Source organism: Nocardia sputi (assembly GCF_023501985.1).
Genome location: NZ_JAMFLC010000027.1, coordinates 57672 through 110334, shown reverse-complemented (window position 1 = coordinate 110334; position 52663 = coordinate 57672). Strand labels below are relative to the sequence as shown.

The following is a 52663-nucleotide window of genomic DNA, read 5'->3' as shown; positions in this document are numbered from 1 at the left end:
AGCCCATCCAGATGCGGGAACAGGACCGCCATCGGTCCAAGATCAGAACACCGGCCACATGATCGATTATCAAGCGCGCGTTGGCAATCCGGGTCGGGTCAATCACGCAAACCGTGCCAGATCCAGTTTTCACGTTCCGCCGACAGGCGTGTCGACCGCTTTGGGGACGAGCGTCTATTCCGGGGTAGGGATAGCTTCGACTGGCCTGGTTCCAGTGTTCGGCACCTCCATCACCGAAAGCACCCACACCACAGCACTCGCCCGAAGCCTCGCCTGGGAGCCTGTTCAGCGACCTGTCGGGCGCCTGCTCTCGGTTGGTTTCCTGCTGTTGCTTCCAGCGTTGTTCGCTTTGGCTCCGGCTTTCGCCGCCTACCGCACCATCGAACCCGAGTCGCAAGATTTGGCCGCGATACTGGGGATTCTCTTCGTCTCCGGCGCGATCGCCACCCCAGGACTGCTTGTCGTGACGGTTGCAATCCAGCGAGCACGCCGTAACAGCAAGATCGCCCGAGGGCGTCACGCCGCATACACACTATGGCGGGCTGCCTTCTATTGCCATCGGTGCGGTCTTGCGTTCTGGCCGTACTCTCCGACGCCGGGGGTTCCCGCTCGGCAGGGTTTCGCGCCGCAGCAATTCCGTTGGTTCGTGTGGACTGCCGGAGGCTACGCGAACGCGTGAGCTCGACGACCTCAGCGGAGGCTGATAGTGGGAGCATTCTTTGGCCACCTCCGGTGGCCGGTGCCCTGTCTCGGATACGCGCGCTGCCGCCGAACTGCTAGCGGCCAGGTGATACTCCGGTTCGGTGGCTGTGTGCCTCCGGGCCGGTGGCCATGATTTCTCCGGGTGGGCGGACGTCGGGTCTCCGGGACACGCCTGAGTAAATGCGAAACGGGATCCTTTCGGGCGGGTTGGCTCGTGTGTGATGCGCATTGGCCAGCCTCGACGTTGGAAGGGATCCCGTTGACGAAGTCCGACAGGGAGATCATGGAAATCCTGGAAGCGTTCGATCTGACACGCTGCGCGCATTCGGCGGCGCAGCTGGCGGGAGTGGATGAGAAGACCGTGGCGCGGTATGTCGCGTTGCGGGACGCGGGCCGGGACCCGCTGGATCGGTTGCGGAGGTCGAGGGCTATCGACCCGTTTCTGGACAAGGTCGAGGAGTTGGTGGACAAGTCTCACGGCAAGATCCGTGCGGATGTGGTGCATCAGAGGCTGACGGCGATGGGGTTCTCAGGCGCCGAGCGCAGCACTCGCCGCGCCGTCGCGGAAGCCAAGCAGGCATGGAAGGCCGGCCACCGCCGCAAGTATCGTCCATGGATCCCCGAGCCTGGGGTGTGGTTGCAGTTCGACTGGGGCGAAGGCCCGCGCGTGAACAAACGCCGGACGCAGTTGTTCTGCGCCTGGCTGGCGTGGTCACGGTTCCGGGTGGTGATTCCGTCGTGGGACCAGACACTGGGGTCGCTGGTGCTGGGCATCGATGCGACGTTGCGCCGGATCGGCGGCGCCCCCACGTATCTGCTCACCGACAACCCGAGGACGGTGACGGTGGACCGGATCGCGGGGCTGCCGGTTCGGCATCCCGAAATCGTCGCGGCGGGGCGTCATTACGGCTGCAAGGTGGAGACGTGTGAGCCGTTCGACCCGGAATCAAAGGGCGGCGCGGAGCACACGGTGAAGATCGCGAAAGCCGATCTGGTGCCGACGACGGCGAATCTGCTGCCGGAGTATTCCTCGTTCACTGAGCTGGCGGATGCGTGCTGGGCGTGGTGTGAGCGGGTCAATGCCCGCCCGCATCGCGAGACCGCTGTTGCGCCGGTGGCCCGGCTAGCGATCGAGCGAGGGCTGCTGCACGTGTTGCCGGCCGAACCGCATGCGGTCGCGCTCGGTGAGGAACGCCTGGTCGGTGACGATCAGACGATCCGGTGGGGGTCGGTGCGCTACTCGACCCCCGATGGGCATCAGAGACAGAAGGTGTGGTGCCGGGTCGCCGGGGAGGAACTTGTCATCACCGCCCGAACCTCGCAGGGGCTGGCCGAGATCGCCCGTCATCGGCTGTCGACGCCGGGGAATCCGCGGATTCTCGACGAGCACTATCCGCATCATGTGGGCGGGGATCTGCCGCGGGTGCGGAAACTGCGTCCGCGGACAGTCGAGGAGGTCGCGTTCCTCGAACTCGGTGAGGGCGCTCGCCGCTGGCTGACCGAGGCGTCCGCGTCCGGGGTGTCACGGATCCGGGCGAAGATGAACCGCGCCCTGGAGTTGGCGGCACTGACCGGTTCGGAGGCGGTCGACGAGGCGCTGGGGGTCGCCGCTGCCGCGGGCCGGTTCGACGACGGTGACCTGGTGTCGATCCTCGACCACCTCGCCAAGTTCTCCGGACTCACCGATGTCGTCCGCGCGGACGAGACGCACTCGGTGCAGCCCGGCACCGCCGGCTGGGGGAGGTTTGGCGCATGAGTTCTCCGAGACCGCCGGCGTTGCCCGAAGAGCTGGACAAGATCTGCCGCCGGATGCGGCTGCCCTATCTGCGCAAGGCCGCACCCGATGTCCTCGCGACCGCGCGGGCGCAGCGCTGGGACCCAGCCGAGGTGGTGCGGGTGCTGCTCAACGAGGAAGTCGCGGGCCGAAATGCCGCCACCCGTCGGCAACGCCGCAAACACGCCAACTTCCCCACCGGCAAGACCTTTTCGTCCTGGCTGCCGGAAGAGTCGTCCATCCCCGAAGCCACCCAGAATGCGCTTGCCACCCTGGAATGGGTCGGGCGGCAGGAGAATCTGGCTGTCGCCGGTCCGAGCGGAACGGGCAAGAGTCACTTCGTCGAAGCATTGGCGCATGCGGCGATCGAGAAGGATCTGCGGGTGTCGTGGTTCACCCTCGAATCCCTGACGGCCACGATCGGGAAGGCGAAAGTCGACGGGTCGATCGCCCGCGCGGTGGCGCGCATCTGCGCCTGCGATCTGATCGTAGTGGACGACATCGGCATGCTGCCCGTCGCCACGGACGCCGCTGAAGCGTTCTACCGGGTGATCGACGCCGCATACGAACGCCGCTCGATCGTGGTGACCAGCAACATCCACCCCAGCGGTTTCGATTCGATCATGCCCAAGACTTTGGCCACCGCGACTGTCGACCGCCTGCTGCACCACGCGCACCTGGTGCTCACCAAAGGCGATTCCCACCGGCTGGCCGAAGCGCTGGCAGGCAAGGGGGTGGTGCCGCTCTCGCCTTGATTCTCGGTGAGGAGAAGCTGAAACCGGTGAGCCGACAATAGGGGCCATGTTCGAACTGAACGTCCCCGTGCACGAGCTGTCTGTCGATTCCCGCGAATCTCAGCTCTACGTTTCGGGCAGGGTCTGGCTCACCATTGACGGCCATGACTTCCCCGAGCGCAACTGGAGTGACGACGTGCTGTCGTTTCTGGGATCGCTGCGCAACGCGATCGAGAACGCCCGCAGTAGTGGCGAGGAAACCGACTTCTATTTCTGGGAAGGAAGCTACTTCGTCAAGCTCGTCCCCATACCGGCTGCGCCGCAGGCGCGGCACGTCGAAGTGTTCGCGGTGAACGACACCAGCCGCGATCCCGACGAGGGCGGCGACGTGGAGGCAAGCTGCGTCTGCAAACTAACCCAACTCGACAACCAGTTGCAGACCACACTCAGCGAACTGTCCCAGTGGGCGCACCACAACCATGAGGCAGAACTGCTGGAATTTTTACGCCGGATAACGCCTCACCCCACATCAAATAGCAGTTGACACTTTCACACATGGTCCCTTGCCCACCAGGCCGCCCGCCCGGAGAACTCGTGGCCGCCAGGCCGGGCAAACACTGTCCGCCCATCCGGACCCGACCAGGCCACCCACCCGGGTCTCCCACTGACCGTTGACACGAACCAAGCACACGATTCCCCCTGCCGGCGGCAGCGCCACCGGCCGCGCCTTCCACACCGGCGAGGCGGGTTCGCGAGGATGGACTGGGCGGTTCCACGAGGACCTCGACGAGCTCGCCGCCGGTCTGTAGGCGCTGTGCCTGCGTGACCGCAGCGCGCCTTGCCGCTCCCGCCGCCACCGCGTCCCCGAATACCCCGCTGGCCTACGCCGCGAGCTGGTCTTCGACCGAATGCAGGGCGCTGAGCTGGCATACGGTCGGAGCCGGAAATTCAGCGACACCGGTGGGCGTGTCTGCTGAGGTGCGGGGAGGCGGGCTGCGAGCATGAGCGCCCGTGTCCGGTGCGAAGAAGAAACCAGCCCGTCGCCGCGCCAGCCGATCCGGCGGTGACGCGGCCTGGAGCGTACCGCGCGGCGAGGTGGCGTGGGTCGCGGCGATGCGCACACACATCTGGCATCGCCGATACCCGCCGTCCTCGGTGATGCAGGCGCTGGGCACACCCTGCGGTCACCCGGTACCCGCGGCGGACCTGCGGGTGTTCGCCGGGCTGGATGTCATGATGCGAGTACGCGGCTGGAGTTTTCTCGGGGAATGCTCCGGCCCGGAAGTCCTTACCTGGATCTACGGGCCGTCCGACGCCGGTGAGAGCTATCTCGACCGCGGTCTGGAACCGGTCACGACGATCGCGGCCACCCTCGACCGCTCGCTACCGACCGACACCGTGCACGACTGCGAAGTCGAAGTGCTGCTCGTCGGCACCCACTACAGCCAAGCCCGCCTCACCGGCCTGACCGGCCTCACACCCCATCTCACACTCATCGAGGCCCACCGCCCCGGCGACCCCATCACCCTCCCGTTCCCCCTCGGCCGCGCCCGCGTCACCGACCGCGCCGACCAACTCTCATCAGTGCCATCGATGATGCGGCAAGGCTGTGAGCAGCGATAAATCATGTACAGGTCGGGGAACCGCAGAAGATCCGATCTCGGAAGGAGATGAGATCGATGGACCCCTTCGGCCTCGATCTCGGCGTCGGCCTCCACGCGTTCCTCAGATGGCTGGCCGTCACGTTCGGACTCGGATACGGCCTCACTGAGCGATACGCCGCATCCTCCCCACCGCGGCAGCAGCGGCCGCGGTACTCCTCACCGGCGTCGGCTGCGCGTCGTCGGACGTCGTAGTCGAACAGCGGAGACAGCAGGAAGGGAGTGCCCTCAGCGATGCCCTCCCGCCTAAGCCAACCCTCCCCGGGATTCTTGGCAAACCGAACCAACCACCGCGACTGAGGCATCCGGCAATTCTCTGATCATTGACCGACTATGCCCAACCCAGGATCAGGGAGCCGAGCGCTCCACGCTCTCCGCCACTGCTGCTGGGAACCCAGCCTGCGATGATCACGTCCGTCGTCTGGCGGATTGCCGTCTTCAACCACAGGCGGGAGCGCGTTCCGGGGAGGTAAATGGAGTCGATACGTTTGCTGACCACACCTTCGAGGCTGTGGGAGGCGGCGGTGTCGAGTATGGTGTCGACCGGGATGTCGGTCCATTCACTGCCCGACAGTGGTGTCGAAACTCGTTGTGCGAGTGTAGATCATCGTGCAGTTTCCGGGCTGCTTGGGTCGGTGGTCATGTTGCCGGTTTCGGCACGGTGTTCGTCGCGTGCGCGAACGGTTCGGGCTGTTGGTCGTCTGGGACGTGGGAGACGACGATCGTTGTGTGCTCGCCCTGCTCGACAGTGGTTCGGGTGAACCCTGACTGGCGTAGTGCATCGGTAAGTTGGTTGGTGGTCGGTCCGCGGTATACCTGCGGGTCGAGGCGGCGTGGGAGGCCATGTTCAGCTGGTCGGAATGCGACGACCAGTCGGCCGCCGGGCGTCGGAACGCGGCGGATCTCGCGTAGTCCGGCGTCCAGGTCGTCCCAGAAATAGATCGTGTGCACGGTCAGGGCGGCCTGGTACGACTTCTCCGGCACGGGCAGTGCCCCGGCGTGCCCGTGCAGCACGTCGACTTGGCCTGCGAGGATCGCCGCGGCATTGCGGCGACATGCCTCCGCGATCATCCCCGAGGCGGGGGCGATCCCCGTGACTCGGGCGCCCCGCCTGGCGATTTCGGCCACCGCTCGACCCGGGCCGCACCCGATGTCCAGCACGGAGTCACCGGGCGAGGCCGCCAGTAATGCGATCGCCTGGTCGTTGATCGCGGCGGTCTCGTATATCCAGAGGCGGCCGAGTAGCCTTCCGAGAATGCCGTTCGGCCGCGCGCTGTGTGTGGACACAGCCCGGCGCCGAGCGGGCCTGGTCGCGGTGGCCTGATCACCGACACTGCACAACGTCAGGCACGAAATCACCGCGTCGACCTCGTGTGGGTGGGCAACGTCGGCACCGGGTACACCCGTGCCGCGCTGGCCGATCTTCACGTGAGACTCATTGCGCTGCAGCGCGACACGCCGCCGGTCGTCAACGGCGCCGCCGCGCAGGGTGTGGTCTGGGTGCAGCCCCGGCTGGTCGGTACTGTGGCGGTCGCCGAACGGACCCGCGAGGGCTTCCTGCGCCACCCGGTCTGGCACGGGTTACGCGACATCGATCCCCGGCACGTCCCGCCACGGACCGACTGACCACCAACCTGCACCCGGTGACCGAGATGACTGCGCCACCGAACAGTCTGTCCGCTCGATGCTCGCTCTGCTCGCCGCGACATTGGCCGATATGACCTCCGTCCGCGAAACACAACGCTGCACAATGATTCCCACGAACAAGCGGCGTGCGGCCGGTAATATCCACAGAGGCCGTTCATGCCCGACAAAGGGATGATGGCCGCGGGTCCGATACCACGCAGTCGCCCGCACTACTCGGCAAAGGTGTCCATCATGGGTCTTCCAGCCAGCAGCTCCGACCGAGAGAAGATCGTCACCGAGCTGCCCGAACAGCTCCACGAACAGCTGAAGGCCAGAGCAGGCCAGTTCGGCCTCGAGATCCAGACCGCCGTGGAACAAGCCAACGCCGGAAGGCGCGAGCTAAAATCATCGACACCGCGGGGGCCGAGCCGTTCACGACCTTCCTCCCACCCGGATTATGGACAAATTCCGGGTGATCGCCCGACAGCGCCGCGTGCCGCTGGTTCAGCGGGGTCGCCCAAGCAGTTCACATGTGGCTGGAGGCGCACCGCCCAGCGGAACCACCCAGGCGAGACTCGATCATCCTCGGCTGAGCCGACCAGAACATTCAAGAGTTCTGGTTCAGCCGAGTGTGGCACGCATGCGATCACCGCGGCGGCGCTGGGCTCGTTCACGACCGCCGTTATTCGCAGCCGCGATTGCAGAGGTTAGCGCAATGGAGAGGTGGAAGAATGAACCGACTGAAAAAGCTGGCAGCGGCGGTGTGTGCGGCTCCTATGGTTATTCTGGCGCTGTCCGACCCGTCAGCGCGGGCTGATAACTCTTGGGCTACCGGCCCTGTCGTGGGGGCGGCTGGTAAATGCATGGCCGTGAGCGGGGACGGCTCAGCAGATCGTACGCCGATCGTGTTGGCAGACTGTACCGGCGCAGTGAACCAGCAATGGGTGGTTCAGCCTGACGGCTCCCTGACCGCTCTTGGCAAATGCCTCGGCCTTGTCGGCACCGGAACCGGGGGTGGAACCCTGACCCATCTGTATACCTGCAACGCGACAAAAAGACAGCAGTGGATGTCGGACGGATCGAGGCTGCGTAACGTGCAGACGGGTAAGTGCCTGGATATCGTGGACGGCTCCACCGATAGCGGTGCCCGGCTTCAGATTTGGGAATGTCACGACGGGGCGAACCAGAAGTGGAGCCTCCCTAGGACCGGCCCTGTCATCGGGCCCGGCGGCAAGTGCATGGACGTTTACGAGGGCTCAGATGCCGCGGGCACACCGATTGTGTTGTGGCCTTGCCATGGGGGAGCGAACCAGAGGTGGACCGTTAACGCAGACGGCACGCTGCAAATCCTCGGAAAATGCCTTGCCGTAGACGGTGGCGCCACGAAGAACGGCACGCGAGTGCAGTTGTGGCCCTGCAATGGAGCAGAAGCGCAGCGGTGGGAAAAAGGCGGCACAGCAACGCGTTCTACGCTCCGTAATCCTCATTCGGGTCGATGCCTGGACGCCGAGGATGTTTCCGATGGCACCCAGCTGCGGATTTGGAACTGCCACGGGCAGCCGTGGCGCCTTCCGGCCCACATCAAGTAGAACAACTCTACCGAAGACCAAGCACAGAATTTACCTGACCGACTGTATCCATTGTTACGGCGAGACTTTCCAGCAGGGCTACAGACGGTCCAGGAACGCGATACCAGACATGGAGGATGGAGAAGATGAAAACCTGCCCGGCGACGGTACCGCGGCGCGTACGGCGAGCGGCCCTCATCTCGATCATGACTCTCGGAATTTTTTCGATAATGACGCCGACAGCCTCTGCCGAGGAGATCATCGAATATAGCGCCACGGATCCGTCCAGTTGGGAAATACTGACGGAATGCGAGAGCCATGGCCTTAACTGTACATTCACTGTCGAAGGGGTCAGTGAGGTGCTCGAGACGCCAAGAGTGTCATTTAAGCAGGTGGGTTCATCGGCAAAAAATTGCAGCGCGGCCAGCCTGGTGCAGACCGTCGCATGGAGTGATGAGACGAGAGCTGCGTATACCTTTGGCGTGACCGTCGGCCCGAATGTGGCGAATATGGCCTTCGGAGCCTCATCCGAGACCGCACACACCGAAGGCGGAAGCACTCAGGTGACGGTGAACGAGGGGACCATTGCTTTCATCGAACGTGCGCAAATCATGAGGATCTATTATGGGTACCTGGAGACTCCATATATGCAAACTTACCCCGACGGGCCTATTAACCAGAAGTATCGGATCCGCACTGGTATCTTCAAAGCCGTCCCGGATGGAACAGACGGTAAGGCTTCAACTATTCAAGCAACGACTCGCGAACTGAGTGATGAAGAATGGTCGACCTGTTAGCCCAACCAGTGACTTAAGGATTTTACCTGATAGGTCTGCGGCCGAGGTGTGTGGATGCCGAGACCTGGTCAGGTCAAGCCGGAAACGGATGAGCGATTGCCCGACCGCATCGCGGTCGGGCTGTCGACGCGGACGTTTCCGCCGGAGTTGGTGGATCGTGTGGCGGCCGATTGGGGCCGGGCGGGGCAGCAGACGCGTTTGTCACCGCGGGGGCGCTGGGCTCGTTCACGACCGCCGAACCGGTGCCGGCCCGTCAGCTGTTCGAGCATCTGGGTCCTGGTGATCTGTTGCTGGCCGATCGTGGTTCTACCGGTGTGCAACTGTGGCGAGCAGCGTGCTCGGGCGGAGCGGATCTGTTGTGACGCATACGATCCCACCTCATCCTGCTGGCGGTCGAGGAGTTGCCCGACGGTTCGTATCTGTCGGAGATCGTAGTGAACCGCCCCGGCTTTTCTGCCGCCCCGTTATGGGGTAGCAGGAAGGATATGGGCCATGCCCAAAAAGATCGACCCAGTGCTTCGGAGCCAGGCCGTCAGGCTTGTGCGGGAGCACCGCTCGGAGTACTCGACCGAGCGTGCCGTGCATGTCCAGGTCGCCGAGTCCCTCGGCGTGTCCCGGGAATCGGTGCGGCGCTGGGTGATGCAGGAAGAGATCGACGCGGGCCAGGTGCCGGGTGTGACCAGCGACGAACGCGACGAGTTGCGCCGGTTGCGGGCGGAGAACAAGCGGCTGCGTGAGGTCAACGACATCCTGAAATCGGCGACAATTTTCTTCGCGGGGGAACTCGACCCCCGAAACCGCTGATCGTGGCATTCACCGACCAGATGCGCGCTGCTGGTCACGCCGTCGAGTCGATCTTGATCGCCCTCAGCACCGCTGGGCTCGAGATCGCGGCACGAACCTTGCGGGCCTGGTGTGCCCCGGCTGGACCCGGGAACAGGCCGGCGGCCAGGACCGTGACCGACGCCCTGATCCAGGACGCGATCCGGACCCTGGCGTTCACCACCAACGCCGCCGGGCAGCGTGTGCTGACCCCGGAAGGGCTCTATGGCCGGCGCAAGATGCTGGCTCTCATCCGCCGGACCCTGTTCCCCGACGCCGGGTTCGGGGCCGTCGACCGAGCCATGCGCTCGCTCGGCTTGACCGGTGTCGTGCGTGGTAAACGAGCCAGGACCACGATCTCGAACCCGGCAGACACCAGAGCACCTGATCTACTTGACCGGGACTTCACCGCGGTCGCGCCGGACCGGAAGTGGGTGACAGATTTCACGTATGTGCGGACGTATCAGTCTTTTTCGTATGTCGCGTTCATTGTGGACTGCTTCTCCCAGAAGATCGTGGGCTGGCATGCCTCGATCAAACGGGACGTCGAGCTGGTCGATGTGCCGTTACGGATGGCGCTGTGGCGCCGCGGCCATGAAGGTAATCCGGTCGAAAGAGGTCGGTTGACATGCCATTCCGATGCGGGGTCTCAATACACCAGTATCCGCTTCACCGAGCATCTGCGGATCGAGGGCATCAGCCCATCGATCGGCAGCGTCGGCGACGCCTACGACAACGCCCTGATGGAGACCATAAACGGCCTCTACAAGGCCGAATGCATCCGCACGGCGGTGTTCCACCACGGTCCGTGGAAGACGATCGCCGATGTCGAGTACGCGACCGCGGCATGGGTCGAGTGGTACAACAACCGGCGCTTGCATTCGAGTCTGGGCATGATCTCACCGACCGAGTACGAGGCAGCGCACTACGCTGACACAGACCGATGGGCCGAGTGACTACCGGCTCGTAAAACACCGGCAGGAAAGCCGGGGCGGTTCATAGAGGCGAAAGGTCACCGCAAACGTGCCGATCCGACGACTGTGCGGGTCATCGAATATACCCTCGAAGGACCGGGGTTCCCGGCATTCGACATGTTCTGACATTTCGGCTTACCAGCACCCGGATCAGGAGCCAACACGCGGTTGTTCGGCTCGTTGGTCGTCGCCGGCCACGACAGCCACGGCAGCTTGCCATGCACCGGTTGCGTCGGCACCGGATTCAGCTACGCGGCCCGCCGGACACTGCGCAAACGCCCTGGACCAGATTACCCGCGAGACCAGCCCACTCGATGCGCGGGCACCCGCCGCGGTCGAGCGCTGGGCCCGGTGGGTGGATCCGGTTTTCGTCGCCGACGTCGAATATCGTGAAATGACCGCCGAGGGCATCTTGCGGCATCCGAGTTTCCGGGGAATCCGCACCGACCGCTCACCGGAGGACGTCGGTTGGCCCGGATGAGTCCACCCGCCGCGGCGGCAGCAGCACCAGTTTGCTGGCTTTGGTTTCGTGGGTGAGCTCGGTGATGACCGCGCAGAGGGTTTTGATCTGGTCGAGGTGTTCGCGTTCGCGGTCTTCGAGTTCGCGTATCCGATCATGTGCGTCAGTGAGTTGCTGTTGCAGGGCAACGGCGTTCGCGAACGCCGGCGCGTAGCCGGTTTTGGCTTTGAACTCGGCGACGAGCTCGGGGTGGTGTTCGTAGAGCCGTTGCCGAGACAGCGCGGCCTCGGTGGCGAGGGTGGAGATGGTGAGGGTGCCGTTGCTGCGGTGCGGTGCGCCGGTCAGCAGGCGCTCGGCGGCGTCGCGGATGCGTCGACGCTCGTCTGTCAGCTGGGCAGAGCGGCTGGCGGGGCGAGACAAGGGGCAGGGTCCTGTCTAGGGTCGGCTGGATTCGTGTGTGGCGATCGCCTTTTCGTGCTCAGCGAGGCGCTCGGCGATGCGGCGATACAGCGGCATCGGCAGGCCGGGGTGGGTGAGGTCGGTGGCGAGGACGTTGACGTGGCGGCGCAGCTGGGTGATGTCGCGGTCGGTGTAGGCGATGTTGGAGCAGCTCAGGCGGCACCGTGGCCAGACCGGTTCACCCGTATCAGCGGTGATGTCGCTGTGGCAGGCCGCGGTTTCGGGCCGGAACACGCATGTCAGTAATGCTCCGTGATGAATCTGGAGGTCGGGGTTGGCCAATGCGGCACTGGCTTGGGCACCGGTGGTGATGGTGACGCCGTGGAAGTGGTGGGCATCTGCGATCCGGTGGCGATAACGGGCGGCGGCTGGACCGGAGATGTGCTCGCCGTGGGCCAGTCGTTGGTGGTCGTCGTGGAGTTGCTCGGTGCGCAGCAGGAACTGCTCGAAGGTGATTTCGTCGAGGAACCCGGCGTCGGCTTGACCGGCGTAGCCGTGAGTCATGCCGGTGTAGAGGTGTCCGTACTGAGTGGCTGCGGCGATGGTGCCGCCCGGGCGGCGCACGATGTGCCAGGCCAGGTTGTGGGCACCCTTCAGTGCTGACCGTTGACCGAACTGATGGGTGGGACTCGATTCAGTGGTGGCTCCTCCGACTGATGTGGGTGACGTTCGCTGCACTCTGAATTTCCTTTAGGAGTTGAGCATTGTGAAGACTTAGACGTTGTATCTGCGCGACGGCCAATTCGAGCTGCTGCTTCAGTTGATGGTTTTCTCTCCTGAGCTTCGAATTCCGCGCCGCGAGCCTGACTTCTTCGGTTCGTCGGGCGGCCTCGGCTATCGGAGTCGTTCGCCGGTCGGCGATCTCTTGGGCGATATCTGGGTAGCGGCGACGGAATGTCGTGTTCGACAAGCCGAGGATGCGGGCCAGTTCCAAGACGCTGGGATGCTTGCCGCGTTCCTCGCAGGCGGTGGTCAATTCCTGGAATCGTTTCCTGACCAGAGCATCGGAGACGTCGGGGGTGTTGCGCGTCATTCTGGCGAGTGTTCCTGTTCGTTGGCTTTGAGGAAGTCGACGATCTTCTGGCGCCGCCTGGTCAGGAGAGTGTGAAGGCGCGGCGCGAGGAGGGGGATGCGGCCGAGTTGCTCGTCGATGCGGGCGATCTCGGTGCGCCAGACACCGATGTTCTCGGCTGTCAGTGCGACGTTCTGGCAGGCCAGGGGCTGGCATCCTCCGTGGGCTGGGAGGTCTTCGCTGTTGCCCTTGCGGGCCCGTTCGCAGAGCGCCTTGACCGGGTCGTTCACGCAGGTGATGTAGATGCCGGGATAGATCGCGGGATCGTGCCTTTTCATGATCCTTTTGAGCCGATGCTCGTCGCGGACGACCTGGCCCTCGAATTGGGCGTGGTCGCCGAATTCGGTCAGGCGGCGGGCGGCCTCGGCCGAGGACGGCCCGGCCAGGTTCAGGTGCTGGTGGGAGTCGATCATCTCCATGTAGACCTCGCCGCGGGCGATGGCCTGCTCGCTCTCAACCTCGGCACGGAAGCCGGAGTCGCTGGTGCCGGCGTAGCCCTCGAACATCTGGATGCTGTGGTGGCGATATTGGAGTGCCCCGGCGACGACGCCGCCGGGGTGTCTGGCGATAAACCACGCAAGGGAGCGCCGGAAGATCCGTGTCTTCAGCCGCAGACCGCTGCTCCCGGCGGCGATCGTGTCGGTGCGGCCGTGCTGGGTGCAGAGGCTGTTGACGAAATCGACGAACAAGTTGAGGTTGAGGTTGGTGGCACCGACTCCGATGGCTCGATCCACCCGGTCTCCCTTGGCTTGCCCGGGGCCGTGTGGAAGTGCGCCGAACAGGTAGTCCTGGCCAGGCTCTTGGAGTTGTTCGAGGACCCCGACGGCGCGGGCGACAGGTTCGCAGACGGTCCAGGTGGCGTCGACTCCGGTGACGTCGTTTTCGCCTTTGAAGGCTCGGCTGTGGATTTTCCAGCGGTAGGGCCGCCCGTCTTCGTCGCGTTTGATCTCGATGCAGCCGCGTTTGATGTGTTTGACCTCGACGTCTCTCATCCCGCTGAGGAAAGCTGTCGTGATGTAGCAGGCGATCTGCAGGTGGCGGGCCAGCGCGGCCAGGCCCGTGGGCAGGGCGTGCGAGGTGGTGATCGCGGTGACCCAGGGCTTGCCGTCGAGAGTGCCTGTGATGGCGTCGGTTTCGACGAACGCGGCGTCGGCGATGCCGACGACGGCGGCCACCGCGTCGATCATCTCGCTCCGCCTCAAGATATCTCGCCGGTGGCAGCCGATCCGTGCGGCCAGACGGGTCGCGTTCGGTTGACCTTGATAGCCCGGCAGCGGCCGCCGTTCGGCGACGTGGCGGTCCAGCAGCTCCCGCAGACGGTGATCGACGCCATGCTGAGACACCGGGCAGCGGTTGCCGGTGCGTTCGGAACGCCAGAGGCGATCTGCTTCGAGAATGTCCGCGGAGAAGTCGATGAATCGCAGTGCCCAGACCAGCAGCGGGCCGAGAACGTCTTCGGGCAGCCGATCTGTTGTGTTCTCCCGGTCGCGGCGTGGCCGGTCTTCGCCCCATCCGTCGAGGTGCAGGGGATCGAATTGGAGCCGGTCGTTGCCCAGGTGGCCGCGCCAGCGCCAGAGAAGACGGACCGCGGCTCGTGCGGCTTCGCGGGCGCCCCGGCGGCGGGGGAAAATCTTGAGCAGGTGACGGTTGTAGGCATCCAGATCAGCCGGTGAGATGGCAGACAGCTCATGCAAGTGCGCGGGCCATCTCGCGTCGAGCCAGGTCAGAAAGCGTTTGATTTCCCCGAACGCGGACCGGACCGACGCGATCGCGCTGTGTTTCTCGCCGATCGGCGGCTCCAGGTCCTGGCAGAGCAGGCTGTAGAACAGGCGCCGGGCCGCTGGCCTGAATCGTTGTGGCAGCGTGAGGAAGTCGATCACCACGGTGCGTTCCTGAACCTGAACGATCGCTGGCTTCAGCCGCCAGACGTCGTCGCTGAAACGCGAGGTGTCCTGCAACCGGACACCGGGCCGCAGGGGGCGTCCGGCCAGGACGAACGCCGTGGGCAGCGGGGCGGCGGCCAGTGGCCCGCTGGCAAGAGCACTCATGGTGTCTCCCATGGGTTTTCGACGAGATCGAGCAGGGCGTCGGGGACCTGTTGTTGTCGTGCGCTGGTGACTTCGGCTTCGCTGAACTTGCCGAGGATGTCGCGGCGGACCGCGACCCAGGTGGATCCGTAGCGTTTCCACCACTGTTCCTCGCTCAGATGACGGCGCAGACGGTTCAGTGCGTCGAGCAGAGACAGCAGACGAGGCAGGTGGTCGCGGGTCACCAAACAATTGCCGCAGTGAAAGCAGAGCAGGAACGAATCACCGCATGCCTTGCCGGTCTCCGGGTGATGCTCGAAGTCCGCGCAAGCACTCCACGCCGTGTCGAGCCGGCCCTCTGCCAGGTCACGCGCGGCGCCCGGCTCCAGGCCCGCCTGGTCCGGCCCATCGGTGCCGGGAAGGACGGTGGGGCTGCCGCGGCGGGCAGTGATCCGAGCGTGCGCTGCTCGGGCGGCCTCTTCCGCGTCGGCGAGGGCGTCGGCGATGACGCCTTCGGCCCAGTCCCGGGTCCCGGCGTCGGGCTTGAGGTAGTTGCTGTAGAGGACTTGCGCGGTATTGGTTTTCGCCGCCGAGGGCAGGTGCCCGCCGAGCTGACGGGTGCGGCGGGCATCGACAGTGGTCTTGATCCTGTTGAATGTGATCGTGAGTGGTGCAGCCGATGGTGCGGGCTGCTGCTCGTCGGCTGTGCCGGGTTCAGCATCGGCGATGGGATCGGCCAGCACCGGATGGGGTCGGGTCTGCGCCCACTTCGTGAGCACGAGTTGCCCGCTGGCCCGCAGGTCCGTGGCGAACGGCGCGTAATGCTCGTGCTGGGTCCCTGTCACCTTCTCGCGATGTCCGTTGCGCCAGAGGCAGATTGCGGCCGACGATCCACAGATGTCGCGGCTTCGGGCGGTGAGTTCCAGCAGCAGCAGGTAGAGGCCGCCCGGGGTGTGTAGCTCGCGCGTCTTCGGGCCGATCTCCCAGGTCACCTTGTCGAACCAGCGGTTGGCGCCGCGGCGGCGTTTGGTCACATCGACCTCGACAGCGCGACCCTCCAGCAGCCGATGCTCGACGGGAAGTTCCTTGAGCGTCTCGCCGTTGCGTTCGGTCACGATCGACAACAGGATCAGAAGCGGAGCAAGGTCACCCCAGGTCAAGAACAGTTGGGAAGCGAGTTCTCGGCGCTGTGCCCACTGCCCGAATCCGGTCCCCGGCGGAACTGCGCCGGTGGCCGCGATGTCGGTGAGGGTCTGGGCCCGCTGGCGCTGTTGGGGCTCAACGGCGTCGGGGTCCTCGCGCCACTGGCGGATCAAGGCCTCGCTGGCGCGGATGCGGCGGGCGATGGTGGCTGTGTCCGCTCTCGCGGCGGCGGTCAGCCTGTTCATCTCGCCGGTCGAATAGCCGCCGACCGCCTCGGTGCTCGGTTTGAGCACTCGCCGCGCCAGCGCGTCCCGGGCGTCGGCTGGGATCTGGTCTCGGACCTTCTCGTGGCCGAACAGCAGCTGGAGCTCGGCCATGTCCGTGGAGCGCGTGCCCGCCGCGGAATCGATGCGGGTGTGGAAGAGATTGACGTGGTGGCGGGCGAGCTGTGCAGGCGCCACGGGCTGTGGGTCGAGCCCGGCCAGGAACTGGGTCCAACGGCCGATCGTCAGCCATCTGCTCTGTGCCCCAGCCAGTGTGCGGAGGCCCCCGCTGGGGCCTGTGCGCAGCGCGAACGCCTGGGCGAGAAGCGGGTGCCAGCCGGGTAGCGGCAGCTTCCCGACGTCGAAGGAGCCCCGTCGGCCGTCCTCGCCGTGGAAGTCGACGACGAGTCCTCCCGATGCCGTGTCCCGAACAGGTGTCGGCGCTTGGTAGCCCTGCTCGGGCAGCGCCGAGGGACGGTAGTGTCCTGTGCTGCCTCGTCCTCGCCGTGTCACTCGTCGGCCTGGATCAGGTCGGCCGGGGGTTCCTCGGTGCCCAGCAGGTCCGTTGAGGTGTCGCGTGGGTCCTCCCACTGACTGGGCACCAACGCCATCCGGGTCTCCATCTCCAGTTCCTGTAGTGCGTGCAGGTAAATCAGGGTGGTCGTGACCGATCGGTGTCCGAGCCGACGGCGAACCCAGTCCAGCGGGTCGCCGAAGATCCGCTGATAGTGCAGCCGCTGGTCGGGGTTCATCTCGGCGAGCGCGGCGATGTGCCCGCGCTGCAACTGCTCGAGCGTCACCACTGAAAAAGTGTGGCGTAGGAGGTGGGCGTGCCCGGCCAGGTCAAGGCCCTGGTCGGAGCAGCGGATATTCGCATCGCGGAACATGTCTTTCCAGGTCGACAGGCTCAGAGGCATACCACTCTCGCCCAACCACAGCATCGCCGGCTCGAGACCGTCCTCGGTGTCCACCAGCAAGCGCCGACGCTCGACAGGGTTCAGGTCTCGGACGTCGACCTTCGTGCCGCGTTGAATACCGCTGGTGCAGACGGCCTGGTGAGGTATGCGGGGGTCGGTGATGACGAACGGTCGGCGGATCCGCTGATACGTGCCGGTGGCGCGGGCCTCGTCGATGACAGCGCGGCGGTCCTCGAGCACGTAGGACGTCAGATCTCGCCGCACCGAGGCCGGCGCGTAGATCCACCGCGCGGACCCGCCTTTGGCGATGGCTTCCGGCAGCCAGAAGCGGTTGTATCCAGCAGGTCCGGGGCCGGTCGGCACCTCAAGGACCAACAGACTCGCCTGCTCTTCCAACCTCATGCCGGTGCGGACCATCAGATCGCAGAAAGCAGCGTTGCGAGACGCCCACCTACCACGGAAGCTGTTACGCGGCAGTCCATCACAGCCGTAGCCGAGCACGCCGACATCCCGCCACTGCCGATAGGAAGCCGGAGGAAACCACTCGATCGTGTGCTTCCCACCGTCATGGGCGTAGCTTGCTGGAACCTTCTCCGTCCCCGCGCCACGGTGTCTCCGACCCTGCGCTCCCGGGGAACCGTGTCGGCCCGCTCGACTCTCCCTCTGTGGGATAGGAATCGTTGCGACCCAAGACTTTCGGCTGGCATATTCGTAGAACTGGAACAGGTGGGATACGTCCTGACTCCACGTATCGCCGCCGATCCGCGGCCCGCGCAGGTCATGCCGACGCCAATAGAGGAAGGCGTCGTGATCGCTTTCGGTCGCATCTCGCCAATCGGCGCCCCGGGTTCGATGCAGGAAGTTGAGGAACGCGCACAATGCCGTCGCCCTGTTCCGCTGGCTATTGATCGGCCCCGCCAAGAACTTCACCCTATGGAAATGCGAGTTCAGATCGGTGTCGTAAGAGAAATCCGGCCCGAGGATGAACGGCGTCCCGTCCGGAATGCCCATCTCGTCGAGCCATAACTCCCAATCCTCGTCGGTGTCCGTGGCATGCCAGGAACGAGGCGAGGGGCTTGGTAGATCTCTCGATGTGTAGTGGACCGACCAGGCCCGTCGGGAAGACACCCGTAGGACCGTACAGTGCGGTCACTGACCAGGCATGCACAAGCCAGGGTGCGCCGCAACCGGCCGCCGGTGGCGGGGCCGTGCTCGTCGTCGCGGATGCGCGGATGGCCGATGGTGTCGGCGAGGGTGGTGTTGAACCAGGTGACGAAGTCGCGCAGGTCGTCGTTGATCTGTCCCTTGGTGCGGGTTCTGGTGGATTCGATCCAGTCGAGGGTTCCGAATTTCCCGAAGGGAAACAACGTCGCGGAGGGTGCGAGGTCTTGCAAGACCGAGATGGCTTGAGCCCCATGCTCGTTGATGACCCAGGGAACGGTGGCCGGGGTTCGCTGCGCGCGCTCAGAGGTGGTTTTGAGCTGGCGCCCCGACAGGAAGATCATGCCGAGTTTCTCATCGCGGGTGACGCATCCGCGTCGCAGGTTGAGTACCTCCCCGACCCGCATTCCAGACAGATAGGCGATGACCAGGTAGCAGGCGGTAGTGACGTGACGAATCAGCGTACGCAGTTCGGGTGCCTCGATCGGCTGATGCCGCCACGGTTTGCCCTCGACCTTGGTGAAACCGGTGACGCGTAGCAGCCCGGGCTCAACCGGGAGTCCGCTGCCGGCGATCGCTGCCGCGCCGCATTTGCGTTGCAGCTGTTGATACCCAGCTGGCCGGCATGCGCTAAACCCAGTAAGTCGACGACTGTGCAGCCGCTCTCTTCGCGGCCCGGTAGCGGGAATCCTGCGGCGGCGAAGACCGGCAGGATGCGTTCGAGTCGCTGTTGGGTGGATCGCCAGCCATGCGGGGAACGAGGGTCCTGTGTCTGCAGATCCTCGGTGGCGCGAACGGCAAGGGTGCGCATGGCGACCAGGCGCCGCGCTGCGGGCACGATGTCGGCAGCGATGATCTCGGTGACCAGCAACGTCGCTGAGAGCAGTGTGCCCATCACGTCGGGGTGGATGCGGGGTGTGCGGTTGCCGACGCGGCGCGGGTCCGGGTCGTCGGCCAGCTCCGCCGCGCTGGCACCGCCCCAGATCACCGGCACGGTGATCCGGGCGAATTCGGGCAGCCAGTCGGCATACAGGTGCAGGCGCTGGACGGTCAGCAGCCTGGCGCGCTGGTGGGAGGAGGTGATGGTCTGGCTGAGGGTATAGGCGTAGTAGGAATTCAGATCGGACTCGGTGATTGCGGTCAGAGCGGCGATCCCGCGGTTGTGCAGCCATCGCAGAAAGATCCGAAGGTGCCGCAGATCCGTCCAGATCGAGGGAATTGTCAGCACCCGCGACCGGGAGGTCGATATCCGTGGTGCGTCCTCGACGATATTGAGCAGGGCGAAGACATAGAACTTGCAGGCCAGCCGCAACGATTCCGGGTACGTGCCCCAGTGGATGATTTCGTTGGAATGATGGCGGTCGGGCAACGCCGGGAACAGGTCCCATGCCGGATCCGCGAATCGGGACAACACCGCGGTCGGGTCATAGATGGGGCGCCGAGCCAGCACCGGGGTTTCCGCGGTGACCAGCAGATCGCCGATGACGACCTCGGCGCCAGGGTGGGGATTGGTCATAACGAGTCGAGGTCTCCTGCCAGCAAGCGGACTGCCATGGTGCGGTGGGTGTCGGTGATCTGGGCTCGGGCGTGGTCGCGTTGCGCGGGCTCGAATTCGGCGATGATCTGTTCGAGCTGCGCGACCCGTCCGGCGAATTCGCCAACCCAGCGGGCTATCGGCATTGCGGCCCGCGCGGCCGCCAACTGGTCGAGCACCGCCAGCTGGAAGGGCAGATGCCGCGGGAACGCCCGTGCGTTCGAGCAGTCCAGGCAGGTCAGAAACGTTTGGCGACAGCGATTTCCGCCGTCGTGTGGGGAATGTTCGTAATCCACGCAGGCGCCCACGACCGTGTCCGGGGCATCGATGGCGGGGCTGGTGTGCACCTGGATGCGGCGGCGGGCGAGTGCGTCGGTGACCTGAGCGTCGAGTGCTTCACGGATGATCTGGTAGCCCTCTTCGGTGACGGTGTGCATGTTGCGCAGGTATCGGCGCAGCGTGGCCGGGGTGTGGGCGACCGGTCGCCGGTGTCGCTCCAGGTGTGTTTTGCGTAGCCGGCTCAACCCGAGGCCGCGGATCACCTCGTCGCGGTGAGGATCACCGGTGAGCAGGTCGCTGACCCACAGCGCGCGGCTGGAGTTGTTGATGCCGGGCGAGCGGTCGCTGAGACCGGTTTCGGCACTGGCGTTGTAGAACGCGAACGCGAACTCGGTTCTCATCATCGCCCGCGCGGATGCGGTCAATTCGACCAGCAGCATGAACACCCCGAAAGGGGTGGTCAGCGATGTGCGCAGCACCTGCTGCGGCCGCTGATCCTCCGCCAGCGGATGCAGTTCGCTGCGCAGATCCGTCAGCGCCACGGTCATCGCTGCCCGCGGACCGCGCCGATACTTGATCGCATCGACGAACACGATCCCCGGCTCATCCGGAGCTGAAGCTCGCGTGCGCGGGACTGGCAACTCGAAGACCGTCGAGGGATTCAACCCCGTCAAACCGACCAGCAGCGCACCGAACGCCCACACCTCCCCGGGCTCGAGGTGCACCAGCGACTTCAGCGGCCGCTCCGCCGCCCAGCCGGCGATCAGGACCGTCGGAGAGTCGAACCCGCTTGTGGTCGCCTTCGGCAGCTCACCGACGCGCAGGTAGTAATCCAGCACCGCACCCAGACAGCGATCCGGATCCAAACGGTGGCGTGTATCGAACTGCCCGGCCCGGAAGTTCTCCACCAACTGCCGGTGGGCCAGGATGCGGTCGCGGGCCGGCCGAATGATCCGGCGCAGCGCGACGGTGATCCACCGCCACTCCTGCTCGGTGTAGGGCTGGGCGCCGCCCTGATGAGGTCGACCATTCATGTGCCGGGAAATCTCGCGCACGACCTCCACCCGCACAGTCGGGCAGTAGCCCAGTATAGTCCGCAGCTGCGACACCGGCCGGTCCCCATTGGGCGAGCGCATCGCGTTGAGCATCATCCGGGCATCAGCGATGCTGAGCTCGGCCAGCACGGTCATGGTGGGGCGGTTCTCGGCCAGCCAGAGCGTCGCTTTGCGGATCACTGTCCATACGCTGTTCGCCGATCCCAGCCGCCGCCGCGGCCCCAATGGGCCAATCGTCTCTGCGAACGCCGCAGCGAACTCTTCCCGAATCTCCACCTGGCCCGGTAGAACCGAGAAGTCGAAGGTCCTGCGCTGGCGGCCGTCCTCACTGACGAACTCCACCACCAAGCCACGCTGCCGCGGCGGTGGTCGCCACCCCCGCGGCGGCAGACCCGCCGCGTGTCCTTTGCCGCTCACGCGTTCATTCCGGTCAGCACCCGCGGCTGCCCCACCGTCAAGGCGTCGACCAGACGCTCCAAGGCGCGGCGGTCATCGGCCTCCATCAACCCCATCAGCGCCTCGACCTCCAAGGCCTTGAACGGTTCGAGATACACCTCGCGGGTGACCTCGGCGCTGCTGTGCCCCAACAGCGTCGCCATCAAATACCAGACATCACCCAGCTGATTGCGGAAGTCGCGCTGCTCCTCTTTGCTCAGCAAGTCGGTGCGATGCCAGGCCACGAACGTGGCAATGCAATACCAGCGCAGCGCAAACGAATGCCGCAGCATATGAGGGCGACACCACAACCGCGGCGCCCCACCCGCAGCGCCCATCGCCCGCGACACCCGGGTATTGGCGCGGTCGAATGTCTTGTACCAGGCATGCTTCGGCCGCGGTATGCCGTCGTAGTTCAACCACAACCACACCGGCTCCAGCCCTCGATCCCCCTCACGGAACAACCTCATCCGCAACCGCGGCGCCATCGCGTCCAGACGAATATCACGCAAACGACCGAGATCATCAACGACCCGGATCACCCCACTGTTGCGGACTTCCCGAAGCAACCACCGGCCCGCGACGCTGTCGTAGCGGCCTGCTGCCTGCGCACGCGCGATCGACGCACTGCGGCCGCCGTCCTCGACATAGAACCTCACCAGCTGCGCCACCCGACGCCGCATCCAAAACGGCCGACCCAGCGATCCCTTCGCGCACGCCGCCGACAACTGCCCCCGGAACAACCCCTCCTGATGCGGTGACGGCAACTCGATGGTCAACTGGCTCGACCACTCACCGAGACGTAACCCAGTGCCGAACAGTCCCTCGACGAAGGCAACATCACGGTCCTCGGTACGCCCTCGCCACGCCTCGACCGGCAGCCCATCAAGCGTGAAGCCCCGCAATCCGACATTGCGCCACAACCGAAACGCCTCGGGCGTCAACCACTTCACATCGGCACGGCGGATCGCTGCAGGCGTGCCCTCGAGCACTTCCCGGGCTGCCCTGCCATCGATTCCGCGCACAATCGCGCGAACCCGAACGGGGTTCTCCACCCGTCCGTGCCGCGCCGCCCACTCGTAGAACCGGCGGATCGCCGCGCGATCGACCTGGAAGGAACTCGGCATCACCGCGTCCGGGTTCTCCTCCGCCGACAACCGCCACTGCTTGAACATCGCAAGCTCATCACGCCCGACCTCCTCCCACCGGACGCCGATTACGTGTAGGAAGTCCAGCCATACCTTCAGCGAATATGCATACCGCCGGAGCGTGTCGACCTTCAAACCCATCGCGCCGGGCTTCGGCGCCCGCCAGAACGCGTTGATCAACGGATCCGCGCGACCCCACGGATCCACAAAGAACGGCGTGCCGTCAACCGCACCGTTCTCCCGCGCCCTTGCCAGAACATCACCGACCCCCTCAATTAGATGATCGACGCCGGCCCACCGACGCTGAAAGTCGTAGAACCCCAACGTCCACCCACGCTCCGACAACAATCCGAAATTCAAGTCCCACCATCCATCTCACGACCAATCGGGCAATGATCAACCATGACTTCCGACAAGTGTCGGGTGGGTGAGTGAAGGCCCAGTACGGCGGGACGCGCACACCGGCACCGGTCAGGTCGAGTTCGCCCAGGCGGGCGCGTCGCTCGACATAGGGCCTTGGGGCGTTCTCGTCGCTTCGGATCCTCGCGATGCCATCGGCCTGTATAGCGGGCTGGTCCGCCTGGACCAGCCAGCGCAGCGGGGGCGGTTCTGATTATCTGGTCGCGGGCGGGGTGACAGGTTCAGCATCGTCGTACTCGGCGTCGACGGCGACCCGACCAAAGTCCTCGTGCAAGCCGTCGGTGACGGCCCGGCACCTATCCGTGGGCGACCGATCTCACCTACGCGGTGCCCGCCGACCAGCCCTAGCCGGCCGCCCGTGCGCAGTCGCTGTCCCGACCGCCCGTCGAGCTCACGTCCTTCGGTCACTGATGTCCAAGGAACGTGCCGGGGAGGATGGTTCGGCGGCAGCGTCGGTGCCGGTGACCGGCGGTCTCCGCGGACCGGTCGACACGGTGGCGGTATCGGCGCTGTGCGACTGTTCGGTCGCCGTGGCGGCCACGGAGGGTGGCTGCGGCGAGGTCAGGTGCTGGGCGCGGGCAGCGGTGATCAGCTGCCGCACTTGTTTGGGGCTGATCTCGAGCAGTTCGGCGATGTCCTGCTCCGAGGCCCCGTGGTCGCGGATCACCGCGGCGGCTTCGGCTTGGTCGGCGCGGTAGCGGGCGATTTCGCTCGCGGCGCGCGCTTCGAGGTCACTGATCTGCTCGCGTAATGCGGCGATGTCGTGATCACGGCTGGTTTCGCACGCGGTGATCGCTGCCCAGTCGGCGAGGTAGCGCTTAACCGCCTCATGAATAGCGCGCTCGCGCTGGCGCGCCAGTTCTCGGCGTTGTTTGCTGCGAGCGCGTGAGCGTTCCAGTCGCGCAGCGACTTCCGGGGAACGAGTGGTGCGCGGGGACCGCGGTGGGCGACGCGACGACATGGCCAGCCTCCTGAAATGTCGGGCCCGCCTGCCGATTCTCCCGCGCTCGATCCTACGCGTTCCGGTTCCCGCCCTCCCGCGCCCGATTCCGTGATGCCGAAACAGCGTGTGGGGTTCGAAGCAGGCTGGCACGGCCACGCCGACGACCGGTTGCTCGCTCTCGAACACGCCGCTTACGCGGTCGTGACGGTCCGCGACGCGGCATAGCCAGAGTCCCCCGGCCAGTCGGCAGGGTTCTGTCGTGACCGACGAATGCGGTGACAGCTGCCCACGCGAGCCCGCCGACTCGGTGTTTGCGGTGCGTCAACTGACATCACCAACCCCCTGTTGCCCCTTGACGCCAGACCGGAGAACGCCTTCCGGTCTGGCGTTCTGTCGTTTCCGGAAGGTGGCTCGTCATGCCCGATACCCTCTCTGTTGCGCTGTGCGCGGTTTGCGGCAGCGGTGACCCGGGTGACCGGTACCCGGTTGAGAACCAGTTCGTCTGCCATTGCTGTGCAGGGCAGATCTCATTGTGTGATCGCTGCCGCGAGCCTGCGCTCACGCTGACCGAAACCGCCGACGAACAGCAACTCTGCACCCGGTGTGTATCCGGCTTGCGGCCCTGCGTGTCCTGCCGCAAACCCACCAGCCCCGCGGTGCGTACCGACACCGACGACCCAGTGTGCCTGCGCTGCGCGACAGTGCTGTTCGACATCTGCTTCCACTGCAGCCGCTACACCACCGACAGCCGCTACGTCGCCGGCGGGCACCGTGCCTGCCGCCGCTGCGTCGACCGCTTCACCGCGTGTTCGCACTGCGGCACCCTGACCCGCCGCGGCTACGCCTGTGACTGCCGAGCGGGCCGGGATCACGTCTGGCATTACAGCTACAAACCCGACCCCCGCTTCCACGGCGGGGGCCCGCTGTATCTGGGGTTGGAGCTGGAGATCATCGTCCCGAACTACCGCTACGGCGAATGCGCCGCTGTCGCCGCCGAGCACCTCGGCAGTCTCGGATATCTGAAGCAGGATTCCTCGATCCGGCCCACCGGATTCGAACTCGTCACACATCCGATGAGTTACCAGTATGCGATCGAGCGGTTCCCGTGGCCGCTGCTCGAGGCGCTGGAAGACCTCGACTGCGACACCGACTCCAGTGTCGGGCTGCATGTGCATGCCAGCCGCGACGGGTTCGACTCCCCCGCCCACATCTACCGGTGGATGAAATTGTTGTACCGCAACGAATCCGCCGTCTCCACCATCGCCCGGCGCCGCTCCCGGTACGCGCCGTTCGACCGCACCGCGCGGGCACGCGCGAAGGACACCGCCAAAGGCCCCCAACACGCCCTCGGTCTGGAGCGGTATCAGGCGATCAACCCCTACCCGCGCAAAACCCTCGAGCTGCGGGTGTTTGCCAGCTCCCTCGACATCCAGCGAGTGCAGGCGGCGCTGGCATTCACGACCGCGTCTATCCACTACACCCGCGGCCTGCGGGTCTCCGATGTCCGCGCGGGCGGTTGGGAGTGGTCGCGCTTCGCCGCCTGGGTCGCTGATCACCCCGACTACCAGCCCCTGTGGGCGGAGATGGAGGACCTCGCGTGTGCCTGCTGACCTACCTACCCGCGCAAGTCGCGCCCGACCCGGACGCGTTGGCCCACGGTGCGCGAGCCAACCCGCACGGTCACGGCTTCGCGATCGTGGCCGGAGGCCGGATTATGGTCGGGCGTGGGATGAACGCCGACCGCGTGATCACCGAGTTCATCAAGGCCCGCGCCGAGCGTCCGTCGGGTCCGGCGTTGTTTCATTCCCGCTACGCCACCCACGGCAGCATCGGCATCCACAACTGTCACCCGTTCCGATTAGGTGGCGACACCCGAACGGTGCTGGCGCACAACGGGACACTGCCCAAACGGGTGCACCCCGGACCTTACGACCCGCGCTCGGACACCCGCATCGCGGCGGAGGAGTACCTGCCCAAGCAGCCGTTCGGGTCGATCGACACCCATCGCGGCGCGCGGGGGCTGGCGTCGTGGCTGGGGTCGAGCAAGCTGCTGATCCTCACCGTCGACCCGGCCTACGCCCATCACGCCTACCTGTTCGGCCACCACAACGGGTACTGGCAGCACGGAGTCTGGTACTCCAACACCAGCTACCTACCCCCGACGCTGCGCTGGCCCAAGCGACGCCGATATCTGTGCGGGTACTGCCAGAAATTCGACCTGCACCGCGCCAGCCGCTACTGCGGTGACTGCGGCTGGTGCTTCGACTGCGAAACCGCCTTCCCCGACTGCACCTGCCACACCGCCTCCGCCACCACCGCCACGTCACGCCATCGGGGGCCGCGCGCGCTGCCTGCTTCGCATCGCCATCCCCACCAGCAAGCCAGCGCCCCCATGGACCACTAGAGCGCCACCACGACCTGCTGATTCCTCCCGTTACGAACCCCGCACACCGCGTCCGTCCTGGGCCAGGTGCGGGGTTCTTTTCCATTTCACGAGAAGGGACCTCGATTCGTCATGCCCGCCTCTACACTTGCCGACTCGTCGTGCGAGGAATGCTCCGGCCAGGTCCACAGCGACGACCTGATCACCACCATCGATGGCGATCGGGTCTGCCCGGGTTGCGCCGACGGGCTGTCGCGCTGCGACTGCTGCGCCGCCCGCGCCCGCGCCGACACTCTGGCCTGCACGACTGAGGACACCCTGCTGTGCCGGGAATGCCTGACTGGCTGGCATCAGTGCGGGGAATGCGATGTCTACACCCGCGTGATCCGCGGTGTCGTCGGCACCAACAGAGAAGTCTGCGCCGAGTGCGCTGCGGGATATGAGACCTGTGGCGATTGCGGTGATCTCGCCGCCGACACCCGGCGTGTGGACGGCGGCGACCGGGTATGCGCGCGGTGCGAGGACGAGGATTACCGCGAATGCTCCGACTGCTACGTCCTCGTCCGCCGCGGCAACAGCTACTGCGACAGCTGCACCGATTCCTATTCCGCGCACAGCGCCGTCCACGACTCCTACTACACCCCCGAGCTGCGCTTCCACGGTGACGGCCCGCTGTTCCTGGGGATGGAATTGGAGATCAAAACTCCAAGCCGCAGCTATCGCGGCGCGGTCGACACCGCCGTGGCGCACATCCGGGATCTGGCGTATCTGAAGGAAGACGGCTCGATCTCCTGCGGATTCGAGCTCGTCACGCATCCGATGTCGTATGAGTACGCCCTGGCACAGTTCCCGTGGCAGCTGCTCAACCGGTTGCGGTTGCTGGGCTGCTACACCGACGACGGCGTCGGCATCCACGTCCACGTATCCCGTGCCGGGTTCTCCTCCCCCGCGCATGCCTATCGATGGCTGAAGTTCGTGTACCGGAACGAGGACTCGGTCACGACGCTGGCGCGGCGGTCCTCGACATGGGCGCAGTTCTCCCCGCAACAGCGGTCCAGCGCGCTGGAATACGCCAAGGGAGGCCAAGCCGGATACGGCCGGTATCAGGCGATCAACGTCTGCCCGGAAGACACCTTCGAGCTGCGGGTCTTCGCCAGTTCCCTGCACCCGCAGCAGGTCCAGGCCGCGTTGGCGTTCGCTGCGGCGTCGGTCGAATACACCCGTGGGCTGTCGGCGGCGGATATCGCGCGCCGGCGCGGCTGGGAATGGACCGCCTTCACCACCTGGGTGCGCTCCCGCCCCGACTACTCCCCGCTGCTGGCCGAAATGGAGGCCCTCGCATGTGCATCCTGACCTTCGTCAAACCCGGCATCAGCCCCGACCTCGACGCCCTGGCCAATGGGGCGTTGGCCAACCCGCACGGCCACGGCTACGCCGTGCTCACCGACACCGGTATCGCCGTCGGCCGTGGCATGAACGCCGAGAAGGTGATCACCGAGTTCGCACAAGTGCGTGACCGTTTCCCTGGCGGTGCGGCGTTGTTCCATTCCCGGCTGGCCACCCACGGCCCTCGCACCGTCGATAACTGTCATCCGTTCCTCGTCGGAGGCGACGAGCGAACCGTACTCGCGCACAACGGGATCCTGCCAGACAACGTCCATCCGACCAGAGGCGATCAGCGCAGCGACACCCGCATCGCCGCCGAGGATTTCCTGCCGACCCGACCGTTCGGGTCATTGGACTCCTGGGCGGGCCGTGAGCGGCTGGAGCGGTGGCTGGGCAGCGACAAGATGGTGCTGTTGACCGTCGACCCCGCCTACAAGCATTCGGCCTACATCTTCAACGAACACTACGGGCACTGGGACGGCGGGATCTGGTACTCCAACCGCACCTACCTGCCGCACACCTGGGGCTACAGCAGCCCCGTGGACTGGGAGTACTGCCTAGGCTGCGGCGAACTCGACCCCGAACCGCCCGGCCCGCACTGCACCGCCTGCGGATTCTGCGCCGAGTGCCTGCGCCCGTTCCCCCGCTGCGACTGCGCGGCATTCGACGGTCTGGACCGCTACGCCGACCTCATCGAACTCGAAACCGCCTGACCACGCACACCCCGCTTCGATCGCCGACCTACGGCCGCGAACCCACTGCGAGAAAGGCAGATCCTGCCGTGCCCTACTACCCGAATCTGGCCACGATCCTCATCCGCACCCGCGACGTCGACGGCCACGCCATCGTCGTCAGCACCGACGGCCACCACCTGCGGCTGCTACTGCGCGACCGCGACGACCCCGACCACGACTGGCGCTACGTCGATCTCGACGTCCACACCGCCGACACCCTCGCCACCGTGCTGGCCGACCACGCCCGGCCTCGCCCGCAGCGGCGTGGCGGGTGGTGGCGGCTGGGAGGCGGTCGTCGATGAGCGACCACCACACCCCGCCTGCACCGATCGCTGCCGCATCCGAGCCCGAGTTCCTTCACCAGGTCCTTGCCCGCATCGACCGTCAGTTCGGCGACGACGCCAACCCCGACGACCTCGATGCCGCCCGCGACCTGCTGCGCCAACGCCTGGCCAGCACCGCCGCGGCCGCGGCCTGCGAGCACGGCGAGGGTCGCGATCCGGTGGTCGCGCTCATCGCGACCGCACTGCATCGACTTCGCCACGCCCAGATGGCGGCCACGGTCATCACGCGCGGCGGCTACGTCCACGACCACGTCCGCGTCCAGGCGGTGCACCGCCACCACACCGCGCTCTCCCGCGCCGGCCAGCAGGCCGGGGTGCTGCTGCCGTTGAGGTTCATCGAATCCGTCACCCCGCTCAGCGGCGGCGCGCCCGAAGCGGTGTCCGCCGCGTTCTCCCACCGGAAGGAGTGCTGAACATTGGCTTCGGTCGCACTGTGGTTCCCGCTGTCGAAGGTGATCGACCTCGCCGAGCACGCAATGGCCGCTTCTGAGCATTCCCGCTCCCCGTATGACGATCCCGGCCCGGCTGTGCCGTCACTGATCTGGGTCAAAGACCACGGCATCTACCTGATGAGCAACGGCATCCCCCACCAGCCCGGCGAACCCGAGGACCCCGACTACCAGGCGCGCGTGGTCTACGCCCTCGACCACGGGCCCGGAACCCACTGGATTGACGGCGAACCGCTCGGTGACGACTTCATCGAATACCTCGATCTCACCGAGAACTACGACGGCCACACGCTCATCGACCTGATCCGCGCCTACGCTGCCGTGAACGGCTGGCTGTCCATCACTGTCTCCCCCAGCAGCTTCGCAATGATGTTCAGCCCAACAGCGCCCACCCCCACTCCATCTTCTGGCACTGACCAGCACCCGCCCCAGGACGTGGGGTGATCGCGATGGGAAGCGACTCCAGCCGCTACCTCGCCCGCCTGCAGACCGATCCCCGATATCGGTCGGTCCTTCCCGACGTCACCCCGACCGCACGGGTGCTCGTCGCGGGCTATCACGCCGCGTTCTCTACCTGGCCCCGGGCGGGCGCCTCGATCGGTGTGTTCCCCGGCGTGGAGCCTGCCACAGCCGGGGCGGGCGTGATGGCGTTGGTACGCATCGAGTACGCCACGCAAGTCACCGTCGATGATGACGATGGCAGCCGAGACCTCTGGCAACGACAGCTGTTCGGTCGGTTGCCGACCGGGGACGGGTGGAGGCTGCTGCCCGCCGAACTCGATGAGCGTGGCCGGTGGGTGATCGCGCGCGGCAACCTCGCTGCCAGTGGCGTGCAGGCGTTGCTGCCGCGGTCGGTGAGCATCCAGGTCGCCGGAGCACCCGTCGCCGTCGCGGTGCACGACCTCGACCCGCACACCGGCCGCCGCTGGCCGTGGTGATCACCAGCGCCGCCGAGCTGGTGGCCTGGATCGAAACCAACCTTCCCGACCTCGACTCCGACCGGTTCGGACCTTGGGTCGTCGAACCGCCGGTCCCGGGCGCGCTGCGCGCGGTGATCGAGATCCGCGTCCACGCCCCTGGGGCCGCCGATCGGGTGCTCCGTCTAGAGGTCTCAGCCGCACCGCTCCAGCCCACCGAGTCCTGACACTCCGCCCCTTTCGTCACTTCAGGTGGCACATCCTCCGAACGATTCGAGGTGATCGTCGTTGACTGAACCCGTAATACCGGCACGGCCGCCGATCCCTATGCGGTTGGCGCACGCACCGCTGTCACAAGGGCTAGTGGTGCCGCACATCACCCTCGCCCACCGCGACCGCACCCGACCGGTCTGGGGCAAACTCGACCAGCAACGCCTGCGAGACACGCTGGCGCGCAGGCTGTGCCAGGTGTGCGGGCAACGCCTGGAGGACCGGGTCGTGCTCTACATCCGGCCCGCCGACCACCTGCGCGGGATCGCCGTTGAGCCGGGCGTGCATCCCGAATGCGGGCACTACTCCCGCCAGGCGTGCCCGATGCTGGCGGGACGGCAGACCCGCTACAACCCGCACCCGCCCGAGAAGTTCACCCCCTGTGAGGACCCGGACTGCCCGTGCCGCCGATGGCAGGCCAACGAGCGGGATCCTCGGGAGGCGCCGCGCGAAGCCCAGCCCGCCGACGCCTGGTACGAGGTGTGGATTCCACTGTCGGACTACACCGTCGTCCACGACCCCGGCACCGACACCGCCCCACCCGGCATCGGCATCAACCTGCGCGGAGTCAAGCTGCTGAAGATCCGGAAGGTCCGCGACGCCGCAGTCGCCGCCGACGGGCCACCCCTTCCGATCGATCTGCTGCCCTCCTACGCGGCCTTCGCGAAACTGTTCGGCCTCAGAGGCATGCGGCTGTGACGGCCACGCGCAGGATTCTCGCCCGCATCGGCGCGCTGCCGCGAACGCCTGAAGATCGGTGCAGCCCGGTTGCAATAAAAGTCCCGGGTGTCGTGTGACCGACTCGGCTACCGCCGCACCGAACCGCAGCCCGGACGCCTCCGCGCGGCAACACATGGGCCAGTACTACAGAGCGGTCCTGCTCGCCGATGACGCGGGGCTAGTCTGCCTACCGGGGTTCGGGGTTCGCCGGGGGACAGTCAGTTTCGCTTTTCCGTCGGTCGAAGCCCGATGCTGCCCGCGCTGGGCTGTTGCCCGCTGCTTCACCCGGCGCCGAGGCGCGATGGTGGATGCGCCCGTCCCCCTCCAGGGCACATCCACCGTCCCCGCCCCGCGCCCTCTGGTGATCCGCCACCGTCACACGACACCGCGCCGCTCGGTGCGCGTGTCTTCCCTGCTGTGCCTCACCCGCTGTGGGTGAAGCACGCCCTGTCGTAGTGATTGAGGAGGCTTGTCGTGTCGTTCGTTGATGATCCCGGCCGGTTCATCGCCGAGGCGTTGGCCAAGTTGCCAGAACCGCCACAGCGGTCACTGGTGGTGATGACATTGCGGGAACCGGCGTCCGGACCGGACGGGTATGTCGGAGTGGAACGCATCCGCCACGAAGACCTGGACAGGACGCGCCACTACCTGGCCACCAGCCCGATCCTGGACCGCACCCGCCGCTGGTGCGCCCAGCACCGCCCGGACGCCGTCGCCGTGGTCGTGGTCGACGGCCCGACCTCCGGCACGCCGTTTCCCCGCGACGAATACCGCGCACTATTGGCCCGGTTCCGCGATCAACTCACCGAACTGGGAGTCGGAGTGTTCGGGGCGTGGTCGGTCACCGGCCGCGACCCGGGCCACCCCTGGGCCGACCTGTTCGGCGGCGAGCACGGTCTGCTGCCCTACAACCCGCCATGCGGCGGCAGCGTCGAGGAACTTCCGCCCGATCTGGTGCCGGATGCCGCGCTGGCTGCCGAGGTCGCGGCGCTGGTGACGGTGCGTGGCGGTGACCGCCAGCTGTCGCGGGAACGGCTGCGGCTGGTTCTGATTCAGGTCGAGGCAGTCCGCGACGGGGGTGTGCTGTCGGCCACGGAGCTGGCCGAACTCGCCGACGCACTGAGCGACGGCCTGGTCCGTGACAGCCTGTATGCCTTCGCCGTCGGCCCGAAAGGACCACGCGGACGGAGCTTGTGGGCGCTGCTGGTGCGGGCGTTGCTCTCCCCCACCGCACCGCGGCGGCGATGTTGTGTGCGGTCACCGCCTATGTCGACGGTGACCGTGACCGGGCGCGTGCGGCGATCGGGATCGCGGTGGCCGATGACCCCGACAACCCGACGGTGCAGGCGACGGCCGCCGGAATCCACCGCACCGTTCCGGTCGCGCTGTTCCGCGCCGCGCTCAGTGCCGGACGCGCGGGCGCCGCTCAACTCGGCATCGACATCGACTGAACCCCCTACCCGCATCGACCCTTCGTGGAGGCTTCATGATTCCCGCATCGCAGTCCCCCTCGCGCCGGCTGGCGTGGGCGATCCTCGCGCGCGCTGCGCTGACCGCGGCACCGGTCGTGCGCCAGCTGCTGCGCACCCTCGAGGTCGAGGAAGCCGCCCACCGGCTCACCACCGGCCAGGATGTCGCGGCCAATCTTCCGCGGGATCTGCGGGGTCTGGCCGCGGAGGATCTGAACCGCGCGGATGCGCTCGGCGTTCGGATGCTCACCCGTGACGATGCCGAGTGGCCGGGGAATGCGGGATTGTCCGATCTCGACGCACCCGACATCACCAGTGGGAGTCCGGTCGCGTTGTGGGTGCGCGGCACACCGCGGCAGGCCCCGCTCACGCACTTCACCGTCGCGGTCGCCGGTGCCCGCGCCGCCTCCAACTACGGAGTGCATGCCACCCATGACCTCGCCGGTGATCTGGCCGAGCGTGGTTGGACGGTCATCAGTGGCGGCGCGTTCGGTATCGACGCCGCCGCTCATCGCGCGGCGCTCAACCGCGGTGGTCGCACGATCGCCGTTGTCGCGACCGGGCTGGGTCGTGCCTACCCGGCCGCGCATCGCGAGTTGTTCGACCGGATCGCCGCGTCCGGGTTGCTCATCTCGGAGTACCCGCCCGATACCCCGGCGGCCAAACACCGTTTCCTGCACCGCAATCGGCTCGTCGCCGCGCTGTCGAGCGCCGTCGTCATTCCCGAATGCGTCTTTAGGGGCGGCACCCGCGATACCGCCAACTGGGCTCGTCGGCTCAACCGCCCGGTGCTCGCGGTCCCCGGCCCGATCTACTCCGCGGCCTCGACCGGTTGCCACGAGCTGATCCGCGCCGGTCGCGCTCGCCTGGTCACCGATGCCCAACAGGTCATCGACGACATCACATCGACCCCGGCCCCGCCGCACGGGGGTGACCGCCCCATCGCATAACCGGCGCGCTCGTCGGCTCATCCGGCAGCCGGTCACAGTTCGCCCCCTGCTTCACCTCACCGCTGCGGCGGCAATCGTCCGTCGACCTATCACAGGAGGTTCCTTCATGTCCGCGTCCACCGCTGCCGTGCAGTCCCTGACTCGCGGCGAGTTCGAGCGTCTCGAGCACCTCGGCTACGCCGGAACCACGCCCGCCATCACTGACTCGGCCGTGCTGGATCGCTGGCGCGGCGACCACCCGGCCTGGCGGGGCCGCTACTGGGCGTTCCTGGGCGACGGCGAGCACGGCGTGCTGCGACTGCGCCCGATCAACGTCGCTCGCCACAGCGCCCAGCGAGCCGCCTGACACCTCATCCACACGGGCACTCGCCCGTGCCCTGTCGTCCCCGTTGCCGTCTTCCGGCGCGGCGGCCACCTGTGACTGGTGGGTCGCCGCACCGCTTGCCGTGAGGAGCCATGTTGACCACTTCCACCCTGACCGCCGTTACCGACCCGGGTCCTGACACCGCCCCGGTGGCCGTCGAGCAGCCCGTGCCTACCGAGCAGCCCGCCCCCGTGGTCTCTGAGTCGACCGTCATCGAGGGACGGCCGGTGCTCGATGTGCCCGAGGCCAAAGCTGAGTACATGGATCCGGCGCAGTTGGTGATCGCCGAAAACGTCCGCAAGAGTTTCGATCTCGCCGCGCACCCGGAGGAAGCGGCGTCGATTAGGGAGTTCGGGGTCGGCAACCCGATCCGCGCCGAACGCGAGCCCGACGGCTCTGTTCATGTCGTCGACGGCCAGATCCGCACGCTCATCGCCCGCGAAGTCGGCCTGGCGCGAGTGCCGGTGTGGATCACCGACGCCCCCACCGGCCTCGACGCCAAGGAGCGGCGGATCGCGCGGACGTTGACCCAGATCAACCTCAACGACCGCCGCATCCCGCTCACCGACTCCGACCGCGCTACCGGCATCGCGTTGATGCTCGACCTCGGAGCCTCCGCCACCCGGGTCGCGAAAGGGTTGCAGCGCAAGCGGTCGGAGATTCAGAGAACCGCCGCGGTCGGTGCCTCCGACACGGCCAAGCGGCTGCTGGAGCAGCGCCAGTACGGCCTCGATCAGCTCGCGGTCATCGCCCACTACGAGAACCTCGGCGACACCGACGCGGTGCAGCGGCTGGCGACGGCGGGCCGGTGGAGCTTCGCCTCCACGGCGAAGAGGATCGAGCACGACCGCGCCGAAACCCGCGCCCGCCTTCACGAATCGCTGCTCTACGGCGCATATGGGTTCGGGATCCTCGCCACCGAACCCGACACCAGCGAACCGGATGCGGCCTACATTCCAGCCAGCGAGCTGTCCACCGCCACAGGTGAGCCGGTCAGCGAGGAGCTGATCTACACCGAACCCGCCCGGTGGGTGGTGTATCTCGAGGTGCAAGAGAACGGGCTGCTGGTGGACACGGACACCGGCGCGATCATCGACGCGGGCACTGTCGACTGGAGCACCCGCGGCGACCTGTCCGCCGAACCCGCCGACGGGCGCGTGCACGCCGAGCAGGTGCAGTGGCGCGACCGCTGGATCCCCGCCTACTTCCTGCCCGCCAGCGGACTGGCCGACAGCGGCCTGCAACAACTCGTCCCCGACACCGGTGACGGCTCCGAAGAAACCGCCGCGAAGGCCGCGGCTGAGCGGGAGCAGGCGCGACAGGACCGGCGGCGGGTGATCGAGCTGAACAAACGCGGGGACGCGGCCAACGCGCGGCGGCAGGAGTTTCTGCCGCGTCTGCTGGCCGGGCGCACCCCGCCGAGGCAGGCGGCGGCGTTCGTCGCCGAATCCCTCGCCCACACCCTCGATCCGAGCGTATTGCAGAAGGTGACCACACTGCTCGGCGTCGGCGGTTCTACTCAGCAGCTGGTTGCCGCGATCCATGCCGCGACACCGTCGCGGGCGTGGATGATCGTGCTCGCCATGCAGATCGCCGCCGCCGAGGCACCGATCGGCAAGAGCTTCTGGCGCGACAGCTCCGCGGCCACGAAACGGTATCTGCATTTCCTCGCCGACGCCGCAGCCGGAACCGAGCTGGACTTCGCGCTGGTCGATGTCGAACAGGCCGCCGCCGGAGACATCGACTACCACGACATCGACCTCGCCTCCTGACACCACCACCGCTGTTCTGAGGCGTGAGGCGATTCGGCTGTCCTTGTTGCCACCGAGGCCACCGGCCCGGTGGCAGCACGGACCCGATTCATCCCCACCTGTCCACACCTTGTGAAGGAGCATGCTCATGGCCGGAGACACCCCGCTGACTGTGATCGGGAACCTGACTGCCGATCCGGAGTTGAGGTTCACCCCCGCTGGTCACGCGGTCGTGAATTTCACTGTCGCGTCCACGCCGCGGTATTTCGATCGCAACGCCAACGAGTGGAAAGACGCCGAGGCGCTGTTCATGCCGTGCAGCATCTGGCGCGAAGCCGCGGAGAACGTCGCGGAGTCGTTGACCCGGGGTGCTCGGGTGATCGTGTCCGGGCGGTTGCGGCAGCGCAGCTGGCAGACCGCCGAGGGTGACAAGCGCAGCCGGGTCGAACTCGAGGTCGAGGAGATCGGGCCGTCGCTGCGATACGCCACCGCGAAAGTCAACCGCGTCACCCGTTCCGGCAGCGGCGGCACGGGCGGCTTCGGCGCGGACCGGTCACGCTCCCGCGAGCTGGTCGGTGCCGCCGCCTCCACCGGCAGTGGTGGTGGTGACGCGTGGTCTGCGGACTCGTGGGCGGTCACGGGCGCGGGGTCGTTCGGCGGGGCATCGGGCGACGAGCCGACGTTCTGAATTGAAGCCTGAAGGGAAGGTCCGGGGGGGCCGGGGTGTTCGTCTGGCCGGTCGCCCCGCCTTCCTGAGGGCTACCAGGGTGGCGCCCGCCGCGGCTGCGGGCCCGCGCCCGGATCGTGAACGAATTCCCCACTCGCGCGGCGTCCGCCGGCCACGCGCGGCTCGCGTGGTTGTGCGCAGGGGAATTCGTTCCCGCCCGCAGTGGGTGCGTTCCCTCCGCCGCGTCGCTCACCACCCTGGCCGATCGCCCTCAGGCGGGTCGCCCGACCAGCCGCCCACCCCTCGTGTCGCAGAAGGCGCGCGTCGCGTGGTGGGTCCTTTCCTTTTCGCGAGACAGGACATTTCGTCATGACCGAACGCAGTGCCTTCCTCGACGCCATCACCCACATCGAATACCTGTTCACCACCGACCCGCGCGCAGCCCGCCGCGCTTTCCCGGCCGTGCTCGAGCTGGCGACACCCGAGGACCGCGCGTTCCTCACCGGCCTGGCCGACACCTTCACCCGCTACGACTTCCTCACCGCGCAGCGTCGCCTCGACGCACTGTGGAAATACCACCCCGAGCACCGCGACCGCATCAGCGTCTGCGCGCCGGACACCGACCCCGGCCTGCACCACCGCGGTTTGCCCGAGTTGTTCGAAGTCTCCCTCGCCGCCGCCGAGCTGCCGCCGATGCCCGTGCGCGAGCGCTACCGGCCCATGATCACCCACGCGACGCCGACCCGGCGGGTCGACGCCGTACGCCTCGACCCCGCCCGCATCGCCGCACGAGCGGCGGCTCGCACTGTCCTCGTCGGCGACCACCGCGGCCCCGTCCTCACCCGCGACCACCTGCACGACGCACTCAGCACCGACTACGCCCACACCCTGCTGTTCACCGACCTCGGTGCGATCGACCCCGACGACCCGCTCACCACCGCTGCGGTGGAGCCCGTCGATCCCCACACGCGGGTCCGCTACCCCGACCAGCCGCGCGACGCCGAGGAAGCCGCGCTCCTGTGGGATCGTGTCTACCTCGCCTACGTCGCCGGACAGTACGACGACGAACTCCGCGCTGCCTGGGACGAACAGCGGTTCCGCGCCGCCGAACGCACCGACTGCGACTACGAGTCCTCCCTCGCCCAGCTCGCCCGCGACTACCTCGACGCCGCCGACCACCCCGAGGCCGCGCCCCGTCACCGCGCCCCGCGCGGGCCGCATCGGCGGCGCACCCGCATCAGCGAGGAGGAACGCTTCGCCTTCGCCGCCGCCCGCACCACCCTGCGGGTACGCGACGATGTCCGGCCCGAAATCCCTGAGCAGGGCAATGGGTTGGACTACGATCACGCCGCGATGGTCACGGTCACCGGGTGGCGGTGCATGTCCTGCTTCATCGAACGTGCCATGACCGACCAGCGCCCGACCCACGCCCGCGACGGCCGCCTCGTCTCCGACGACGGGCTGTGCGACCTCTGCCGCGCGGACAACCGGCCCGGCATCCCGCCGCTGCCCGAAAAGTTCACCCTCGAACAGTTCGTGTTGTCGCGGTGTGAGTTCCTCGCCGCCGCCTACCCGCGCGCCGCGCACGGAATCCTCACCGAGGTGTGGCATCGCGCCGCACCACACCCCATCTGCCGGATCATCACCCGCTTCCTCCATCAGCACCCCGAGCTGGCTCCCGCCTCCGTGTCCACGCCCGCTCCGTTGCGGCGGACCGCCGCAGGACCGGCCCGCCGCGCCTCGCGGGCGCGGCGGCCGCAGTTGGGTGCTGGCCAGCGTCACGGCCGCTGCGACGGCTGCACCCAGGTGACCGTCATCCACACCGACGGCTACTGCACCACCTGCCGCATCCAACTCGGCATCACTCCACACCGCACCCGCGCCCGCGCGGCCTGACCCGACATCTCACATCCCCCTGATCACCGGTCCGCCGTGGCTGCCTCGCGCCCACGGCGGACCGGTCCACCACACCATCAGGAGCCCACGTGATCCACCCGACCGGCTTACGCCACCTCACCCGAGCGCTACGCCGCGCCCTCACACCACACCGCCGCGCCGTCACCGTGCGGGTGTTCCTCAACAACAACCCGCACGCCACGCTCCACGGCTACACCCGCGCCGCCAGACTGGACCTCGCCTACGAATACACCATCCCCACTGAAGAAGCTGCGGACGACGAGGCCCTGCTCGATCGGGCCTTCGCCGCATTCAACGGCTACCCCGACCGCCCCGAAGACCACCTCCACGCCGACGCCTGGACCGACAAACGATTCCGGTCGCTGTCCGTCGGCGACGTCGTCATCATCGACGACCGCTACTACGCCTGCCAATCGCGCGGTTGGGTCCGTATCCCCGACCCGCGTACCTGAGACTCCGCGCCACCAGCGCCCGACCACTCATATCCCCTCACCCATCCACACCTTCCTCACTTATCCACATCCATCCACACGCCCTCTCTGCCCTACTCCTCCTACACCCTCCACAGCTCACCTACTCTCTCTTCTTCTCTCTTTTCTCAAGCAGACCTCTTGCATCGAGGGTAACGTTTTGGTAACGACCTGGGTTTTTGTTGAGTTCGACAGAAAAATAGTCAAATACAGCCCTAGCGCTGAACGCTATTACATGCCTTGATGGATGTATGACCGCGACGATTCATAAAGTCGTCGCAGGCAATGGCTTCCAGTACTACCTGCGAAATGTCGCCGCGTATGACGTCACGTCCCGCGGCCGGTCGAGTTTGGCCGATTACTACTCCGCTGAAGGTGAGTATCCGGGGTGTTGGTACGGCACAGGATTGACCGCGCTCGGCCTCACTGCCGGGGAGGAAGTGACCGAAGAACAGATGAAATCCCTGTTCGGACTGGGTCGCCACCCTAACGCCAAGCAGATCGAAGCTGCGGTGTTCGACAGACAGGTTTCGTTGGGCGCGAAGCTCAAAGATGCGACGCGCGCGGCCGATAAAGCGTCGCGTTTGGGTCACCCGTTTCGGGTTTATACGGAGCTTTCCGAGTTCCGCAAACGATGCAGGAAGGCATTCGAAGAACACAATTCATCGCACGGATCAGACCCGCACACACCTATTCCTGATGCGGAACGGGCGCGGATTCGGACCCGTGTCGCGTTCGATATGTTCACCGACGAGTACGGTCGCGCGCCGCAAGACGCGCGGGAGTTGTCGGGGTGGGTGGCGAAGAACTCGCGCCCGAACACCACCGCCGTCGCGGGTTTCGACATCACCTTTTCGCCGGTGAAGTCGGTGTCGGTGCTGTGGGCACTCGCGCCACGGGGCATCGCGGAGAAGATCGAAGCCGCCCACCAGGCCGCGATCGATGACGCTCTCGAGTGGTTGGAGCGGCACGGGATCTTCACCCGGCTGGGTCGCAACGGAGTGCGCCAGGTCGATGTCGAGGGCATCGTCGCGGCGCGGTTCACCCACCGCGACTCCCGCGCCGGGGACCCGGACCTGCACACCCACGTCGTTATCCCCAACCGGGTTCGCACCCTGGACGGCAAGTGGCGCACCCTGGACGGCACCGCGATCTACCAGGCGCTGGTCACCGTTTCCGAGATCTACAACACCCGTCTGGAGCATCACCTCGACCGGCTCGTCGGCGTCGAGTTCACCGAACGCCCCACCGCCGATCCGTCCAAACGTCCGATCCGCGAAATCCACGGAATCCCGGGACAGTTGATCGAGGCATGGTCGCGGCGTGACACCGCGATCACCGTGCGACTGGGCGAACTCGCCGCAGAATTCCAGCAGCGGTTCGGGCGTGAACCCATCCCCACCGAGATGTTCGACCTCGCTGAGCGCGCCACGCTGGAAACCCGCCCCGCCAAGCACGAACTACGCTCCCTGGCCGAGCAACGCGCGACATGGCGCGCCGAGGCGATCGCGCTGCTCGGCAGCCGCGCCGACGTCGCCCAGATGGTTTCCACGGCCTTGAACCCGCCCCGACTACCACGGATCGCGTCTTCGCCGGAATGGATGACGCGCACTGCTGATCGAGTGCTGGAGGTGGTGTCAGAGCATCGCGCCACGTGGCGGGCCACCAATATTCGCGCCGAAGCCGAACGGCAGCTCCGCGGTCGCGTGCCGGCGACGGACTGGGAACAGGTCACCGAAGCCGTAGTCACTGAAGCGCTCTCGTCCCCGCACTCGATCGCACTCGGTGATCCCGACATCGCGGATGCGCCCGAACTCGGTGACGTGCCCGAAGTGCTGTGCCGCCGTGACGGCACCAGCGTCTACACCGCAGCGGGCTCGCAGCTGTACACCTCGACGCGTGTTCTGTCGGTGGAACAGGCGTTGATCGAGCTGTCGGTGCGGTCCGGCGCACGCCAGCTCTCGCCGGAGACGGTCACCGATGCGGTGCGCGCCTACAACGCCGCGCATCCGGATCGGCCGCTCAACACCGGGCAGATCGGTGTGATCGAAGGCTTCGCCACCTCCGGCCTGCGGGTGCACACCGCCAACGCCCCCGCCGGAACCGGGAAGACCACCGCCATGCGGGTGCTCACCAATGCATGGCACACCAGCGGCGGACAGGTCCTCGGCCTGGCGCCCACCGCTGCGGCCGCCGCGGAACTGGGCACGTCGATCGGTGCCCGAGTGGAAACCGTCGACAAACTCCTCGACGTCCTGACTCGCCACACCCCGCACCCGGACAACCCCGCTTTCGAGCGGGACGCGCCGCCCGCGCTGCCGGAATGGGTGCTGCAAATCGACGCCGACACGTTGGTGATCGTCGACGAGCACGTCAAGCTCGGCAACCACAAACGCCTACGCCTGCTGGAATTCTTGGCCCGACGCGGGGCGACGGTGCGGTGCATCGGCGACGGTCACCAGCTGCCCGCGATCGAAGCCGGCGGCGCCGATGCCGACATGCACGCCGCCGCCCCCGACCAAACCTTGACCCTGACCCATGTTGTGCGGTTCGCCTCATCGGCGGAAGCGACCGCGAGTTTGCAACTCCGGGAGGGCGATCCGGCCGCTTTGGGCTGGTATCTGGACAACGGACGTGTACACGGCGGCCATCACGGCGCGACCCACGATGACGCCTACACCGCGTGGAGGACCGATCACCTCGCCGGGCGCCAGGCGATCATGCTGGCCGCCACCCACGAGGTCGTGACCCCGTTGAATGCCCGCGCTCGCGCCGACCGGATCGCCCGCGCCAGCGCAGTGGTAGGAGCGGAATGCGCCCTCGCCGACGGGCTCGCCGCGTCGGTGGGTGACACGATCCGCACGCGCCGCAACAACCCTCGCCTGCGCCTGGGCGCGCACGATTGGGTGCGCAACGGCTACACCTGGACCGTCACCGCCGTGCACGACGACGGCAGTTTGACCGCCACACACCAGCTTTCCGGTCGCGGAGAACCCGGCGAAACTGTGCGGCTGCCCGCAAACTATGTCTCCGCGCATGTGCGTCTGGGGTACGCGGCGACGATCGATTCCGCGCAAGGAATCACCGCCGATACCTGCCATATCGCGCTCACCGGAGGCGAATCCCGGCAACAGTTGTATGTCGCGATGACGCGCGGCGTGCACGCCAACCACGCCTACATCCCGACAGCTCTGGACGGCTCGGAGGGCTCGTTCTGGAGCGAACCAGCGGTCTTCCCACTCACCGCCGTCGAGGGTATGACACGCATTCTGGGCCGCGACGGCGCCCAGAAATCCGCACACACCCACCTGCGCGACGCACTCGACCCACACAACCGCATCGGCCGCGCGATCGACATCTACCTCGACGCCATCGGTGTCGCCGCCGAACACGCGCTCGGCACCGAGGTGCTCGATCGCCTCGATCAAGCGGCCGAAGCGTTGCACCCGCACCTGACCGACAGCCCCGCCTACCCCGTGCTGCGCCAACACCTGGCCACGATCGCCCTGTCCGGGCGCGACCCCGTCGCCGCCCTGCACACCGCCGCCGGTGCCCGCGAACTCGACACCGCCGACGACATCGCCGCCGTCCTGGACTGGCGACTGGATCCCACCGGCACCCACTCCACCGGCACCGGCCCCCTCCCATGGGCACACGGCATCCCCCGCGGTCTGCTCGACGACCTCGACGCCACCCACCTGGGCGCCCGCGCCCGCATCGTCACCGACCTCGCCGCCCAGATCCGCACCGACATCCAGGCGTGGACTCCGAGTACCGCACCGCACTGGGCGCGTCCCCTCGTCGGCGCCGCCCCAGCCCTGCTCGGTGAACTGGCGGTCTGGCGCGCGAGCCTGCACGTCGACGACCGCGACATCCGACCCACCGGCCCGCCCCGCTACAGCAGCCTCGAACGCGAGCACCAGCAGCTGCTCGACACCCGAGTCACCGACACACTCGGAGACATCCATCGACCGGTCAACCGATGGGCGCCAACCCTCGAACGCCTCGATCGCCGGGTCGTGGCGGACCCGTACTGGCCCATCCTCGCCGACAAGATCGACGTCGCCGCCCGCGCCGGCCTCGACATCGAAAACCTGCTCACCGAGGCCGCCGCCGGGCGGCCGCTGCCCGATGAGATGCCCGCGGCCGCGCTGTGGTCGCGCCTGGAACTGGAACCCTCCGCCCTCGACACCGGGATCGGCCACCGCAATCTGCGCCCGGACTGGATCACCGACCTGCACACCGTGCTCGGTGATCAAGCCGCCGAGCGCGTCCTCACCGACCCGGCCTGGCCGCGCGTCGTCGCCGCCATCGACCGCGCCACCAGCACCGACTGGACACCACACCAACTACTGGCCACCGCCCACGAACTACTCCTCGCCGCCCAACCCGACCACGCCTCCGGCCTACGCGACGACCAACTCGCCAGTGCCCTGGCCTGGCGCATCGACGCCCTCCTCCACCACACCCCCACCCCAACCAACGACACCACCAGCAACCACGAACCCCGCCACACCACCATGTCCGAACCCACAAATGACCCTATCCGCCAGCGCAATTCCGACCCCGCGCCCGCCCGAAACGACCACCCAGCCGTCCCCGAAGCGGCACCAACTCCCAGTCCCGTCAGCGAGCCTGCAGCCGCTGACACACTCGGGACCGGGCTTCCCGAACGCCTCCGCACCGTGGCGCAGCTGATCCAGACCGGCCAAATCGCCGCCACGATGGAAAGGTTTGCCGACCTCACCGATATCGCGACCGACGAACAACGCGCCATCCTCACCGACATCACCGAAACGCTGTACCGCAACAGCTTCCCCGTCGCCCGCGCACGACTGCGCTGGGCCGCCGACCGCTACCCCCAGCATCGCGCGCTCATCGACGCCTGCACACCAGACACCGACCCGCACATCTACCAACCCGGCACCCGGCGTACCGAACCGGCGTATCAGCGCGAGCGACGCCACGAAGCCGCACGCGACCACCACCACTACATCAACCCTGCTGTACGCCGCGAACCGCTCACCGACAAACAGATCGACGCCCGCCGCGCCGAACAGGACTATGTCGACACACGCTCCGATGTCGACGACCAGCCCTACGACCGCCGCATTCCCGACGGCGTCGTGCATCACTACTACCGGGAAGTGCTCCCCGACGACCGCCCGAAGAACCACACGCTGGACTACGACCTCGCCGCCGTCCCTGACACCCGCGGGCTCGGGTGCGTGGCCTGCGGCCTCGAACGCACCCTCACCGACACCAGTCCCGTACCCCCACGCCGCACCGACGACGGGCTGTGCGGCGAATGCCGCGACACAGGCGAACCCGGCATCCCCGACCACGACCCCGCCGACCACATCACCGCCCGCTGCACCCACATCACCAGCACCTACCCCGCACCCGCAGCCCTCGCGATGCTGCGCCGCGACTGGCGCGCAACCAGCAACCCGGCCCATCGCGCCGCGATCGAAGCCTGGATCCACGACCACCCGCCACTCCAAACCACGCACCCACGTACCAACGACGCCACCGCTGCCGACCCGGCCGACAATCCGCTGTCCGTGCTCACCGACGCACACCTCAACGAGCGCATCGACCAACTCCACCAGAGCCTCGCACCCGCCGACACCGACACCTTCCTCTACGGCCCCGCCCAGCAACACACCCCCGACCACGAACACGACACCGACGAACGCATCCGCCGCCACACCGCAGCACAACAAGCCATCCACGACGCCCGCACCGCCGACGAACAACTCCACACCGCCGCGAAAGCCTTCCACGCCGTCGCGACCCAACTCGCTGATACGCGCGCCGCCCTCGAAGCCACACCCCGCCACCGCCGCAGCCAACGACGCACACTCCAAATCCGAATCGACACCCTCGTCGGCGAACAAATCAACCGCAGCCGCGACCACAACACCGCACGCGATGCCGCACGCCAAGCCAACCGCGAAGCCATCCTGCTCGCCGGAACCGCGGACAACTGGGACAGCCTTCTGCAGATTGATCCAGCAGCTGCTCTCGATCACCGACCCGCCATCGACACGCGCGCCGACACCGAGGCCGAAGCTTGGACGCGCACAACGGACATCCATCGACAGCTCGATGAGTACCGCGCCGAACAACACCGGCGCCGCATCCTCGACCCGACACAACTCGCGCGAGAACGACGACTTCGCCCACCTGCTCAGCCGACCGACGACATCTACCAAGAACTAACCGATGCACGGGCCGAACCTCATCAACAGCCCGATGACGACCTGGGTTTGTGAGATCCCGCGCGCAGGGCATCTTTTCAAACAAGCGGCGTGGGGCCCGGTAGCGGTCGATTAGACCGGTTCCTTCACTGGTGTGCCGGTATCGCCAGGCGCAATAATCACCCGGTGGGAATAACCCCTCGCTCATTCGAACCGCGCGCCACAGCGGAAGCACTGTTCGGTGCTGAACTTCGCGCTCGGCGGGTCGCTGCTGGCTTTTCGCTGCGGCAATTGGCACCACTGGTACTTGTCAGCCATGACCTCCTGGCGCGGATCGAGAAAGCGGAGCGGCGCCCGCAACCTGATCTGGTGGATCGTCTTGACGCTGTCCTGAAGACAGACGGCCAGTTGAGTCGTCTCGCTGCCCCGTTTGTCGAGCCTGCTCGCCTGTCGGCACGCCGCGTCCTGCTGGAGCCAGACTCAGCAGAGGTCGCACTTCGCGATCTCATCACGCGGGTGCGCGCAGCGGATCACACGATGGCCGCTGAACGCCTCGATGAGGTCGTCGCATACGCCGAGGCAGCAAAACCGGTCGTCTCACGGCTGGGTAATGCCCATCGCAGTTCCTTGCTACGCGTCATCGCTGAGGCTCACCAGCTGGTGGGTTGGATGCTGTTCGACCGCGGCAGTGTCGCGCTGGCCGACAAATCCTTCATTGCGGCCAAACGTGTCGCCGAGCAGGCCGGCGCATTGGACTTACTCGCGTTTATCGGGGGGCCGAACGCAGGCTTCATGAGCACGTGGACGGGCGATCCTGCACGCGGTGCCGAGCGAGCCTACGCGTCCCTTGCGTGGGCACGGCGAAGTGGCAACCGGCGCTTGAACGCATTCGTCTCGACGATGGCAGCGCGCGCTCACGCCAGGCTGGGCGAGGCTGACCTGTGCAGACAAATGCTGGCCACCGCTGAAGCCGAGTTGTCTCGACATCATCCGAGTGAGCCCGATCCTGTCTGGCTAGAGGTGTTCGATGATGCCGCTCTGGCTGGACATCGAGGATCAGCCCTTCTCGACCTCGGCCAACTCCAGCCCGCGATCAAATCGCTGCGCGAGCAGGATTCAGCCAGCCCGGCAGTCTTCGTGCGCAATCGAACTATCTGGCTGCTCGAACAAGCCGAAGCCCAGCTGCGGATCGGTGACCAGGAAGCCGCCGAATCGTCAGTCGAAGAGGCCATGAACGGGGTCGCCGCAGGTTCGGTCACGCCACGGGTCTTGCACATGTTTCGGTCTGCTGATCTGAAGCTGCGCGCCTGTGACGGCACCTCGGTCTCGAACGTAAAGGAACGCTTGGCGAGATTCATCGCGGAGTGCGGGTGAGCGGATAGGTGGCCCAACGCATCTCGACCCCGCCTGACGTTTGATCGATCTCTAGCAGCTCGCCCTGCAGTCTGCCTTCCACAGCACGGAATCGCCCTGGCGCTTCTTCAATGAAACGAGTACGGCCAGCGACGGGATCACTGACGAGCGTCGCATGTAGCCCGTCCCGCTCCCATCGCAGGATCACTTCATCAGCTTCCGACCACCAGCTACCGAGTACCGGTTGGATGTGCTGTGGGCAGGGCTGGGCCAGGTGCCAGGGCTGCGTCGGTTTCGGCTGTCGCGCTGCTGCGGCCAGTTCCAAAACCTCCAGAGCGAGGTCAGTGACCTTGATTCCCCGGGTGACATTTGCCAAGACCACCACAGCGAGCTCGGCGCCACGGTCCAGCATCAGTGCGGACTGAAAGCCCGGCATCGCGCCGGTGTGTCCGGCGACGATCCGGCCATGTCGCCGCTCCAATATCAGGCCCAGCCCCCAACCCCTTGTCCAGCCAGCCGTGTCCACCATGACCTGAAGCGTGTGCATCTTCTCCACTACTGCCAGGGGTAACACGGTCGCGTCGCCTCCCGCCAGCACATGTCCCCAGCGAAGTAGATCATCTGGTGTGGACCACATCTGGCCCCCAACACCGATCGAAGCCTGATCCATAACCGGCTCGCGATGCACGGCATCAATGTGCGGATCGAGCCTGTAGCCGACCACGGCATTCGACGGTGGAGTCCAGCTGGTTCGGCTCAGCCCGAGCGGGTCCAGCAAAGTTTCCGTGATCGAGGTGTCGCACGGTTGACCGGTAATTTCTTCGATGATCTGACCGAGGACGGCGTAGCCGAGATTGGAGTAATGCCAGCGCTCCCCCGGATCGGCAACTAGTTCGGCATGCTGGAACAACTCCCTGAGTTCAGTTCGTGACGGTCCGTGCATGGTCTGCCACATGTCGGTGGGCGCTTCGCGTTGTAAGCCACTGCTGTGGGACAGCAGCATGCGAACTGGAAGGCGACCAAAGGGTGTGCCCGGGAGATATCGACTCACCGGGCTATCCAAATGTAGCTCCGCCTGCTCGACGAGCACCAAGGCTAGCGCTGCGGTGAAAGTCTTCGTGATCGACCCAATACGGTAGCTGCTCTCACCAGTGGCGGAAATCGAATTCTCGACGTCTGCGTACCCGACAGAGGCGACAGCGAGCGGAACGCCCTCAACACCGACACCCACCGTCAGGCTTGGGACTCGCGCAGTGGACTGCACCTCGACTACACGTGCCGACAGTGCCGCTTGGAAGTCGCTATCCATGAACTCCTCTCCCTTAAGCACAGCATTCCACAAGCCTTCGCCGCGCTCTGTGGACAACCATTTTGTCAACAGAAAAAGCCTTCCACAGCGCATTCCCCCAGGCCAGGGTAGGACCAGCACCCAGCACGCCGTCCCGGTTTCCCCACAGGACCTTGACGGCGGGGCGAGCTGGCTTCCCGATCGGGACTCAGTCAGCCGTTCTTCGAGTGCACCAATCAGCGAGGCCCTGGAATGCAGAACACGCAACCAACCGAGCCACCGAGTCCAACAACGATTGTCGACGCCATGTGCGTCGGCCACCCACCGACGCGACACGCCGTACCGCCCGCAGTGCTCATCCAGAAGGCGGCTCGTGCCGTGGTCAAAAGCCAATCCGGTGCACCGTCGCAACAGTGATGGCGGGCTGCATCGCCTCCACCGGCCAAGACCGACAACTACCAAGGAGTCAACGCCATGTGGTTCGGATACGCACAGTCAGAACTACTGCCCACTGCGCAGGCTCGCAATGCAGTCGTACGGGCGATGCATGACTATGCGGCTGCCTTCGCGTTCGGTTCGGGGCGGGTTGTCATCGAGCCGACTGCTCCGGAGCGGCTGTTGCGGGCGATCGTGGAGGATGTCGATCGTGCGGAGCCTGCGCTCGCGGTGATGCGGCGGTTGGAGTATGCGGCTGCGGCTCGGAACCTGCCTTTGGAGCAGCTGTGGGATGTGGGTTCGCCTCGGACGCAGTTGCTGTGGCAGGTGATGGAGGAGATCGAAGGCTGCGGTGGCGGTCATCTGATTGTGCCGTCACGCGAGCACTTGTCCGGTCTCGGGCCGTCCGGCAAGGCGGTAATTCGGCGGCTGACGTACATGCCGCGAGCGCGCATCTACTACCTGCAGATTGCTGTCTCCCGCGCCAGCGCCAGCGGGGAGGCACCCGATGCCGTTGTTCCCGGAGAGCCATCTCGGATGGGCGATCGGGTGCTGGCGGAGTCGACGGTTGGGGCGATACCGACGGTGACACGGTTCGACATGATCGAGGAGCTGACTCGGCGGGGCTGGCCGGAGTTGATGGATCCGGTGGACCAGCTCTATATGGCGTTGGCTGATGACGCCAACTCTGCGGCGAAGGCGGCTGGTGAGCTCGGCCTCAGCCCCTTCGGCCACCAGGGCACCATTCGGCTGCTACAGCGCGAGGACGGTCGGTTGGTGGTCGAACTCCAGGAATCCCGCCACCGCGACGACCCGCCAGCCGAAACGCTGGCTGCGCTGTGCGCGCGCATCGAGCGGTTCGCCCACCGTGGTCGCACCGTCACCCGCTGCACGCTGTCTTCGGAGTACGCCCGACCAGTTACAGTGCCCGCCGCAAGTTCAGAGGGCCGATTGTGAACGGCGCGACGCGGCCGGGGCAGGCGGTGGTGTCGTCGCACGCTGGCGGGCACGGTGTGTCGGGTCCGGCGATGTTGTTGGCGCCGGAGCAGCTGCTCGCGGCGATCGCGGGACACCTCAAGGATGAAGCGCCGTTGATCGGGTGGGCGCGAGAGCTCGGTGATCTGCATGCCGTGCTGCTCCCCGGAGGTGCGGATTCACCGCGACCGTCGGCTGTTTCCGATGAAGCGACCGTGCGAACGGAGATCGCGGACATAGTCGAGCACATCAGTTCGTGGGCGGTGTTTCACCTGCCACGTCCGACCGGGGCGCGCAGGCACACCCATTCTCTCGGCGAGGTGATCAGTCATGTCGCCGCGACGTACGCCGCCGCGTGGTGGACCGTCCGCCACACCGATGACGAGCAGCTGCGTCACGAGGCGTGGTTCCACCTCGCTCAGGTGCGGGAAGGCTACGCCGATCTGCTGGCCGATATCCATGCCCGTCGTGTGGAGCTGCCCCTGGGATGGCGCGGCATCCACTCCACACCATGACCACGAGAACAGGAGCGACACGACCGGTGGACGCGCATGTCCCGAACCTGGCCGGGCTGCCGCCCGCGAGCGAATGGATCACCCACTTCGCCGCGCAGCTGCCCGTGCAGCACAAACCCCATCACCCGCGGGCTGTCCTCGCTGCGGCAGGGATGCGCGCGAGAACGTGGTTACGCGATCGAGCGCTCAGGAACGGTACTGCCGCTGCGGGAAGCCACAGGCTGGAGTGGGTGGCGATGCTGTCCGCCTCGATGGTGGACGCGCATCAGCGCCGGGTCCGGGCCACCGAGCCGGACACACATGTGATCGATCGCGAGATCGCCTGGTGCGTCAGGACCCTGGACGCGAAAATCGCCGTGCTCTTCGACGTTCCCGCCGGACAGGTCGATGTCGGGCGACTGGTGTCCGCGATTGCGCAGCAGTGGGTGACCTACGCACAACACCCGCAAGACGCGACCGCCATAACGAGTGCGCTCGCCGCGCAGCGCGCCTACAGCGCCCGGGTCGAGCAGCTTTCGGCGCTGTCACGCAGAGGTACATCGTGACCCGACCCGACTGGTATATCAGCCTTCCCACCGCCCGGACCGTGTGGCGGGCACTGCGTGCCCCGGTATTCGATCCCAGCGACTTCGTCCACCCGGAGATCCTCGCCGCCGCGGTGGGGTTACTGCAGGCCCACCAGCGGCAGCTGACAGTGTTCGGGCAGATCGAGACACTGATCGAACGCAGGGCCGCCCGGCCGGACTGGGCGGTGGCCGGCGAGGATTTCGCCCACACAACCCGCGAGATCCACGCGCTGATGGCGCGGATCGATCTGCACGTGCACGACCTGCTCATCGAGCACGCCATCGACTTCACCCACGCTCGCCCACATCCGCATGGCCTCGGTGAGGCGCTCTCGCGTCACACCCGGTTTTGGGCGCGCGAAGTGACCGCCGACCGCGACTTTCTTCCCAGCTCGGTCGCGGCGAACGAGTTGATCGACCAAGCCGTCGCCTACAACCATCTCGTCGCGCGCATCGTCAGCCGCCGGGTGCACCTTCCCCACCCCGCCTCCCTCGCCGGGAGCGCCCGATGACACGCCTGCCCCACCCATTGACTCCCGATGCGCCGATCGCGCTCGGTTACATGCAGGTCCCGCTGCTGGCAGAACCCGACCGTATCGGTGCGCTCATGCGACACCGCGCGCAGAGCTGGGGTTATCGCTGGGGCGGAACACATCTGGACCATCACACCGGCGGCACGATCGCCGCCCTCGCTCGGCACGCCAGCCGCGAGCCCGATGTCTGGCTGATCGTCGTCCCCGACACCACCCACCTACCCGGTGGTCGGCGGCTGCTGACCACCGCCACCATGGTCATCCGCATCGTCACCGCGGACACGGACGACGGCGCCACCCTGCACCGCCCCACCCCTATTCCCGGTGTCTCGATAGCCGCCCTCCTCACCCGCCCCGCGGGCGAGGACACATTCGAAGGACTCCTGTGAGCACGCACCCGGAAACGCCGCCGTTGCCCGACATGAACCGTCTCGTCGCGCTCTGGGACGGCGTAGCGGACCCAGTGACGAACCTCGAGCACGCCGCTCGAGTCGCGGTCACGTTGTGGATGACCTGTCTCGACGGTGTGAACTTCTCGAACCCCAACGACTTGCAGGAACGACTGCTCAGAGGGGCAGAAGCTGATCCGGATCGCACCATCGCCCGTGTGATCGATGATGAAGTGACCTGGTCTCGGGGCAACCGGCCGGAATCGGTCGTCCTTGTCGATGATGACTTCCCGGAGATCCTGACCGCCGGGGAACTGATCGATCGACTCTCCATGTGGATCGCGATCTCCTCCAAATGGTCTCCCAGTCTGGGGCCGTGCCCGTTCGACCCCGCCATCGCGGAGTTCGGTCGACGCTACGACGCGCTGGTCACGGGCTTGGTTTCAGGTATTCGCCGTCAGCCTCGCCGCCGCACTGACGGTATGCCGCCGGTCGGGCGACCTCGGCGCATCGAACTGAGAGCCATTCCCCGCCGCGACGGCAGCGGACGGTCATTCGCTCCGTGTTCGCCCCGGTCTGACTCACCCTGATCGGCCACCTCACAACCCATCACCGACCTCAGCGGCGCCTGCGCAGGCGCCGCCAGCACGGTCACGCCCTCAGCACATTCGAAAGGATTCTCTTTGCGCACGTCACCTCACTACGGCTGTCTGGATGCACCATCGTCTCGGGCCGCCGGGCAGCCGACTGGTCCTGCGGTGTTCGATCGCCACACGGTCGTGTTCGACACCGATATCGGTCATGACCTCGATGACGCGTTGGCGCTGTGGGTCGCGGCCGCGGTCGTCGCGGACCTGATCGTGGTCACCAACGACGAAACGCCCAACCACGACCGCGCCCGCTACGCCCGCGCATTCCTCGACCGGATCGGCCGCCGGGACGTCCCCGTCGTCGCCGGCAGCGCACTCGACGGCTCCGAAGACCGGTTCGTCATGCACGGCCACCTCCCCGAAGCGCGGCCGGTGCCCACCGACGTCGTGAACTTCCTCTCCCACATGTGCGAAACCTCCACCGACACCATCATCTGGGTCGGGTGTGGGCCTGTCTCCAACGTCGCCGAGTTCTTCCTCACCTGCCCACACCACATCGAACAGATCGAGTTCACCATGCAGGGCGGATGGCTCGACCACTACCGCAACCCCAGCAAAGCCTCACACAACCCGCGCATGGACCCCGCCGCCTTCGGGCTGGTACTGCGCGCCGCGCACCGGCCCCGCTGCGTGCTGTCCACCCACACCAACACCCCCGAACTCGCCGTCGGCCCCGACTCCCCCCCCCTCTACACGTGGCTGACCGCCCCCGACGCACCGCCGTGGGCCGGGCTCGTCGCCGCCAACGCCACCGAATGGTTCGCCCACCGGCCCTCGAGTTGGATGAACGACCCGGTCACCCTCGCCGCCGCCCTCGGCGTTCCTGTCGCCGAATTCGGCACCGAGACCGTGCGGATCGCCGCCGACGGCCGCATCTCCCGCCACCCGGATGGGCGCGTCATCGAGGTCTCCACCGGCATCGACTACACCGCCGCCGTCACCTGGCTGTCCGAAGTCCTGCCCCTCAACCCGCCACCGCAGTAATCCGGCC

General features: G+C 66.6%; 51 protein-coding genes and 1 pseudogene. 38 read left to right on the top strand and 14 right to left on the bottom strand.

Annotated features, from left to right (window positions below):
• The 5 genes from M8859_RS30650 to M8859_RS30630 form a co-directional block, all read left to right on the top strand.
• Positions 1-679, top strand: a 679-nt coding sequence (locus tag M8859_RS30650; protein ID WP_249645302.1) for a hypothetical protein, incomplete at its 5' end; no start/stop codon positions are given.
• 306 nt (positions 680-985) lie between these two features.
• Positions 986-2458, top strand: coding sequence for an IS21 family transposase (gene istA / locus M8859_RS30645; protein ID WP_249645304.1), 1473 nt, complete (start codon positions 986-988; stop codon positions 2456-2458).
• Positions 2455-3231 (top strand): IS21-like element helper ATPase IstB, encoded by a 777-nt coding sequence (gene istB / locus M8859_RS30640; protein WP_195070116.1) that lies wholly within the window; start codon positions 2455-2457, stop codon positions 3229-3231. Before istA ends, istB begins: the two co-directional genes overlap by 4 nt.
• A gap of 46 nt (positions 3232-3277) precedes the next feature.
• Positions 3278-3754, top strand: coding sequence for a hypothetical protein (locus tag M8859_RS30635; RefSeq protein ID WP_195070117.1), 477 nt, complete (start codon positions 3278-3280; stop codon positions 3752-3754).
• 467 nt (positions 3755-4221) lie between these two features.
• Positions 4222-4833: a hypothetical protein gene (locus tag M8859_RS30630; RefSeq protein WP_249645301.1), complete on the top strand. Its 612-nt coding sequence runs from the start codon at positions 4222-4224 to the stop codon at positions 4831-4833.
• 369 nt (positions 4834-5202) lie between these two features.
• On the opposite strand, the gene M8859_RS37770 is transcribed toward M8859_RS30630, so the two are convergent.
• Together M8859_RS37770 and M8859_RS30625 are read right to left on the bottom strand one after the other, a co-directional pair.
• On the bottom strand, positions 5203-5406 hold the full coding sequence (locus M8859_RS37770) for a hypothetical protein (RefSeq protein ID WP_372492953.1): 204 nt from the start codon (positions 5404-5406) through the stop codon (positions 5203-5205).
• Positions 5407-5510: 104 nt separating this feature from the next.
• A complete protein-coding gene (locus tag M8859_RS30625) occupies positions 5511-6299 on the bottom strand; it encodes a class I SAM-dependent methyltransferase (protein ID WP_249645300.1) in 789 nt (262 codons plus the stop codon).
• Here M8859_RS30625 and M8859_RS30620 point away from each other — a divergent pair.
• The 5 genes from M8859_RS30620 (at position 6243) to M8859_RS37760 (ending at position 11139) form a co-directional block, all read left to right on the top strand.
• Complete coding sequence (locus M8859_RS30620) at positions 6243-6497, top strand: ATP dependent DNA ligase (protein WP_308221236.1); 255 nt, start codon at positions 6243-6245, stop codon at positions 6495-6497. The genes M8859_RS30625 and M8859_RS30620 overlap by 57 nt on opposite strands.
• A gap of 731 nt (positions 6498-7228) precedes the next feature.
• Positions 7229-8086 (top strand): RICIN domain-containing protein, encoded by an 858-nt coding sequence (locus M8859_RS37765; RefSeq protein WP_195154567.1) that lies wholly within the window; start codon positions 7229-7231, stop codon positions 8084-8086.
• A 116-nt stretch (positions 8087-8202) separates the two neighbouring features.
• Positions 8203-8862 (top strand): hypothetical protein, encoded by a 660-nt coding sequence (locus M8859_RS30615; protein WP_195154568.1) that lies wholly within the window; start codon positions 8203-8205, stop codon positions 8860-8862.
• A gap of 492 nt (positions 8863-9354) precedes the next feature.
• Positions 9355-10640 (top strand): IS3 family transposase gene (locus M8859_RS30610; protein ID WP_249645299.1). Its coding sequence is split into 2 segments (ribosomal slippage): positions 9355-9628 and positions 9628-10640, totalling 1287 coding nucleotides; the frame shifts between segments, so codons are not numbered across the junction.
• A 67-nt stretch (positions 10641-10707) separates the two neighbouring features.
• Complete coding sequence (locus M8859_RS37760) at positions 10708-11139, top strand: ATP dependent DNA ligase (RefSeq protein ID WP_195154569.1); 432 nt, start codon at positions 10708-10710, stop codon at positions 11137-11139.
• On the opposite strand, the gene M8859_RS30605 is transcribed toward M8859_RS37760, so the two are convergent.
• The 10 genes from M8859_RS30605 to M8859_RS30560 all read right to left on the bottom strand — a co-directional run bounded on the left by M8859_RS30605 (position 11110) and on the right by M8859_RS30560 (position 22935).
• Complete coding sequence (locus M8859_RS30605) at positions 11110-11538, bottom strand: hypothetical protein (protein ID WP_249645298.1); 429 nt, start codon at positions 11536-11538, stop codon at positions 11110-11112. The genes M8859_RS37760 and M8859_RS30605 overlap by 30 nt on opposite strands.
• A gap of 15 nt (positions 11539-11553) precedes the next feature.
• Positions 11554-12141, bottom strand: a complete 588-nt coding sequence (locus tag M8859_RS30600) for a hypothetical protein (RefSeq protein WP_249645297.1) — start codon at positions 12139-12141, stop codon at positions 11554-11556.
• Positions 12142-12211: 70 nt separating this feature from the next.
• A complete protein-coding gene (locus tag M8859_RS30595) occupies positions 12212-12610 on the bottom strand; it encodes an MreC domain-containing protein (RefSeq protein ID WP_249645296.1) in 399 nt (132 codons plus the stop codon).
• Positions 12607-14607, bottom strand: coding sequence for a hypothetical protein (locus tag M8859_RS30590; RefSeq protein ID WP_249645295.1), 2001 nt, complete (start codon positions 14605-14607; stop codon positions 12607-12609). Before M8859_RS30590 ends, M8859_RS30595 begins: the two co-directional genes overlap by 4 nt.
• A gap of 86 nt (positions 14608-14693) precedes the next feature.
• Positions 14694-16595 (bottom strand): hypothetical protein, encoded by a 1902-nt coding sequence (locus M8859_RS30585; RefSeq protein WP_249645294.1) that lies wholly within the window; start codon positions 16593-16595, stop codon positions 14694-14696.
• On the bottom strand, positions 16592-17401 hold the full coding sequence (locus M8859_RS30580) for a site-specific integrase (protein ID WP_249645293.1): 810 nt from the start codon (positions 17399-17401) through the stop codon (positions 16592-16594). The genes M8859_RS30585 and M8859_RS30580 overlap by 4 nt, the downstream gene beginning before the upstream one ends.
• A gap of 545 nt (positions 17402-17946) precedes the next feature.
• Positions 17947-18567: a hypothetical protein gene (locus M8859_RS30575; protein ID WP_249645292.1), complete on the bottom strand. Its 621-nt coding sequence runs from the start codon at positions 18565-18567 to the stop codon at positions 17947-17949.
• 50 nt (positions 18568-18617) lie between these two features.
• Positions 18618-19676: a site-specific integrase gene (locus M8859_RS30570; RefSeq protein ID WP_249645291.1), complete on the bottom strand. Its 1059-nt coding sequence runs from the start codon at positions 19674-19676 to the stop codon at positions 18618-18620.
• Positions 19673-21445 (bottom strand): hypothetical protein, encoded by a 1773-nt coding sequence (locus M8859_RS30565; protein WP_249645290.1) that lies wholly within the window; start codon positions 21443-21445, stop codon positions 19673-19675. Before M8859_RS30565 ends, M8859_RS30570 begins: the two co-directional genes overlap by 4 nt.
• Entirely contained in the window at positions 21442-22935 is a 1494-nt protein-coding gene (locus M8859_RS30560) for a site-specific integrase (protein WP_249645289.1), read from the bottom strand. The genes M8859_RS30565 and M8859_RS30560 overlap by 4 nt, the downstream gene beginning before the upstream one ends.
• Before the next feature lie 103 nt (positions 22936-23038).
• Between M8859_RS30560 and M8859_RS30555 the strand changes: the two genes are divergently transcribed.
• A complete protein-coding gene (locus tag M8859_RS30555; RefSeq protein ID WP_249645288.1) occupies positions 23039-23224 on the top strand; it encodes a hypothetical protein in 186 nt (61 codons plus the stop codon).
• A gap of 198 nt (positions 23225-23422) precedes the next feature.
• Here the strand turns inward: M8859_RS30555 and M8859_RS30550 are convergent, their stop codons facing one another.
• Positions 23423-23992, bottom strand: a complete 570-nt coding sequence (locus M8859_RS30550; protein ID WP_249645287.1) for a sigma-70 family RNA polymerase sigma factor — start codon at positions 23990-23992, stop codon at positions 23423-23425.
• Positions 23993-24630: 638 nt separating this feature from the next.
• On the opposite strand from M8859_RS30550, the gene M8859_RS30545 reads away from it, so the two are divergent.
• The 20 genes and pseudogenes from M8859_RS30545 to M8859_RS30455 all read left to right on the top strand — a co-directional run bounded on the left by M8859_RS30545 (position 24631) and on the right by M8859_RS30455 (position 46342).
• Positions 24631-25584, top strand: a complete 954-nt coding sequence (locus M8859_RS30545) for an amidoligase family protein (protein WP_249645286.1) — start codon at positions 24631-24633, stop codon at positions 25582-25584.
• Entirely contained in the window at positions 25572-26378 is an 807-nt protein-coding gene (locus M8859_RS30540; RefSeq protein ID WP_249645285.1) for a class II glutamine amidotransferase, read from the top strand. Before M8859_RS30545 ends, M8859_RS30540 begins: the two co-directional genes overlap by 13 nt.
• 111 nt (positions 26379-26489) lie before the next feature.
• On the top strand, positions 26490-27710 hold the full coding sequence (locus M8859_RS30535; protein ID WP_249645284.1) for an amidoligase family protein: 1221 nt from the start codon (positions 26490-26492) through the stop codon (positions 27708-27710).
• On the top strand, positions 27698-28456 hold the full coding sequence (locus M8859_RS30530) for a class II glutamine amidotransferase (protein ID WP_249645283.1): 759 nt from the start codon (positions 27698-27700) through the stop codon (positions 28454-28456). Before M8859_RS30535 ends, M8859_RS30530 begins: the two co-directional genes overlap by 13 nt.
• Before the next feature lie 68 nt (positions 28457-28524).
• Positions 28525-28779, top strand: a complete 255-nt coding sequence (locus M8859_RS30525; RefSeq protein WP_249645282.1) for a hypothetical protein — start codon at positions 28525-28527, stop codon at positions 28777-28779.
• A complete protein-coding gene (locus M8859_RS30520; RefSeq protein ID WP_249645281.1) occupies positions 28776-29234 on the top strand; it encodes a hypothetical protein in 459 nt (152 codons plus the stop codon). The genes M8859_RS30525 and M8859_RS30520 overlap by 4 nt, the downstream gene beginning before the upstream one ends.
• A 3-nt stretch (positions 29235-29237) precedes the next feature.
• Positions 29238-29714, top strand: coding sequence for a DUF3085 domain-containing protein (locus tag M8859_RS30515; protein ID WP_249645280.1), 477 nt, complete (start codon positions 29238-29240; stop codon positions 29712-29714).
• A 5-nt stretch (positions 29715-29719) separates the two neighbouring features.
• Entirely contained in the window at positions 29720-30208 is a 489-nt protein-coding gene (locus M8859_RS30510) for a hypothetical protein (protein WP_249645279.1), read from the top strand.
• The gene (locus M8859_RS30505; RefSeq protein ID WP_249645278.1) at positions 30205-30414 is read left to right on the top strand and encodes a hypothetical protein; all 210 of its coding nucleotides are present in this window, start codon (positions 30205-30207) and stop codon (positions 30412-30414) included. Before M8859_RS30510 ends, M8859_RS30505 begins: the two co-directional genes overlap by 4 nt.
• A 61-nt stretch (positions 30415-30475) precedes the next feature.
• The gene (locus M8859_RS30500) at positions 30476-31156 is read left to right on the top strand and encodes a hypothetical protein (protein WP_249645277.1); all 681 of its coding nucleotides are present in this window, start codon (positions 30476-30478) and stop codon (positions 31154-31156) included.
• A gap of 495 nt (positions 31157-31651) precedes the next feature.
• A pseudogene (locus tag M8859_RS37755) lies at positions 31652-32350 on the top strand (DUF4192 family protein); the annotation flags it as partial.
• A gap of 20 nt (positions 32351-32370) precedes the next feature.
• Positions 32371-32628 (top strand): hypothetical protein, encoded by a 258-nt coding sequence (locus tag M8859_RS30495; protein ID WP_249645276.1) that lies wholly within the window; start codon positions 32371-32373, stop codon positions 32626-32628.
• A gap of 35 nt (positions 32629-32663) precedes the next feature.
• Positions 32664-33596, top strand: coding sequence for a DNA-processing protein DprA (dprA, locus tag M8859_RS30490; protein ID WP_249645275.1), 933 nt, complete (start codon positions 32664-32666; stop codon positions 33594-33596).
• 106 nt (positions 33597-33702) lie between these two features.
• Complete coding sequence (locus M8859_RS30485; protein WP_249645274.1) at positions 33703-33942, top strand: hypothetical protein; 240 nt, start codon at positions 33703-33705, stop codon at positions 33940-33942.
• 113 nt (positions 33943-34055) lie between these two features.
• Positions 34056-35732, top strand: coding sequence for a ParB/RepB/Spo0J family partition protein (locus tag M8859_RS30480; RefSeq protein WP_249645273.1), 1677 nt, complete (start codon positions 34056-34058; stop codon positions 35730-35732).
• Between the two features lie 127 nt (positions 35733-35859).
• Positions 35860-36399, top strand: coding sequence for a single-stranded DNA-binding protein (locus tag M8859_RS30475; RefSeq protein WP_249645272.1), 540 nt, complete (start codon positions 35860-35862; stop codon positions 36397-36399).
• 348 nt (positions 36400-36747) lie between these two features.
• Positions 36748-38274, top strand: a complete 1527-nt coding sequence (locus M8859_RS30470) for a hypothetical protein (protein ID WP_249645271.1) — start codon at positions 36748-36750, stop codon at positions 38272-38274.
• 89 nt (positions 38275-38363) lie between these two features.
• On the top strand, positions 38364-38747 hold the full coding sequence (locus M8859_RS30465; protein WP_249645270.1) for a hypothetical protein: 384 nt from the start codon (positions 38364-38366) through the stop codon (positions 38745-38747).
• A gap of 269 nt (positions 38748-39016) precedes the next feature.
• The gene (gene mobF / locus M8859_RS30460; protein WP_249645269.1) at positions 39017-45043 is read left to right on the top strand and encodes a MobF family relaxase; all 6027 of its coding nucleotides are present in this window, start codon (positions 39017-39019) and stop codon (positions 45041-45043) included.
• A gap of 111 nt (positions 45044-45154) precedes the next feature.
• A complete protein-coding gene (locus M8859_RS30455) occupies positions 45155-46342 on the top strand; it encodes a helix-turn-helix domain-containing protein (protein ID WP_249645268.1) in 1188 nt (395 codons plus the stop codon).
• Here M8859_RS30455 and M8859_RS30450 read toward each other — a convergent pair.
• On the bottom strand, positions 46323-47699 hold the full coding sequence (locus M8859_RS30450; protein WP_249645267.1) for a serine hydrolase domain-containing protein: 1377 nt from the start codon (positions 47697-47699) through the stop codon (positions 46323-46325). The genes M8859_RS30455 and M8859_RS30450 overlap by 20 nt on opposite strands.
• Before the next feature lie 453 nt (positions 47700-48152).
• Between M8859_RS30450 and M8859_RS30445 the strand changes: the two genes are divergently transcribed.
• The 7 genes from M8859_RS30445 to M8859_RS30415 all read left to right on the top strand — a co-directional run bounded on the left by M8859_RS30445 (position 48153) and on the right by M8859_RS30415 (position 52656).
• On the top strand, positions 48153-49001 hold the full coding sequence (locus M8859_RS30445; protein ID WP_249645266.1) for a hypothetical protein: 849 nt from the start codon (positions 48153-48155) through the stop codon (positions 48999-49001).
• Positions 49002-49072: 71 nt separating this feature from the next.
• Positions 49073-49534 carry a hypothetical protein gene (locus M8859_RS30440; RefSeq protein WP_249645265.1) on the top strand — a complete coding sequence of 154 codons (462 nt, stop codon included), beginning with the start codon at positions 49073-49075 and terminating at the stop codon, positions 49532-49534.
• Positions 49531-50079, top strand: a complete 549-nt coding sequence (locus tag M8859_RS30435; RefSeq protein ID WP_249645264.1) for a hypothetical protein — start codon at positions 49531-49533, stop codon at positions 50077-50079. The genes M8859_RS30440 and M8859_RS30435 overlap by 4 nt, the downstream gene beginning before the upstream one ends.
• A complete protein-coding gene (locus tag M8859_RS30430; protein WP_249645263.1) occupies positions 50076-50612 on the top strand; it encodes a hypothetical protein in 537 nt (178 codons plus the stop codon). The genes M8859_RS30435 and M8859_RS30430 overlap by 4 nt, the downstream gene beginning before the upstream one ends.
• Positions 50609-51022, top strand: a complete 414-nt coding sequence (locus M8859_RS30425) for a hypothetical protein (RefSeq protein ID WP_249645262.1) — start codon at positions 50609-50611, stop codon at positions 51020-51022. Before M8859_RS30430 ends, M8859_RS30425 begins: the two co-directional genes overlap by 4 nt.
• Before the next feature lie 137 nt (positions 51023-51159).
• Positions 51160-51612 carry a hypothetical protein gene (locus M8859_RS30420; RefSeq protein ID WP_249645261.1) on the top strand — a complete coding sequence of 151 codons (453 nt, stop codon included), beginning with the start codon at positions 51160-51162 and terminating at the stop codon, positions 51610-51612.
• A 168-nt stretch (positions 51613-51780) separates the two neighbouring features.
• Positions 51781-52656 carry a nucleoside hydrolase gene (locus M8859_RS30415; RefSeq protein WP_249645260.1) on the top strand — a complete coding sequence of 292 codons (876 nt, stop codon included), beginning with the start codon at positions 51781-51783 and terminating at the stop codon, positions 52654-52656.
• Positions 52657-52663 lie beyond the last annotated feature (7 nt).

Bases quoted from the DNA above. Each gene is read 5' to 3' on its own strand.
- M8859_RS30575 (WP_249645292.1), bottom strand. From the start codon at position 18,567: ATGCGGGTCGGGGAGGTACTCAACCTGCGACGCGGATGCGTCACCCGC.
- M8859_RS30445 (WP_249645266.1), top strand. From the start codon at position 48,153: ATGCATGACTATGCGGCTGCCTTCGCGTTCGGTTCGGGGCGGGTTGTC.
- istB (WP_195070116.1), top strand. From the start codon at position 2,455: ATGAGTTCTCCGAGACCGCCGGCGTTGCCCGAAGAGCTGGACAAGATC.
- mobF (WP_249645269.1), top strand. From the start codon at position 39,017: ATGACCGCGACGATTCATAAAGTCGTCGCAGGCAATGGCTTCCAGTAC.
- M8859_RS30510 (WP_249645279.1), top strand. From the start codon at position 29,720: ATGGGAAGCGACTCCAGCCGCTACCTCGCCCGCCTGCAGACCGATCCC.
- M8859_RS30615 (WP_195154568.1), top strand. From the start codon at position 8,203: ATGGAGAAGATGAAAACCTGCCCGGCGACGGTACCGCGGCGCGTACGG.
- M8859_RS30550 (WP_249645287.1), bottom strand. From the start codon at position 23,992: ATGTCGTCGCGTCGCCCACCGCGGTCCCCGCGCACCACTCGTTCCCCG.
- M8859_RS30485 (WP_249645274.1), top strand. From the start codon at position 33,703: ATGTCCGCGTCCACCGCTGCCGTGCAGTCCCTGACTCGCGGCGAGTTC.
- M8859_RS30425 (WP_249645262.1), top strand. From the start codon at position 50,609: ATGACACGCCTGCCCCACCCATTGACTCCCGATGCGCCGATCGCGCTC.
- M8859_RS30435 (WP_249645264.1), top strand. From the start codon at position 49,531: ATGACCACGAGAACAGGAGCGACACGACCGGTGGACGCGCATGTCCCG.
- M8859_RS30580 (WP_249645293.1), bottom strand. From the start codon at position 17,401: ATGAGGTTGGAAGAGCAGGCGAGTCTGTTGGTCCTTGAGGTGCCGACC.
- dprA (WP_249645275.1), top strand. From the start codon at position 32,664: ATGATTCCCGCATCGCAGTCCCCCTCGCGCCGGCTGGCGTGGGCGATC.
- M8859_RS30520 (WP_249645281.1), top strand. From the start codon at position 28,776: ATGAGCGACCACCACACCCCGCCTGCACCGATCGCTGCCGCATCCGAG.
- M8859_RS30470 (WP_249645271.1), top strand. From the start codon at position 36,748: ATGACCGAACGCAGTGCCTTCCTCGACGCCATCACCCACATCGAATAC.
- M8859_RS30595 (WP_249645296.1), bottom strand. From the start codon at position 12,610: ATGACGCGCAACACCCCCGACGTCTCCGATGCTCTGGTCAGGAAACGA.
- M8859_RS30635 (WP_195070117.1), top strand. From the start codon at position 3,278: ATGTTCGAACTGAACGTCCCCGTGCACGAGCTGTCTGTCGATTCCCGC.
- M8859_RS30440 (WP_249645265.1), top strand. From the start codon at position 49,073: ATGTTGTTGGCGCCGGAGCAGCTGCTCGCGGCGATCGCGGGACACCTC.
- M8859_RS30530 (WP_249645283.1), top strand. From the start codon at position 27,698: ATGTGCATCCTGACCTTCGTCAAACCCGGCATCAGCCCCGACCTCGAC.
- M8859_RS37765 (WP_195154567.1), top strand. From the start codon at position 7,229: ATGAACCGACTGAAAAAGCTGGCAGCGGCGGTGTGTGCGGCTCCTATG.
- M8859_RS30570 (WP_249645291.1), bottom strand. From the start codon at position 19,676: ATGACCAATCCCCACCCTGGCGCCGAGGTCGTCATCGGCGATCTGCTG.
- M8859_RS30535 (WP_249645284.1), top strand. From the start codon at position 26,490: ATGCCCGCCTCTACACTTGCCGACTCGTCGTGCGAGGAATGCTCCGGC.
- M8859_RS30475 (WP_249645272.1), top strand. From the start codon at position 35,860: ATGGCCGGAGACACCCCGCTGACTGTGATCGGGAACCTGACTGCCGAT.
- istA (WP_249645304.1), top strand. From the start codon at position 986: ATGGAAATCCTGGAAGCGTTCGATCTGACACGCTGCGCGCATTCGGCG.